Origin of the sequence: Bacteroides sp. CAG:189, from assembly GCF_000432295.1 — a bacterium.
GTDB lineage: Bacteria > Bacteroidota > Bacteroidia > Bacteroidales > Bacteroidaceae > Bacteroides > Bacteroides salyersiae.
On record NZ_HF991113.1, the window covers coordinates 1 to 49,252 of the forward strand.

The window sequence follows — 49,252 nt, forward strand, 5'->3', positions numbered from 1 at the left end:
ATGGAGGCCGGATACAGGAGGGGATAAAAGGAAGGAATGGGAAAAGAAAGGGAAGGCGTGCTTTTACCGGGAAAATACCATAAAGGAGAAGAAGAGCGGGAGTTTAAGTTGACGAATGAACAAATACGGGCAAAAAGGCTCCGGAAACAGGAAAGGCCGAATGATTCCGAAAAGAAACAAGGGACAAAAGACAAAAGGGCATATATCAATCATATAAGGGAGAATTTCAGCAAGAAAAGGGATACGGATAACCAAGGACAAGGAATGGATTTTAAGGCCATGTTAAAATCAATTCTCTACGCGCAAGAATACGTATTCCTGCAATCAGGAAATTAATTACTTAGAAGAGAGCAAAGAATATCAGGAAAAAGAAATTAACTATGTTAAAAAAAGAAAAGAATAGAAGAGGAAGTAAAAGATATGTTGAATGCATTGGAAACAGGTAAGAGAAATTTAATCTGTTCAAACAAACAAATTATCATCCAACCAACCACAGCCATTCTTCGACCATTTACTTTTGTTAAATCAGATTTATCCCGAAACAAAAGATTTTCGGCATTGTTGAATAACCAACTTAATATTTATAACCTAAACTTTAAAATTATGGCTAAAGAAAGTGTGAAAATCCTGCAAGGTAAGCTCGATGTAAAAAGTTTAATTGAACAGCTTAATGCTGCATTGTCTGAAGAATGGTTGGCATACTATCAATATTGGGTAGGCGCATTAGTCGTTGAAGGTGCTATGCGTACCGGCGTACAAGGTGAATTCGAAGAACATGCCGAAGAAGAACGCCAACACGCACAGTTAATCGCTGATCGTATTATAGAATTGGAAGGAACTCCGGTTCTCGACCCAAAACAATGGTTCGAATTGGCCAGATGCAAATATGACACCCCAACTCAATTTGATACGGTAAGTTTACTCAATCAGAATGTAGCATCCGAACGTTGTGCAATACTTCGTTACCAAGAAATAGCAAAATTCACAGAAGGAAAAGACTATACCACATGTGATATTGCCAAACATATCCTGGCCGAAGAAGAAGACCACGAACAAGATTTGCAGGATTACTTGAATGACATTGCCAAAATGAAAGAATCTTTTCTTAAGAAATAAGTAGTAGTTTCTTAAAGAGTGGGAAAGGGGGAGCAATCTGCGATAAGACGATTCCCTCTTTTTTTGCTCTATAATTCCTTAAGTTATCACATTTTTCACTCACCTCACTGTGACAAAACAAAAAACTATGCGACTTATGGGATAAATATCAACTCAATTATTTATCTTTGTTAGCTTTAATACGAGCTGGCATAAAAAAACTATAAGTACAATGAAAGATTTCTTTAAATTTACGCTTGCCACAGTTACAGGTATCATACTGTCAAGCATCGTTCTGTTCTTCATCGGCATCATAGTGATTTTCGGAATCGTTTCATCATCCGATACGGAAACAGTCGTCAAGAAAAACTCAGTGATGATGCTCGATCTTAACGGTACACTGGTAGAACGTACTCAAGAGAGCTTAGAGGGAATATTCTCGGCATTGACAGGAGATGACTCCAATGTTTACGGACTCGATGACATTCTATCTTCCATCAAAAAAGCCAAAGAAAACGAAAACATCAAAGGCATTTATATACAGGCTTCCAGTCTGAGTTCCTCTTATGCGTCCCTGCAAGCTATTCGTAATGCCTTGAATGATTTTAAAGAAAGTGGCAAATTCATTGTCGCATATAGTGACGGATATACACAAGGTCTTTATTATCTCTCAAGTGTAGCAGACAAAGTGCTGCTCAATCCGAAAGGAATGATTGAGTGGCGAGGCATCGCATCTGCACCGATTTTTTACAAAGATTTACTTCAGAAAGTCGGCATTGAAATGCAAATATTCAAAGTAGGTACCTACAAATCGGCAGTCGAACCTTTCATCGCTACGGAAATGAGCCCCGCTAACCGCGAACAAGTTACCGAATTCATCGGTTCTATTTGGGGACAAGTAGTGGACGGGGTTTCAGCTTCACGCCACATTTCACCGGATTCACTGAATGCTTATGCTGACCGGATGCTCATGTTCTATCCTGCGGAAGAGAGCGTAAGTTGCAGACTGGCAGACACCTTGATCTACAAAAACAATGTACGTGACTATCTAAAACAACTGGTTGACATCGATAAAGACGACCGTCTGCCTATTCTCGGTCTAAGCGATATGATCAATGTGAAAAAGAATGTGCCGAAAGACAAAAGCGGCAATATCGTAGCCATCTATTACGCATCAGGTGAAATAACAGATCAGGGAGGTTCGGCCACTTCTGAAGATGGAATTGTCGGTAATAAAGTTATCCGCGATTTACGTAAGTTGAAAGAAGATAAAGATGTCAAAGCAGTTGTATTGCGTGTAAATTCTCCGGGTGGAAGTGCTTTTGCTTCCGAACAGATCTGGCATGCCGTAAAAGAACTGAAAGCAGAAAAACCGGTTATCGTTTCAATGGGTGACTACGCAGCATCGGGCGGTTATTACATCTCATGCATAGCCGATACAATCGTAGCAGAACCGACTACTCTTACCGGTTCCATCGGCATTTTCGGCATGGTCCCCAATGTAAAAGAACTTACTGATAAAGTAGGATTGACTTATGATGTGGTAAAAACAAATAAATTTGCAGATTTCGGCAACATCATGCGCCCATTCAACAATGATGAAAAAGCATTAATGCAGATGATGATTACGCAAGGATACGATACATTTGTCACCCGTTGTGCCGAAGGGCGTCACATGACTAAAGAAGCAATCGAAAAAATAGCCGAAGGCCGTGTATGGACCGGTGAAACAGCCAAAGAATTAGGATTGGTAGATGAACTGGGCGGTATTGACAAAGCACTCGACATTGCAGTCAAGAAAGCTGATCTGGAAGGATATACAGTTGTGGCTTATCCAGCCAAAAAAGATCTTTTCTCTTCTTTGTTAGACACCCAACCAACAAGCTATGTAGAATCTCAACTCCTGAAAAGCAAATTAGGAGATTATTATAAAGACTTCAGTTTATTGAAGAATTTAAGCGAACGCTCCATGATACAGGCACGCGTTCCATTCGAACTGAATATTAAGTAAACTTTTCTGCATGGAAGAAAATTTTATCAAGATACATAAATGGCTATACCCTATTTCATTCCTTTATGGAATAGGGGTTACCCTAAGAAACAAACTCTTTGACTGGGGATATCTCCGGTCAAAGAGTTTTAACGTTCCTGTCATCTGTATCGGCAACATTGCCGTAGGAGGAACCGGTAAAACGCCACACACCGAGTATCTGATAAAATTACTTCGTCATAAATTTCAGGTTGCCGTATTGAGCCGGGGATACAAACGCCATACAAAAGGCTACATATTATCTACCGGCGAAAGTGATGCACGCAATATAGGCGATGAACCTTACCAAATAAAATCAAAATTCTCCGATATCCGGGTGGCCGTGGACGAAAATCGCTGTCATGGCATCGAACAACTTTGCAAATTGAATAATCCTCCGGTAGAAGTTGTTCTGCTTGATGACGCATTTCAACACCGCTATGTTAAAGCCGGTCTCAACATCCTCCTGACAGATTATCACCGTCTGTTCTGTGATGATGCATTATTGCCAGCAGGGTTGCTTCGTGAATCCGTACATGGGAAAAATCGTGCACAAATTGTCATTGTCACCAAATGCCCTCCGGACATAAAACCGATAGATTTCAATATTATTACAAAAAGGCTGAACCTATTTCCTTATCAGATGTTATTTTTTTCTGCTTTCCGCTATGGAAACCTACAGCCGGCATTTCCGGAAATAGCAGGAAAAACAGAAAGAAAACTATCCACTTTGCAAGCAGACGAACAGGTGCTACTGCTCACAGGAATTGCTTCTCCTGCCCCTATTATGCAAGAGTTGGAGAAATATACATCGCATATAGACTTGTTGGCATTCGACGATCATCATAATTTCAGTCAACGCGATATACAGTCCATCAGAGAGCGGTTCAAAAAACTAAAGGGAGAACAACGCTTGATCATCACCACCGAAAAGGATGCCACCCGTCTGGTACATCATCCGGTGATGGATAGAGAACTAAAAAAATATATTTACATTCTTCCCATTGAAGTAGAAATATTACAGAATCAACAAGATATTTTTAACCAACACATTATTGGCTATGTTAGAGAAAATACAAGAGACGGCAGCTTTTCTGAAAGGAAAGATGCACACAAGTCCTGAAACGGCGATCATTCTGGGTACCGGACTTGGCAGCCTGGCAAATGAAATTACCGAGAAGTATGAAATAAAGTACGAAGACATCCCCAACTTCCCTGTATCAACCGTTGAAGGACATAGCGGGAAGCTTATTTTCGGTAAATTGGGTAATAAAGACATTATGGCAATGCAGGGACGTTTTCACTATTACGAAGGTTATTCCATGCAAGAAGTAACCTTCCCGGTGCGCGTCATGCGCGAATTGGGCATTAAAACATTATTCGTATCCAATGCCAGTGGTGGCACCAATCCCGATTTCGAAATAGGCGACCTGATGATTATTACCGACCATATCAACTATTTCCCCGAACATCCGCTTCGTGGAAAGAACATCCCATACGGTCCACGTTTTCCGGACATGAGCGAGGCATACAACAAGGAGCTGATTCGTAAAGCGAAAGAGATAGCCAAAGAGAAAGGAATAAAAGTACAGCAAGGAGTTTATATAGGCACACAAGGACCAACATTCGAAACCCCTTCCGAATATAAGCTGTTCCACATTCTTGGGGCGGATGCCGTAGGCATGTCTACAGTACCCGAAGTAATTGTAGCCAATCATTGTGGAATTAAGGTATTCGGAATCTCGGTTGTAACCGATTTGGGAGTAGAAGGGAAAATTGTAGAAGTATCACATGAGGAAGTCCAAAAAGCGGCCGACGCTGCTCAACCCAAAATGACTACCATCATGCGTGAACTTATCAATCGTGCCTAATCCGTTCAAATCGGAAGGATCTTATCATTAATTAGATTTTATGAGAACAGAAATAGCAACCCTTGGCGAGTTCGGCCTCATCAAGCATCTCACTGAGGGAATCAAATTAGAAAATGAATCAAGCAAATATGGAATAGGCGACGATGCTGCCGTCCTCTCCTACCCTTCAGAAAAGCAAGTACTGGTGACAACCGACTTGCTTATGGAAGGTGTACACTTTGACTTGACTTACATGCCCTTAAAGCATTTGGGATATAAATCCGCCATTGTCAACTTCTCCGATATCTACGCGATGAACGGAACACCAAAGCAGATTACCGTCTCACTTGCCCTATCCAAACGCTTCAGCGTGGAAGACATGGATGAGTTTTATGCCGGGCTCCGCCTGGCATGCCAGCAATATCACGTTGACATTGTAGGTGGAGATACCACTTCTTCTCTAACGGGCTTTGCCATCAGCATCACCTGTATCGGAGAAGCGGATAAAGATAAAGTCGTCTACCGCAACGGTGCAAAGGAAACAGATCTAATCTGCGTCAGTGGTGATTTAGGTGCCGCCTACATGGGTCTGCAATTATTGGAACGCGAAAAAGCAGTATTCAAAGGCGAACAAGATGCGCAACCGGATTTCTCCGGCAAAGAATACCTGTTGGAGCGACAACTCAAACCCGAAGCTCGTAAAGACATTATTGAAAAGTTAGCTGCCGCCAATATTACCCCCACCTCCATGATGGACATCTCCGATGGATTATCTTCCGAGTTGTTACACATCTGTTCTCAAAGCAATGCCGGTTGTCGTGTTTACGAAGAACATATACCTATAGATTATCAGACAGCTGTTATGGCAGAGGAATTCAATATGAACCTCACAACCTGTGCAATGAACGGTGGTGAGGATTATGAGTTACTCTTTACCGTTCCTATTGCCGATCACGAAAAAATATCCGAAATGGAAGGAGTACGCCTAATTGGACATATCACCAAACCCGAATTAGGTTGTGCTCTAATAACACGAGACGGACAAGAATTCGAATTGAAAGCACAAGGTTGGAATCCTTTATTACAGAAATAGTATTTATTATTTCACCGATTCCAGAAATACGTATTTTAAATATTTTAAGATACGTATTTCTTATATACAAAAGGCTGTATTTAACATTCCACCAAAGACAACTAATAAATCCTCTCCTCCTTTCTATTTAATTAAAATAAAAATATTTTTCATCTTGTATATTGCTGATAATAAACCAGGTAATTAGATATCAATGATTTTTATTTCACTACTTCTTGCAGAATAAAAAAACTTTCACTACCTTTGCATTCGCAAAATAAAAGAAAGGTGCCATAGCTCAGTTGGTAGAGCAAAGGACTGAAAATCCTTGTGTCCCCGGTTCGATTCCTGGTGGCACCACTTTTAAAAGACTTCAAATTTGGTAAATCCTTGAAAATTAAACATTTCAGGGATTTTCTTTTTCCCCTAATCCGCATATTTTGAGCAGAATTACGCACTTCCGTAGTGCTAAATCGTGGACAATTTTAGTCTCGAAAAAAGTGTCCACGAATTGTACCGTAAGTCGTTGATTGTCTTATCGTTTAATTCTTGCTATTCTGCACGATTCAGTAACTTTAAACATTAATTTTTAGAGTATGAAACGACAGACTTTCAACGTGCTGTTCTTCATCCGCAAAACAAGAACAGTAAAATCAGGTGAAACACCTATCATGTTGCGGATAACAATTCAAGGTCAATTAGCTGAATTACAGCTAAAACGAACCATTAAGCCCGAACTTTGGTCGCAAGCCAAAGAACGATGTACAGGTAAAGATGCCAAATCTGTAGAAGTAAACCGCTATATTGAATCGGTAAGACTACGTTTGTATGATATTCATCGAATTTTAGAAGATGATAATAAGCTTATCAATCCGATGGAGATTAAAAGACGTTTCCTCGGACTGGATGAAAAGCACCTGATGTTCTTTGAAGTTTTTCAGGAACATAACGACAAATGCCGTGAACTGATTGGCAAGGATTATGCCAAAGTAACTATCTCCCGGTTTGATACTTGTTTACGGTATTTCAAAGAGATGGCTTTGAAAAAGTACCATCTAAAGGATATACCCATGAAAGAAATAAGCCATGCTATCATTCAGGATTATATTCACTTCTTGAAAGCTCAAAAAGACTTGCAAGAAAATACGGTAATCCGTTATATGAAGGTAGTGAAGAAAATCACCAACATGGCATTAGCGAATGATTGGATGGAAAAAGACCCGTTTATCAACATCCGTTTCCATGAGCAGGAAGTACACAAAGAATTTCTAACCAAAGAAGAATTAGAAACTATGAAAAACAAAGTTTTTGATGTTCCTCGTTTAGATTTAGTACGTGATATTTTTCTATTCCAATGCTTCACGGGTTTAGCTTTCATAGATGTATCTGAATTAAAAGCAGAACATCTTGTATCTGATAATCAGGGGAATTTATGGATTAGGAAAGCAAGACAGAAAACTAAAGTCATGTGTAACATTCCTCTTTTGGATATACCTTTAGCCATATTGGAAAAATACGAAGGGCATCCACTGGCGAAAAAGAAAGGAACATTGTTACCCGTTCCATGCAACCAAAAGCTAAACAGTTACTTGAAAGAAATTGCTGATTTATGCGGTATTAAAAAGAATCTAACCACACATACCGGACGACATACATTTTCGACCGTTGTCGCTTTAGCTAATAATGTATCATTGGAAAATGTAGCCAAAATGCTCGGTCATACCAATACAAAAATGACGCAGCGATACGCAAAAGTATTAGATCAAAGTATTCTCCGAGATATGCAGAATGTGCGGGAGAGCTTCTCTACTAAAAACACCTAAAGATAAAAAACGGCTACTCAATCCATTAGGACGGTAGCCGTTTCTCTAACTTCATCATTAAAAACTAAAGAGGATAATCTTCTATATTATAGGCAGAACGAAACCTATCTTCCAACACCTTTCTAATATCCGATTCACGGAACAGCACTTTGCCCGGAAGTTGAATAAAAGGGAAAATGCCATCATCCCGATAATACTGTAAAGTTCTACGGCTAATTTTGAGAATAGAACAAAGTTCTTCACTTGTCAGATACCGTTCACCATCAAACATGGGCTTATTATTCTTCAATGCATATTCTATATAAGGTAAAACCCTATCTAACGATTGCAATAATTCTTGGCTATCCTCATTCGTGTATAAATCCATAAGTAATTATTCTTTAGTGGTTACTTTTATTCTCCCTGAATCCAATAGTTTTTGTACTTCGGCAACCATATAATATACCTTCTTGCCAACAGTCGAAAAAGAAAGTTTGCCACTCTCACGTAAAGACTGTAATGTTCGTAAAGGAATATTTAAGGAAGCTGCTAATGTCCTACCCTCTATCCATTCTTTCTCAATACACATATCAAAGGAATGCAAAGAAGTATTATCTACCAATGATATAATCTGTTCCAACTTCTTTCTAAAAGAATCGAAGGAAACTCTTTCTATTGCTACTATATCCATATATAAATTACTTTTCAAAATTCATTTTCTCAATCCTTTTCTTTTAAAGTAAGTTTTCCAGAACTCAATATGAAGCATTGACAAAGGTAAGTTCCGTATTTAGCCTGTTCAAGTCCGAGCCCTACGGGTTTTTCTAAAAATCTTCCTCTCCATTACATTCCGAGCGTATTTTTAGGAAAAGACTTGCACAGACTAAATACTTCACTGGAAAAGTCAATGATTCAAATTAAATTCCGAAAAACAATGTTTTCGAGGCTGGCAGACTATTCTTTCCAGCTTTCAAAGTAGTGCTTTTGAAGTAGCTTATCAATATCGCTCTGGCGATAGATGATTTTACCTTTTATCTGGATAAAGGGGATTAGCCCTGTATCTCGCCACTCTTGCAGGGTTCGCAAACTGACATTCAGTTTCTTGGAAACCTCATTATTAGAAAGAAAGCGTTCCCCATTCAGGTGGGGCTTGTAATGCTTGACAATAGATTCAATACCGTTCAGCATCGAATCGAGCGAAGAAATAAATTCTTTGACTTGTGGGGTATCTTTATTTTGAGGGTGGCAGATTATTCTTTCCAGCTTTCGAAGTAATGCTTTTGCAGGAGTTTATCAATATCACTTTGACGATATATGATTTTCCCTTTTATCTGGATGAAGGGGATTAATCCAGTATCTCTCCACTCTTGCAGGGTTCGCAAACTGACATTCAGTTTCTTAGAAACTTCATGGTTGGAAAGAAAGCGTTCCCCGTTCAGGTGGGGTTTGTAGTGCTTGACAATAGCTTCAATGCCATTCAGCATCGAATCAAGCGAAGAAATAAATTCTTTGACTTGCGGGGTATCTTTATTTATTAGTTCCATGATTGAAAGATTGTTTTATTGAAATATTGATTTCAAGATTGCTAAATGGCTAATCAGTAAAATGACTAGCTGGTTGATTGATTAGTTACGCAGATAATCGCCTAACGATGAAAGGTTAAGCACATCTTTCACCGGATCATAATCTATGTAAATCCGTTTAGGAGCAGGAGCGATAAAATACAGGCTACCTTCTTTATGTATTTCATATGTGGCGGGTGAAGCCTGTTTGGTGGCTTCCGATACATATATAATAGAGAGAAGATAATCTTTGTCGTTCCGGTAGATGATAACCGTAGGATTCAGATTAATGCTTTCCCATGTGCCAACAATGGAGAACAGGTTGAAGGACGGATAATCTTCTTTAGTTCTTTTCATAAGGCATGATTTGTTTGGGTGATTGATTCTTTATTTCACAGTTTGAAATAATCTTTTCAATATCAGCAGATTTATAATAAATCTTGCTACCGATTTGAGAATAAGCCAATCTTCCGCTACTCCTATAATACTGCAAAGTTCGCTTACTAAAGCCTAACAACAGGCATACTTCCTGACTATCCAGCCAGTTTTCGACTTTCTGCGTATGAGTGCTGTACAAACTCTCTATCCGTTTAGCAAACTCCGTAAACCTCTCGCAGATATACAAGAATGTTCTTTTTTCAATGGTTACTACCTCCATACTTTTACTTTTAATGGTTCATAAAACATGTTGATTCTATTTTCACCAGCAAATGAAAGAAGAATCAAGAGACGTTTTCTAAACTGTCTAAGGATGGCATAGTAAGTTCAGCATTGGCTTGATAGCAAAAAACTTTCTACCACTGCAAATTTACCAAGCAGATTATTTGCATGTTTCCGACAAGTAACATATATTTGTTCCCAAATAGTAACAATGCGTAAAATGAAAGGAAAAAGCATAACAGGAGAAAGAGATCGGGAAGCTACCGAAAAGCGGTTGCTAGATACTATCGGTAAAATGATTGCCGAAGATGGCTTCGAGAAAATCGGCATTAACGCTATAGCTACCCAATCAGGTGTTTCAAAGATATTGATATACCGTTATTTTGGTTCGGTAGAGGGACTTATGGCTGCTTACATACGGCAACATGATTTTTGGATCAATTTCCCTCTTGAATATCCCAGCCGTGAAAAACTACCTGCATTCGTGAAAAGTATGTTTCAAGGACAGATTGAGCAATTAAGGAATAATCCTACTTTGAAAAGGCTTTATCGCTGGGAATTATCTTGTAATAATGATATGATTGTAAAGCTAAGAGAGCAACGGGAAAAAGTAGGAATAGACCTTGTAAAGAAAGTAAGCGAACTAACAGGACATCCCCAAAAGGAAATTGCAGCAATAGCCTCTATGCTGACAGCATCGATTACTTATCTGGTAATGCTGGAAGATTTTTGTCCGGTTTACAATGGCATTCCTCTGAATGAGAATTCAGGATGGGAACAGATAAACGAAGGAATTGAAGTATTAATAAATAAGGTATTTCAAGATGAAAACTGATTTCATACAAATAGCCAGTTATGCTTCCAAAGCTCCTTCGGGACATAACACACAGCCTTGGAAGTTTCATATTACGGACAGTACTATTACGGTTCTCCCCAACTTAGATGTAGCGTTACCTGTCGTTGATAGAAACAATCGTGAGTTATTTATTAGCTTAGGCTGTGCTGTTGAAAACTTATGCATCGCTGCCAGCTATTTTGGTTACACTACCCATATAATAGAACGCAGTATAGAAGCGATTATTCTTGAATTAACGAAAAATGATCTCACAATTGAAGATTCCCTATTCCATCAAATTGAGAAACGACAGACAAACCGCAATATCTATAATGGCAATAAAATATCAGATGGAATTCTGCAACAACTTCAATCCATTCCAAAAGAAAATGGTATTCAATTCTACTTTACTGAAATAAATACGCCATTTGCAAATACAATAACCCAATACATAATGAAAGGGAATGAAATTCAAATGGCTGATATTGCTTTCAAGAATGAATTACTTTCGTGGATGAGGTTTAATAAAAAACAAGTTGAGGCTACACATAACGGGCTAAGTTATTTGGTTTTCGGAAATCCACCACTTCCTAGAATATTAGCACGTCCCATAGTTAGCTTATTCTTAAAACCTAATGCACAAAACAAATCGGATAGAAAGAAAATAGATTCTTCCTCGCATTTTGTTGTATGCACTACACAACGAGATACAATCGAAGAATGGATTAACTTGGGGCGAACACTCCAACGCTTTCTGTTAAAAGTAACTGAGATCGGGATTTCTTATGCTTTTTTGAATCAGCCGTGCGAAGTTGCGGCATTAGCTTTTGACTTACGAGAGAAATTACCTGTCAATAAGGAACACCCAACATTAATAATGAGAATTGGTTATGCAAAGCAAATCCCTTATTCTCCCCGTAAAAAGATTGAAACATTACTAGTCTAATATTTTTTGCTTATTATGTTCCCGATTAGTAACAATAGTAAAATAACAATTTAATAAAACTAACATGAAGAAAATGGGATTGACATTAATTTATTTATGGCTTGTCAGCCTTTGTTCCTGCCAACAGGAATTGATTGAGTATGAGAAAGGAGATGTAAAAGTCCACATCGAACAGGGTGAACAATGGTTGCATGATTTTCCTTTGTTCTTAGGTATTAACAAGAAGAACCCACCTCAAATTGCTATCTGGCTGGAAGATACACAAGGGAATTATCTTTCAACAGTTTATGTAACTCATAAGATTGCGACCCAATCATGGCAAGCATCGGGAGGAAACCGACGGAAAGAAGCTCTGCCTCATTGGTGTTATTCACGTGGGATAAAATACGATGATGGACTTTATTTGCCCACAAAGAAAGAACCATTAACAGATGGCATATCAGGGGCAACCCCACATGGAAGTTTTGATATCAAATTAAGTCCGACAACAGCACTAAAGAAATTTGTGGTAAAAATAGAAATCAATCACTCTACCGATTTCAATGAAGCCTTTCCCAAATTAGCCAAAGAAGGAGAAACCAACTATTCTGGTGGTAAAGAAGGAAGTGGACAACCAGCGATTGTATATACTGCCAATGTCGATTTATTATCAGGAGAAAAATCATTTGAAGCAAATTTGATCGGGCATAGTAGTCCAGATGGAAGTTCGGGAGAGATTAATGAAGATACATCCGGGCTTACAACAGCTTTACACATTGTAAAACGCATAACTGTAACGATCCAATGAAAAAGATTATTCTACTAATTATAGCAAGCTGTACTGTTGCGATAGCGACAGCCCAAAAGAAAGAACACTTCACTTTTGCAACAAGTGTAGGAACAGGTATTGACATGAGCGAGCCAGCAGCTACTCCTTTTTCATTACAGGTTCTGGGTTATTATGCCATCAACAAACGGTTCTCTGTCGGTGTCGGGACAGGATTATCTATTTATGAGAAAGTCCTGATCCCGTTATTTGCCGATGCAAAATTTTTAATCATAAAACCTAGAAAGTTCACTCCTTATATAGAATGTGGCGTTGGATATAGTTTTGCACCGAATAAAAATGCTAATGGAGGTTTTTATCTGAATCCGTCTGCTGGGGTAGAATATTCTATTTGTAAAAGTAAGAAGTTATTCTTGGCTTTAGGATATGAATCCCAGAAACTTGAACGACTGAAAACGCAAAAGCAATCATTGTTTACAGCCGAGTTTGCAGAGAAGCTAAGCCATAATGCTATTTCAATAAAGATTGGATTCATGTTTTAAAGATATACAGAAATCATTCAGCAACATGTAACAGACTTTAGTCTGATTATTAATACTCATTAATTATTAAACACTTCATGCTTATGAATGATTTATCAAAAACGAGGATTATCATCTTATTGACTGATTCCTCACAAAAAGTAACTGACACAGAAATGCAAGACGCTTATGACGAATTTATCAGGTGCATAGCAACAATTGGCAATTCAAAAGATAACTCCAACATCTTTCGGATGCTGAATCTCACTCGTATTGAGATAGCACCCTTAAAAGAGCTATATCAGTGCGAGCAGGGGGAAAAATGCGCTTAAAAATTCTTATCTGCATAAAGTGCTAGCTATTATCAATGTAGAATTGGAACTATTAAGTCTAAAAATTAAGCATCCTGAATCATTTGTTTCACCTATCTCACCAACATCCGAATCTGATCTATACGTAATCCCTAAGTCAAAGGACTTGGGGATTATTGGTATTGCTGAAATAGTAATAGGGTTATCTTTTTTAGGCGAAGTAGTCGGAAAAGACGGAAAGCCCGTCCCATTAGTTCGTTTAGCTCACGGTTTTGAAGTCCTTTTCAATTTAAGATTTGGAAGTATATACGATAAACTGGATGCTATTTTTATGCGTAAACCATTCAATCTGACCAAAACATTAGATGCTTTAAAGAATGCAATTAACAAAGAAGCCCGTAAACGATCTAATAAACATTAAGCAAAATGGTTTTATAATTCTCTCATTTACAACTATTTGAATTTTATTTTCAGGGGAGTAGGTAACTACTCCTCTTTTTCTGATTCTCCATTCTGCCGATTTTTGCATCATCAATCGATTGACATTCATAACGTATCACCAAAAAATGAAGCAAAATGTATATAGACAACGAAAACTTTGAGAAATGGATGGAGAAGCTATCCAAGAAACTCACTGAAATAGGGAAAGACTTAAAATCCCTAATCAATACCGATAAAGTATTAGATGATAATGAAAAGATACTCGATAATCAGGATTTAGCCTTTCTCCTGAAAGTATCTTTCCGAACTCTTCAACGCTATAGGGTAAGCGGGCTACTACCTTTCTTTACCATTGGAAAGAAAACTTATTATCGTGCTAGTGATATCCGGTCTTTCGTTCGTGAACGTGCCGATTCCCAAACCTACAAACAGTTTGAAAAAGCTAATCAATTAGAAAATCAGCCGTGAAAGCAAAAGGTAGCAAATTTAGGAATGAAGCATTACTGCTCCTTCCTTGTACTATCACCCCAATTTAGCAGAAACAGCTACGCCTTTCGGCTTTGCTCGTTTCGCAAAATTGAGCAAGAGGGAACTGGACTTTGTCCTGTTCTCCCTCTTGCCCTGCGGTGCAAAGCCTTATGCTTTAGCGTGTTACAAGAACACGCTGTAATGACACCTGTAATAAGCATTTTCTTTTAAATGCTTATTATCAGAAATTTACCTATTCACATTTCTATAAAAAAGTAATTACTATGGCAAACAGCAATCGGAAAACGATATTCACCACCATTTCCATAGACAAGGAAACGGCAGCTTTGGTAGAGAAAATGCTATCCAAGAAACTCACCGAAATCGGGCAAGACTTGAAATCTCTTATCAATACCGATACTGTATTCGATGAAAACGAAAGGCTGTTGGATAATCAAGACTTAGCCTTTCTGTTGAAAGCATCTTTCAGAACCCTACAACGCTATCGGGCAAAAGGTGTACTTCCTTACTTTACCATTGGACGGAAAACATATTATAGAGCTAGCGATATTCGGGCTTTTGTCCGTGAATATGCCGATTCTCAAACCTACAAACAGTTTGAAAAAGCCAATCAGTTAGCAAACCAGCCCTGATAGCAATAAGTAGCAGAGGAAAGAAGCCTATGTTCAGGCTATTCCTCTGTGCCACCACCCCGATTTAGCACAAACTGCCTCACCTATCGGTTCAGCCCGTTTCGCTAAATCGAGCAAGAGGGAACTGGACTTTGTCCTGTTCTCCCTCTTGCCCTGCGGTGCAAAGCCTTATGCTTTAGCGTGTTACAAGAACACGCTGTAATGACACCTGTAATAAGCATTTTCTTTGAAATGCTTATTGTCAGGTATTTATCTATTCATATTTCTATAAAAAAGTAATTACCATGCCCAATAACAGTCGAAAAACGATATTCACTACCATTTCCATAGACAAGGAAACGGCAGCTTTGGTAGAAAAGATATGCAAACGCTATTCACTGAAAAAGAGCGAAGTTGTGAAACTGGTTTTTGGTTATATTGACAAAGCCCATATTAACCCATCGGAAGCACCGGAATCCGTAAAATCAGAACTGGCGAAAATAAATAAGAGACAGGATGATATTATACGGTTCATCCGTCACTATGAAGAAGAACAACTGAATCCCATGATACGGACTACAAATTCTATCGCTTTACGTTTTGATGCTATCGGAAAAACTTTAGAGACTCTTATTCTCTCTCAACTGGAAGCCAGTCAGGAGAAACACACAGCAGTACTCAAAAAGTTAAGTGAACAGTTCTGTAATCATGCCGACGTGATAAACAACCAATCCAAACAGATTAATGCACTCTACCAGATACACCAACGAGATTATAAGAAGCTACTTCAACTAATACAACTCTATTCGGAACTGTCCGCTTGTGGTGTGATGGATAGCAGAAGAAAAGATAACCTGAAAGCTGAAATCAACAATCTGACAAACACGTAAGATTATGCACATAAATTTTACTCCACCATCAAACGGAACATATAATAATACTGGCAGTAGCCGTCAGCTAGCCAATTATTTGGAACATGAAGATTTAGAGCGAATAGAAAAAGGTATTTATACCGAAGTTTTTTTCAATCTGACGAATGATAACATCTATAAATCGAAGGTCATAAAAGATATAGATACCAATATCGGGCAACTCCTAAAAACAGATGCTAAGTTCTACGCTATCCATGTCAGCCCATCGGAAAAGGAACTTAGAGCAATGGGTAATACAGAACAGGAGCAAGCCGAAGCTATGAAACGGTATATTCGGGAAGTATTTATCCCTGAATATGCCAAAAACTTCAATAAAGAACTATTCGCTTCGGATATAAAGTTCTATGGTAAGATTCATTTTGACCGTAATCGTTCGGACAATGAACTGAATATGCACTGTCATTTGATTGTGAGCCGGAAAGACCAATCAAACAAAGTCAAGATAAGCCCACTCACAAATCATCGAAACACCAAAAAAGGCGTAATCAAAGGCGGGTTTGATCGAACTACTCTATTTGAGAATATGGAGAAAGAATTCGATAAACTATTCGGCTACAATCGGCAATTATACGAAACATTCGAGTACTGCAACACCATCAAAAATGGTAGCATGACAGACAAAATATGGATACATGAACAGGAGTTGAAAGCTCCTATAACTATTGCTGGTGAAAAGAAAAAAGAGACGGAAAATGTACAAGTAGGCAAACATGCAAATATGATTGAAAACAAGTTTGCAAATAAACAAGATTTCAATTCGGCTGATTTAGGGTTGTCCTCTGTTTTTAGCTTACTTACACCTGACACGAATAGCAAAGAAGAAGAACAAATTCCTATGAAAAAGAAAAAGAAGAAGCCAACATGGAGGTTAAGATAATAAATTTAAAATTCAACTATTATGACAGAACCAACTTACATCAAACTTTAAATATTCCCTGATCATGGCTTCCCAGACCTTTAGAGAGAGCGACTCCACACGGAAATAGCCGATTACTTCCGACGGTTAAACGACAAGTAGAAAGCCTCTTATTTAATTCCTCGACCGTTTAACCATGTAGAGCTATAAATGAACTAAAGATTAGGCATTTCCATTGGCAAATTTGCTGCTAACAGCAAATTATTTAGTATTTTTGCAAAAATATACTTTTGTAAAGCATGGAGATAAATTTTTTCCCTATTAATATTGATTTTGAAGAGTTTCAAATATCAAGAACAAAATACTCTGATGTAACGCTTAAAGAGTTAAGAAACAAATATAATAAATCACATTCTTTTTTTAGGGATGGTGATTATATATACATATCAAATAATTCTAATGACAATATAGAACTTGGCGAAACTGTTACATTGAAAATTAATTCTTCGGAAAAAGTAACAAGTAGCCTTATTAAACATATATTTTTCAGAGGATTTAAAGATAGATTTCCTGATATAAAACCAACAAGTTTTTATCCATTCAATTTTTTTTCACGGGTCAGTACTGATGATTTAGTATTTCCGTATTTGCCCGCTACAATGAAGAGTGTTTTATCATATAGAAAACAGATAGATATCCAACTACGGGTGTTTCACATAAATCAACGGCATCAATATGGTTTCATCATAAATACTTCTTATCATTGGGGATTATCAAAAAAATGTAATGATTTACATAAGGAAAAATTTGATTTGCTTGGGCTTGAAGTATTGAAAATAGAGGAAATGCCTGAATCAAAAGATGTTTTAGCTGCAAACGAAGAATTTATAGGTGAAATAAAAGAATTGCAAAATGATAATGCCATTGTTTCAACCAATGAGGGAGATATTTTAGTTCCTTTAAATGAATTGACTTTAAGAAAAACAACCTATAATATCAAAAGTTATCTTACGCATTTATTAGGAGAATCTCAAAGTGAAGCCATAATTAGCAAAGTAAAATTTGATGAACAAAATAGACTTAATAATAAGAATGAAAGAACAGAAATCAATAGAATAGCGCAATTGATTTCTTTGTATCAGGATAAAACCACAGTAACTTATAAAAATTCAGACGGATTTTATTACACTGTCGATTCAGTTCCGTTCAATTCAGAAAGTAGCTTTACATTAAAGAATCCACCTTTCATTTTCGACCATGCAGCCACAAAAGTGGAGAATAGAAATGCAGATGCAGGATTAAATAATTTTGGACCTTGGGATGCAATCACATTTGACTGTAAAAGCCCTCACATTGTTGGTATATGTGCAAAAAGGAACAGAGGAGGATTTACCGAATTCCTAGCAAAACTAATAAATGGAGACCCCAGTTCTCAATGGTTTAAAAAGGGGATACAGAAAAAATATGATTTGAATAATGTAACTTATGAAGTGTTTGATATTCCAAATTGCGATTTTGCAGGCTATGATAAAGTTATTTCTCAATTAAATACAAAGCCTGATTTGATAATTATGGAAATTCCCGAATCATTCAAAAGAATGAAAATTGAGGAAAATCCATATTACAGGCTTAAAGCAAAATTGCTCACACTGGAAATACCATTTCAATTTATTGTGGAAAGCAAGGTGCGTCATTCTAATGATGCTCTACTAAACACAATAGGATTACAAATATATGCTAAACTTGGCGGTACGCCTTGGGTTTTACCTTCTACCCGCTCTATTGATAGAGAATTAATCATCGGAGTAGGAAATAGTATTATTCGTAATAACAGTTTTAAAGGGTCTGAAAAAAACAGAGTTGTAGGGATAACAACATTCTTTTCAAGTGACGGGCAATATTTGTTATCAAATAAAGCTAAAGATGTTCCATATTCTGAATATTTCAATGAGTTATTGAGAACTCTAAAAGATGCATTTACGCATCTTAAAGAACTGCAAGGTTGGAAAGACAATGATACTATAAGACTGATATTTCATATTTTCAAACCAATAAAAAATATAGAATTTGAAGTGGTTTGTAAACTCATGGAATCTTTTCCAGAATTTAAAATCCAATTTGCTTTTGTTACTATAAGCAAGAAGCATCCATATAAATTGTATGAAGCCTCTCAACCCGGAGTTATAAAAGGAAATAAGAAAATAGGTGAATTCACGCCATTAAGAGGAGCAAATATTATTCTTGATTCAACCTCTTGTTTGGTACAAATGTTAGGTGCAAACGAAATAAAAACAGACCGACATGGAGCAAGCAGCCCTATATTAATCAAAATTAGAACACCGCAAGGTAATTTTGACAGTTCAACACTGAATGATATGCTTTTTACCGACATTCAGTATATATCTCAACAGATTTTCTCATTCACATATTTGTCATGGAGAAGTTTTCTTCCTAAAGAACTTCCTGCAACAATGTTATATTCTGATTTGATTGCTAATTTACTTGGACGGTTACGTAAAATAAACGGTTGGCAGCCTGATATTCTAAATTTCAAACTAAAGCAAAAGAAATGGTTTCTATAGAAGAAAGGATTTCATATCTAAACAAGATACAGCAAATCCCAAAAATAAAATTGTTTTCTGATTTGCTCAATGGCAAGCATTGCGTAATTAATATAGTAAACGTAGATGTTGCCTATGCTGGTTTTATAGATTCTATTTCAAACAATAATGAACAGAAATTCAAAGAATTTTATAATGACTTTTCGAGAAAAAAGCCATCGGTTGAAAGTTTATGGATAAACGATGATTTTTTGATATTCGTATTAATTCTAGGTATTATCCGTTACAAAATAGATAGGACTTGGATAAAAGAAGCAATAAGCGCAAGAACTACCAAAAAATCAGAACATCTAAGCATTAATAAAACGTTCTCTAATATCTTAGATAACAATTTCCAAAGTAATGACAATCTGTACGAAATTGTAATAGTACTTCAAGACTTTTTAAATCTCGCTATTTCTACAGAACACTTAGATAGTTTATATAATAGAATATCAAACAATATAGATTTATATTCCTCTCAAAATGATTTTTTGGTGTGTCTGTCAATGAAAGCAATGGATATTATTATCATATCTAAAGATCTTCCAGACAACAAAGAAATTGCCAATATGAGGGATTTTGTTGCATTGTTTCAAAATAGGGTAACAACAATAAGCAAGGTTATTTATATTCTAATTCTTTCTGGTATTATCATATTAATGTTTGTCTTTTGGGAAAAATATGCAGGTATTCTTAATGCTATGTCCTTAGTTTTGGGGCTATTGGGTGTAGGGCTTGTAACATTTATCAAATGGATTCAAGAGAAAATAAATGAACTCCTCTTATCCGCTTTTGGGTATTCTAAAATATTTAAAACAAAGAAAAAAAAGTAAAATAGTACATGTATGGATTTATACACTAAGAACGGGAGACCACTACAAGTATCAGGTAATATAGTTTATAGTAAATCTGGTAAAGTAGTAGGTCGCATTCAAGGAGAAAAAGTTTTTGGAACAAATGGAAGATATGTTGGGACAATCGTAAATGACCGCTTAGTTTACCGTTCAACCCAAAGTGCAACAATTAGTTCCTCATTTACTTCTGCAAATAGAGCAGGAACAGCAAGAGCAAACAGAGTCGGTACTGCTATTTGGGGAGAAGAGCCTGATATTCCAGATTAAATTTATTTCAACTCTTTGGCATAAAAAACAGTTATCCGATTTTTCTCAAGTTTTTCAAACAAGTAATTGAGGGTATCAATATTTTTTGCGGATTTGTAAAAGCAATCATGCTAAACGATGGCAAAACGATGAAAAATAATCGTGTGTTAAATAGTGAGGCTTATTCGGCTGCAAAAAGGATAAATAACTTATTGTAATAGATATATATAGAATTCTCTTTTGGGTAACAATCAAAGTGAAATTCTGAATTTTGTAAATCAGAAAAAAATCTTATCTTTGCCCCCAGTATTCTCCATGAGCAAACTACCGCAAAAGCACGTAGCAAATCAGTGGGATAATTCATGGGATATGCTTGAAGCCAAAAGTATAAAGTTTTAAATATCAACTCGGTAACTCTGCAAGGAGAATCCCAGGCGATATTGAAACAAAGAGATATTTGAAAATAGAATCGTTCTAATAGCAAGCAAAACGATAAAAAATAATCGTGTGCTAAATCATGTGGATTTCCAAATGAAAGAAACTATAAAACGGTGATAATCAATAGAGAGAAGATAATAGTTCTCTTGCTGGTGGCACCACCTTAGAAATCAGAGAGTTACCTACTAAAGTAACTCTCTTTTTTATTTGTAACAGGCTATGGTTTACATAGAGTTTACGCAGGTTGTGTAAACCAGGAAGTAAACCATGAATGTGACCGTAAACGTGATTTGTTACAAATCTAAAGTACTCAAGAACAGTGAATCACCACTAATGATTAGGGTGTGCAAAGACAGGAAACGTAAGTACATCAGCATTGGATTATCTATCAACCCCGCCCACTGGGATTTCGCCAAGAATGCTCCTAAACCTAAATGCCCTAACAGGGAAGCTCTGACTACTCTAATCGCCCAGAAACTACAAGCATACTCTGAACAGATTATGGAGTTTAAGGCAATGGACAGGGACTTTACAGCAACGAGCTTAGTCGAGAAAGTCTGTAAACCCAGTAACTTAAAGACTGTAGGAGACGTGTTTACAGAGCAGATGCAGGCTCTTAGGGACGCGCAACGGTTGAGCTATATGTTCTCCATCCGGCAAACTTATAACTCACTCTTGGAGTTTAACAGACATCTAAATCTCTACTTCGTGGATATAGACGTACCGTGGTTGAAGAAATATGAGACTTGGCTACGTAAGCATGGATTGTCTGCAAATACCATCAAGGGTAGGTTCGTAGATATTCGCACCATATAGATACAATCAACGAGTGGATAAGCTTGGAACGAGCTCTACAACGTTTTCTACTAAAAGCAACTGAGATTGGAGTTTCTTATGCTTTCTTGAATCAGCCGTGCGAAGTCTCATCATTAACTTCTGAAATTGACAGGAGTATGCTTTACGTGGCAGTAATCAGGGCGATGCACAAACTGTCACTAACTTATTGCGGCATACCAAGCCTATTCATTGAAGTATAAATGATATCTACCGAAACATCCACCCGTTATTTGCTTATCAAATTCTTGTATACCACCGTACTAAGCAATTCCTCCCGCCTTTGTTTGGAAACCGGCAATTCCTTTCCGTTAATAAACAAACGGCCACCCGAAATTGAATCTATATGAGACAGATTGATAAGAAAAGAACGATGTATTCTAAAAAAAGACTCTTTCGGCAACATTTCTTCCAAAGAAGTCATTGTCTGGTGGATTGTTAACACCTTATCTTTGAAATACAGTCTCACGTAGTTCTGCATTCCTTCGGCATAGAGAATATCCCTCCAGACAATCCGTTGGAAAGCATCTCCTTGCCGGACATACATACTGGATGCCGTCTCATCATGCTCACTCCGCAACACCAATTGCGAGAAAAACAGATCGCGTGCTTTCGAAACAGCCTGAAAGAAACGTTGAAAACCAATAGGTTTCATCAAATAATCGACCACATGCAAGCGGAAACCATCGAGTGCATACTCGGAATAAGCCGTAGTAATAATGGTTAATGGCGGTTTTTCCAAAGACTCCAACAATTCAAGCCCCGAAAGGTGCGGCATATTAATATCCAAAAACATGAGATCTATCTCCGTTGTCTTGAGAATATCAGCAGCTTCCAATGCGGAAGAACAGGAACCGGCAACTTCCAGAAAATCCAGTTTACTTATGTAGTTGACTATTCCCCTGATTGCAATCGATTCATCATCAACTACCAGACATTTCATTTTATAACTTCCCTTATGTTTTAGTACAATCTCTGTCATTAATTAAATATTGATTATAAGTTTAGTCCGATAAACGGCATCCGTTTCTTCTATTGTCAGATTATAACATCCAAAATATAATATTTCCAAACGTTCTTTTATATTTTTAAGCCCCAAGCCACCCGTATTAATCTTCTTCCCGGAGAATGTAGATTTCGAATTTTCAATCTTCAAGCAAAGCGTATCTCCCTCTTGCCTAAAATCAATATCGATATACCCTTTCTCAAAATCCGACTTTGATACATGTTTAAATGCATTCTCAATAAATGTGATGAAAAGCAATGCCGGTATCTCTTTCTGCGGTTGCTCTATTTTCCACGAAGAAGTCACCACCAACTTATCGCCCCAGCGAATCTCTTCCACAGCAATAAAGTCTTTCAAAAATTGTATATCCTGCTCCAATGTTACTTTCTGTTTATCGCCATTATATAGCTGATAGCGCAATATTTCCGAATATTTTATCAACAGATCGGATGCTAAATCCACATCTGTCTGCATCAGAATATGGATGTGATTCAATACATTGAACATAAAATGAGGAGTTACCTGATGCTGGAGCGTACGTAACTGATACTCCACAAGTATCTTTTGAGATTTAATATATTCCAGAAAAAAACGCAAACCGCAAATCGTAATATTTATAATAATTCCGGATGAAAGAGGAATAAAAAAGGCATAAGGTGCCAAATCTGTCACATCAAAATATTCAGAGCCGGAAGGAAACACCCCCGAGTTCTCTAACCAGAAAAATAAATTAATATATGCAAGAAAAGCAAATCCGATGAGCAAAGAGAAAAAGGAAAACTGGAACATAAACAATTTTACTCCTTTTTGTTTCATCGCCTTGAGCAGAAGCGAGCCACTCAAATAGTTTGCAATGGGACATATCGTGAGCACAAGAAGAACAGAAAACAGGATCGACTCCCATATCGACTTTACTTGCGGCAAAACCTGAAGCCAGAAAATAAAGAATATCAGTATCCAAAAAGGAATGATAACAAGCTTATCGTTTTTAATCAGATCTACTTTCATGGTTGCAAAGTTAGTATATTAATTAATAATTATATTCCCATTCGTCAAAGGCAAACCTGCCATTCGTCAAAAAGATTTCAGTGAAGAGATCGAAAAGAGGAATTTTGGCATCGAATTACCAACTACCCATTAAAATTTTACAATATGAAGAAAGTCTTGTTTTTGCTACTTACATTCCTCGTTTATTCAAGCATAAATGCTCAGATTATGTTCAAAACCGAATATTTCGGTACATCCGGTTATCGAATGACAGAAGGAGATACGGATCAAAAAGTAGGCGACAGTAAAGGATCGGCAGTCGTTTATCAAGGTGGCATCAACATCCCCTTGTCTATGAAATCGGATGATAACGACCGCCCCATCATCTGGGCAGTCAGCTTAGGCGGGGCATATGCCAAGCTTGATAACAGAAACTTTACGGAGCCATTCGTTATTGACGAGATCATGAACATCGGATTCAGTATCAGCCATTTAAGATCTTTAAACGGAAAATGGTCCATATTGATTGCTGCCGGTGCGGGGATTTATATGCCCAATACCCGTTTTTCCCAAATCAATTATAAAAACATCTTGGGGAATATGGGAGTTATTTTTATCCATCATTTCAAATCGAATCTCGAGTTGGGAGGCGGCCTTGCCATGAATAATTCTTTTGGGTATCCGATGTTGTTTCCCGCTATCTATTTCAATTGGAAAACCGAAGGCCGTTACACCGTGAAGATAGCTATGCTCAAAGGTATCGAGATATCAGCAGGGTGCAACATCCACAAAAAACTAAGCCTAAACTTTATCATAGAAATGAATGGGCAAATGGCCTTGTTGGAACAGGAGGGGAAAAATAAAATATTCACTCACCAATATATCGTGACCGGTATCCGTCCCGAAATAAAAATAGGAAAACGTCTATCGATGCCCATTACAGCAGGCATTCATGCCATGCGCCCGGCAGAGATGGTGGATAGAAAACTGAAAAGTATGTTCCAAGACAAAGGGTATTATTTCCAGATAGCCCCTTACGTTTCAACCGGATTGCAAATCGGATTTTAAAGTTGAAGAAATACAACCGAGTCGGAGGTAAATGCCAATTATCGGTGTTTATCTCCTACCCGATTGTCATTAACCGATTCTATTTAAAAACAGTAGATTCAGCCTTAGTCTGATTCATATCAAAATTGAAAGTTATCGGAGCGAATTCCGGCAACTTACTTTGCTCCTCTCCTTCACCCAATAATACTTCTGTCGCTGCAAAATTAAACTTCATGTTCGCATTTTCCACAGCATATCCAGCAATTTTTCCCGGTTCAACCTTCACCTCAACAACCAATGTCTCCGGTTCTCCATCTTCCGTAGCTGATGGCATGGTAATCGATAAGCTCAGAGGTTTTGGATCCAGAATGAAATTAATGCTGTCTTTGGCAGTTGTGAGTGTCGGCTCATATCCCACTTTGTAGCTCACATCTCCTATGGCTTCCATTATTTGATCTGTCAATCCTTCATCCTTGACGATGGACAGAATAATATCCCTGACAGGAAAACTTTCAAAATGAATAGTATCATTGTCGACTTTGGCAGCAACATCCGTTCCAGAGGAGGCCAGCGGAGATACGATAGTGGTAAACATTTTACCGTCATAGTTTCCGAACATTGTTTCCGTTGTGACTTCATCCGGAAGCTGCGGAACATTTTCATCATCGTTACAAGCAACAAAAGAGAAAGAACATCCGAGTAACAATACTAAAACAAACAATTTCATCAGCTTAAAAACTTTTTTCATTTTCTTTTAATTTTTAATTAATACTAAACTTATCAAGTTGTCATCCTATGACCACTTTTGCATGCTAAATGATATACCCTCTCAAATGCTGCATAAAGGAGTTGTTAATATTTGTTTCATCACTGATTACCAGATTCATGAACACAGTAATTAAATAAAGAAACCCAATTTCTAATTCAGGTTTCCTTTTTAAAACAGTAGCAAGTCATACTGGCCTAAATGAATATATATCACCGGATATTGTTTTAAATTCATTTGTTACATGCAGTATTTTCATCAAAGTGTTATTTTTCTTATATCCAGGTACGGCAATCCTGCTACTTTCCTTATAATTAAAACAAGTAAAGAGTAACTGTAATGTTCGGGATTGCTTGATTAAAATAAAACAATGTTTAACTAAACAACCAAGCCCAATAGGCAAAACCTTATGAATGAGTATACAGAGAAAAGGATAGTGGCATTCACTTCACAATCCTTGAGACAATATGGAATACGTGCAGTTCGTATGAACGATATAGCCAAGAATATGAACATTTCGAAACGAACCATATATCAGGTATATAATACGAAAAATAATTTGATCAATACCTGTTTGGATGCCTATTTAAGCAGAATAGAGAATCTTTTTTATATCATCAGGTATAGTTCTTCGGATGTACTCTCATGTCTTTGGGAAATCTCCTTGGCTTATATGGATAATTTATACAAGGGTGAATGTGCTTTTTGGCTTGATATAAACCGGTATCTTGAGTATAAATACATATATACCGCACACAACCGTATGTGGCGGGACGGATTGGGAAAAGTTATTTCAGCCTGTCAACAGGAAGATTACGTTGTTCCGGATTTAGATATACAAATGTTTCTTGAATCATTTACGACACTGCTATATAACGCCAGAATTGCCGAATGTCCCCCTATCGTATTACACAAATCAGCTTACTTTATGCTTAGAGGAATCATGACGAGTCAAGGCGCTGAACGCTTAGAAAAAATCGAGAATCTGTTTGCAGAGAGTATGAAAAAGTAGTAAATGAGACTAAAAAAAACGATCCTCAATTACCTATTCCCTGATGGTTTGTGCTAAATTACACTAAAAAGGGCGGCTTCCCTTTTGGAAAACCGCCCTTCACTAAACAATATTTTTCTCAAAACTAAATAACAATTAAAGAAATCGATTAGAGAGCACCTACTTCTTTAAGAGCAGCATTTGTTTTACGAACAGCAGCAGCACTTGCTTTGAATTTAGCCATTTCTTCTTCATTCAATGGAAGTTCAACAACTTTTTCAATACCATTCTTACCCAAGATTACAGGTACACCACAGCAGATGTCTTCTTCTCCGTATTCTCCTTCAAGAGCTACTGAGCAAGGAACCATCTTCTTCTGGTCGTGGATAATAGATTCCACAACGAAAGCTCCTGCTGCACCCGGTGCATACCATGCAGAAGTACCCAACAGTTTGGTCAGTGTAGCACCTCCTACCATTGTATCGGCAGCCACTTTCTCCAACTGTTCTGCTGACAGGAAGTTAGAAACCGGCATACCTTTGTAAGTGGCGAAACGAGTCAAAGGAATCATAGTAGTGTCACCGTGACCACCGATAACCATACCTTCTACTTCATTAGCATTGCAACCTAAAGCCTGTGACAAGAAATATTTGAAACGTGAACTATCCAAAGCGCCACCCATACCGATAATACGGTTTTTAGGCACACCCAAAGCCTTCAATGACAAATAAGTCATTGTATCCATCGGATTAGAGATTACTACAATAATTGCATTTGGAGAATATTTCAGGATGTTTTCAGCTACCGATTTCACGATACCGGCATTTACACCGATCAACTCTTCACGAGTCATGCCCGGTTTACGAGGAATACCGGAAGTTATAACAACAACGTCAGAGTTTGCAGTTTTAGCATAATCATTGGTGCAGCCTACGACAGTAGTGTCGAATCCCAACAACTGAGCTGTCTGCATCATATCCATTGCCTTACCTTCTGAAACGCCTTCTTTTACATCCAGCATTACTACTTCGTCTGCTACTTCATTGAAAGCAAGTACATTTGCACATGTAGCACCTACGTTACCTGCGCCTACTACGGTTACTTTTGACATAATACTTATATTTTAAAAAGTTGATAATTAGTTCTATACTTTTTGCGCCACAAAAGTACAACGATAATCGTAATTAAAGAAATATTTCCGTAATAAATTTAGTTAAACCGACAACACTTAATGGTATAAGATTTCATAAACCGGTCATTGACCTGCTATGACATTTGTGTATGGAAATAAAAAACTAAGTGAAACTCTGCGCTACTCTGTCACTAAATGATTAAATTTGCGGCGAATTATCATCTAACTAAAGAGACATGAATAAGAAATCCCTTCTCATTATCGCCGTATCGGTGCTGGTGATAGCCCTCATCGGTATCACTTATTTACTATTTACCGAAAAGCAGAGTAATCGTGAACTAATCGAAGAGTTTGCCCTTGAGAAAGAAGATCTGGAGAATGAATATACACGTTTTGCACAGCAATATGACGAGTTAAAACTGACCGTATCCAACGACTCCTTATCGATCCTGTTGGAACAAGAGCAAATCAAGACCCAACGGCTGCTCGAAGAATTGCGTACCGTTAAAATCAGCAACGCCACTGAAATACGCCGCTTAAAAAAAGAACTGGCTTCACTCCGCAAAATCATGATCGGCTATATCAACCAAATAGACTCCCTCAACAAGCTTACCAACCAGCAAAAGCAGGTAATTGCGGAAGTAACACAGAAATACAATGCTGCTTCACGCCAAATCAGCAACCTGTCAGAAGAGAAAAAGAATCTGAATAAAAAAGTAACTTTAGCAGCCCAATTGGATGCTACCAATATTTGGATCGAGCCCAAAAACAAACGTGATAAAAAAGTAAAGAAAGTAAAAGACATCGTCAAGTTTGCCATCGGCTTTACAATTGTCAAAAACATCACGGCAGAAACCGGTGAACGTACCCTGTACGTCAACATCTATAAACCCAATAACGAAGTACTGACCAAGAACGCCGCCAATACTTTCGAATATGAGAACCGTTCACTTCCCTACTCTATCAAGAAATACATCGAATACAACGGAGAAGAACAGTCTATCACCGTGTTCTGGAATGTGGAAGAATACCTTTCCGCCGGTACCTACCGCGTAGACATCTTCGCCGACGGAACAATGATCGGTTCACAACGGTTCGAATTGGAATAACCAGTTCTCTGTACAGAAAAAATATGCCGGGCCAGTAGTCCCCTTCCCACTCATCCTTACATAAAGAAAATAGTAATATACATCCCCCCCTTATATTATATGTTACCCCAAATAACAATATATGTAAGGGGGCATTTCATATCCCCTAAGCACCCTTCTCACCACCCCTAAGCATCCTTCCCACCGACCATAAGCACCCTTCCCCCCCCCTCGGCCTTATTTTTTCTCCGCCAAGCGATCGCCCGTAGTGTAGCGTCCAAAGGGGCAATTGTCTGAGCGCAGCGAGTTCGAGCCCCTTTAGCGAAACGCAGGAAGAGAGTAGGAGAAAAAATACAGCCTTGATCCTTTCTTTTGGTATCTTTTCTTTCGTATCAAGACGAAAGAAAAGTACATCCCCCATCATTATACTCAAAAAACCTTAAATCATTTTGCCAATTCACCGAAACCCCATACTTTTGTTTCGTTGTTTATGCAATCATTATTCTGCAAATCAAAAGTAAGAAACAGAAAATATCCATAAACAAAAATCTCTATATTTGTGTTGTAAAAAAAGAAGTATCACCTTTATAATACGCGAGATGCAATGAAAAAATTATTCATTCTGACAATTCTGCTAATCAATCTCTTTTCAACAAAAGCACAAAACATACTCAACTTAGATAGTTGCCGTGCATTGGCTTTGGCCAACAATAAAGAGTTGCTCATCAGTAATGAGAAAATAAATGCAGCACATTACCAGCGAAAAGCTGCTTTCACCAATTACCTGCCCAATATTTCGGCCACAGGAGCTTACATGCGAAACCAAAAGGAATTCTCATTGTTGAACGATGCCCAGAAAGGTGCTTTATCCGGTTTAGGAACCAGCATAGGTGGTCCGTTGCAACAAGCGGGGCAGGCCGTATTGGGCCAGCTTCCTCCCGAACTGGCACAAAAATTAGCTCCGGTTCTCACGCAAGTGGGCAACGAGCTTGTACCCGCCCTTAACGGAGCAGGAGAATCATTAATCGACGCTTTCCGTACCGATACCCGAAACGTATATGCCGGTGCCATCACGTTGACACAACCTCTTTATATGGGAGGTAAAATCCGCGCTTACAATAAAATCACCAAATATGCCGAAGAACTGGCACGCCAGCAGCATCATTCCGGCCTACAGGAAGTGATCTTAAGTACCGACCAAGCCTACTGGCAAGTCGTTTCGCTGGTAAATAAGAAAAAACTGGCAGAAGGTTATTTGAAACTTCTTCAAAAATTAGACAGCGATGTAGAAAAAATGATTGCTGAAGGAGTGGCAACCAAAGCGGACGGACTATCCGTGCGCGTAAAGGTAAACGAAGCCGAGATGACACTCACTAAAGTAGAAGACGGACTCAGTCTTTCCAGAATGTTGCTTTGTCAACTATGCGGTCTCGATTTGACCACCCCGATCGTATTAGCAGACGAGAATATAGAAAACCTGCCCTTATTAAAAACGGAAACACAATTTGACATGGCCACCGCTTATGCCAATCGTCCGGAGATACGTAGTTTGGAACTTGCCAGTCAGATATACAATCAGAAAATAAACGTAACCCGTGCCGAGCATCTCCCCTCCGTAGCTTTCATGGGAAATTACATGGTTACCAACCCCTCCGTATTTAACGGATTTGAGAATAAGTTCAAAGGCATGTGGAACGTAGGTGTCATGGTACAACTCCCTATCTGGCATTGGGGCGAAGGCATATATAAGGTAAAAGCTGCAAAAGCAGAATCTCGTATAGCCCAGTATCAGTTACAAGATGCAAAAGAGAAAATAGAATTACAGGTAAACCAAGCCGCTTTCAAGGTGAACGAAGCTGCCAAAAAACTCGTCATGGCTGAGAAAAACCAGGAAAAAGCAGACGAGAACCTTCGATATGCCCGGTTGGGCTTTGAAGAAGGAGTGATAGCCACCAGCAATGTCCTTGAAGCGCAAACAGCTTGGCTGTCTGCCCAATCCGAAAAGATAGACGCCCAGATTGATGTCAAATTGACGGAAATCTATCTGCAAAAGTCATTGGGTACACTTAAATAAAGGAAGAGGTAAAAAGGGAGAAAGGAGAGGGAAGAAGAAAAATTCGTAATTGAATACCGGCCTAAAAGTACTGAATAAGAAACTGATAGAACAAAAACTTGATAGAACAGGAAGTTCATAAATAATAAAAACATAAGAAAGAGTTATTTCAATCGTAAATCGTAAATCGTAAATTGTAAATTGTAAATTGTAAATAAAAATGGCATCACAAAAATCACAGAACAGCAATATGCTGCTTGCATTCCTTACTCTTTTGGGAGTTATCGCTCTGGTTGCAGTCGTTGGTTTCTTTATGCTTCGCAAGGGACCGGAGATTATCCAGGGACAGGCTGAAGTGGATGAATACCGGGTATCAAGCAAAGTACCGGGACGTATACTTGAATTCCGTGTCAAAGAAGGGCAAACCGTACAAGCGGGAGATACCCTTGCCATCCTTGAAGCACCGGATATCGCTGCAAAAATGGAACAGGCACGTGCTGCAGAAGCTGCCGCACAGGCACAAAACGAAAAAGCCATTAAAGGCGCCCGTCAGGAACAAATACAAGCTGCCTATGAAATGTGGCAAAAAGCCCGAGCCGGGGTAGTAATTGCCGAAAAATCGTACAAACGCGTTAAAAACTTGTTCGAGCAAGGAGTAATGCCTGCACAAAAACTGGATGAAGTAACCGCACAACTCAATGCATCCATTGCCACCGAAAAAGCCGCTAAAGCCCAATACACAATGGCAAAGAATGGGGCAGAACGGGAAGACAAGATGGCAGCAGCCGCTCTTGTGGAACGTGCAAAAGGTGCTGTTGCCGAAGTGGAATCTTATATAAAAGAAACTTTCCTCATCGCACAATCAGCAGGCGAAGTTTCCGAAATATTTCCCAAGGTAGGTGAACTGGTAGGAACCGGAGCACCTATTATGAACATTGCCATACTCAAAGACATGTGGGTCACTTTCAATGTACGTGAAGACCTGCTGAAAAACCTTACAATGGGAGCTGAATTCGAAGCCTTCGTCCCGGCACTGGACAATAAGACGATCAAACTGAAAGTGGATTATATGAAAGACTTAGGTACTTATGCCGCTTGGAAAGCTACGAAAACAACCGGGCAGTTTGACTTGAAAACATTTGAAGTCCGCGCACGCCCACTGGATAAGGTAGAAGGACTGCGCCCGGGAATGTCGGTGATTATCAAGAAATAATTAAATAATGTGTCAATGTGCTAATATGCCAATGTGCCAATTACCATGCGGCATGTTGGCATAGCGCAGCCAATTGGCATATTGGCACATTGACACATTATTCATTTTCATTACTAAATTATGAAAGAAAGAGAAAAGAAATACATAGCCTTGTGGCTCGTCATGAAGCGCGAATGCCGCCGTCTCGTGTCGCGTCCGCTTTATCTCTTTTGCATGGTGATTGCACCGTTATTCTGCTATATCTTCTTCACCACGCTGATGGATTCCGGTCTGCCGACCAATCTGCCTGTCGGTGCAGTGGATATGGATCAGTCTGCCACCTCGCGAAACCTGATCCGCAATCTGGATGCCTTCGGACAGACGGGTGTAGTGGCACATTACGGTAGTATAGCCGATGCCCGCATTGCCGTGCAAGAAGGAAAGATTTACGGTTTCTTTTATATCCCCAAGGGGTTATCGGCAGATGCCCAAAGCCAACGCCAACCCAAGATTTCATTTTACACCAACAACTCTTATCTCATAGCGGGTTCTTTGTTATTCAAAGACATGAAGATGATGAGTGAACTGGCAGCAGGAGCAGCCGGACGTTCAGTTCTATACGCCAAAGGGGCTACCGAAGACCAGGCAATGGGGTTTCTGCAACCGATTGTAATCGATACGCACCCGTTGAACAATCCCTGGTTAAACTACTCCGTATACCTGTGCAACACATTAGTGCCGGGCGTACTCATGCTGATGATATTCATGATAACCGTATACTCCATCGGCACGGAGATCAAAGACCGCACAGCCCGCGAATGGTTACGCATGAGCAATAACTCCATATACATAGCCTTGGCAGGCAAACTGTTGCCCCACACGGTGATATTCTTCATTATGGGTATCTTCTATAATATATATCTGTATGGATTCCTGCACTTCCCGTGCAATAGCGGCATCCTGCCGATGATATTGGCTACCCTTTGTCTGGTGCTCGCCTCCCAATGCTGCGGCATCGTGATGATAGGTACTCTGCCCACCCTGCGTCTCGGATTAAGTTTCGCTTCATTGTGGGGTGTCATCTCCTTCTCCATCTCCGGCTTCTCGTTTCCGGTAATGGCGATGCATCCTGTCTTGCAGGCATTGAGCAACCTCTTCCCGTTGCGTCACTATTTTCTTATTTACGTAGACCAGGCACTCAATGGTTATAGCATGATCTATTCCTGGCCCAACTATATGGCATTACTGATATTTATGATGCTTCCTTTTCTTGTGGTTCACCGCTTGAAAGAAGCATTGATATACTATAAATACGTACCCTGATGAAAGAGATTACATTCAAAGAAAGAGTAAAGCAAGGCATCAATGACCTGTTTTACATCTGGTTGCGAGAGTTCCGTACCACTTTCCGCGATCAGGGGGTACTCATATTCTTTATACTCGTGCCACTGGTATATCCGCTTATCTACGGATTTATCTATACAAATGAGGTGGTACGTGAAGTTCCCGCCGTTGTAGTGGATGCTTCACGCAGTTCCTTGAGCCGCGAATATCTTAGAAAAGTAGATGCAACCCCCGATATCAACATCGTAGCCTATTGTGCCGACATGGAAGAAGCCAAACTGATGTTGAAAGACCGCCTGGCTTATGGTATTATCTATATCCCTTCGGAATTCAGTCAAGACATCGCACAAGGCAAACAGACCCAAGTAAGCATCTATTGTGATATGAGCGGGCTGCTTTATTACAAAAGCATGTTGCTTGCCAATACTGCGGTATCACTGGATATGAACCGGGATATCAAGATAGAGCGTGCCGGAAACACAACCGCCCGACAGGATGAAATCACCGGTTATCCGATAGAATATGAAGATGTTGCCATGTTCAACCCGACCAACGGCTTTGCCGCTTTTCTCATCCCGGCTGTATTAATTTTGCTGATTCAGCAGACCTTATTGCTCGGCATCGGCCTTTCGGCAGGAACAGCGCGCGAACAGAATCGTTTCAAAGACCTTGTACCTATCAACCGGCATTACAACGGTACGTTGCGTATTGTCATGGGAAAGGGTTTGAGTTATTACATGGTCTATTCGCTGGTATCGGTATATGTACTATGTGTCGTCCCTCGGATTTTCAGTCTGAACCAAATAGGACAGCCGGGCACGCTCGCCCTGTTCATGCTACCCTATCTGGCAGCCTGCATCTTTTTTGCCATGACCGCTTCCATTGCTATCCGCAACCGGGAAACGTGTATGCTGCTATTCGTGTTTACCTCCGTCCCTCTGCTGTTCATCTCGGGAATATCCTGGCCGGGTGCTGCTATCCCTCCGTTCTGGAAATACTTTTCCTACGTCTTCCCATCGACTTTCGGCATCAATGGTTTTGTACGCATCAATAACATGGGAGGTACCTTGAGCGAAGTTGCATTCGAATACAAAGCCTTGTGGCTACAAGCCGGATTTTATTTCCTTACCACCTGTCTCGTATACCGTTGGCAAATCATAATGAGCCGCAAACATATCATCGAGAGATATAAAGAACTGAAAGAAAGGGAAAGAATGATACAAGGAGAATAAATATAGATCAAAACAAATATAAACCGTCAGGACATATTATTTTCCGTACAAGATAAACGATCCCCCCAAAAAAGTAACAAGAAGACAACAGACAGAAAACCATCCTCTTACCCAGAATCATAAAAGGTCCGAAAGACATCACTTTCGGGCCTTTTTCATATATCCTCTCCCCTATTTGCATTATTTAACCCATTGACTATTGTTTAATTACGAAACTTTCGTAGATTTGCATCATAATCGTAATTAAACAAACTCCATGGAAAAGCTAACTATACAAGAAGAAGAAGTGATGATTTACATCTGGGAACTGGAAAACTGTTTTGTAAAAGAGATAGTGGCCAAATTCGAACCACCTGCTCCTCCTTATACTACCATTGCATCGATAGTAAAAAACCTTGAGCGAAAAGGGTATGTAACGGCCCGGCGCGTAGGCAATACCTATCAATACACTCCCGCTATACGGGAAAGCGAATACAAACGAAGTTTTATGAGCGGAGTAGTACGGAATTACTTTGAGAATTCCTATAAAGAGATGGTTTCCTTTTTTGCCAAAGACCAGAAAATCTCGACCAGCGACTTGAAAGAGATCATCGACATGATTGAAAAAGGTAAAGAAGAATAACGAATAAACAGTAAAATCATGACTCCGGAACTTGCATATTTTCTGAAAATCAACGTAGGCATTGCACTATTCTACGCCTTTTACCGGTTGTTCTTGTACAAGGATACCTTTTTTCATTGGCGGCGGACGGCACTACTCTGCTTTTTCGGGGTTTCACTCCTCTACCCGATGCTCAATCTGCAAGAATGGGTGAAAGCACACGAGCCTATGGTAGCAATGGCCGACCTTTATGCCACGACACTGCTTCCGGAAATTGTATTTGATGAAGTGACGATAACCGCCGGTATCAATTGGCAAGACATAACGCTCACGTCGCTAAAGGTGATTTATCTGTGTGGAGTAATCCTCTTCTCCATTCGTTTCATAGTACAGCTAATCAGCATCATCCGTTTAAGGATACGATGTAAAGCAATGCAAATACAAGGTGTACGTATATATGCCCTGAATAAAGCAAGCGGTCCATTCTCCTTTTTCCATTGGATCTTCATTCATCCGGAATCACATACGGAAGAAGAATTGGCCGAAGTACTGGTACACGAACTTACCCATGCCCGGCAAATACACTCGGCGGACGTAGTATTCGGAGAATGGATGTGCATCGCTTGTTGGTTCAATCCTTTTGCCTGGCTCATGAAACGCGAAATACGAAACAATCTGGAATACATGGCCGACCAGCATGTATTACAAACAGGATATGATCATAAAACATACCAGTATCACTTGTTGGGACTGGCTCATCATAAGGCTGCAGCAACTCTTTATAATAGTTTCAATGTTTTACCACTCAAAAACCGAATTACAATGATGAATAAAAAAAGAACGAAAGAGATAGGAAGAACCAAATATCTGATGTTTCTTCCACTGGCTGCCCTGCTGATGATAATCAGTAACATCGAGGCAGTGGCCCGGACAACAAAGGATTTTGCCAAAGATGTGATACAGGCTGTTGAAGAGAAAACAGGGCAAACAGGCGAAACGCTACAACCTGTTGCCGCAGAAACCTCCGAACCGACAACTCCGACAACAACTCCCCTCCAGGAAAAGAAAGTGGAATACAAAGGAGTAGTAGTTGACGACACTGGAAAAGGACTGGCTAACGCCACATTAGGAGCAGAAATTCTGAATGACGGGACTTTTCAGAAAATAAATATTCCGAATACAAAAACAGACGCCAATGGTAATTTTTCTTTCACTGCAATAGAGGGCATCACCACGATTACCATTGACAATAAAGACATTTCTGCTTCTATGAATATCAAAAACCAAGACCGTCTCAATCTGAAGATAGTGCTTCTAAGTGCAGCTGCCAGAAAGAAAATGGAGGAAAATTTGGAGGTATTCGACATTGTTGAAAAAATGCCTGTTTTTCCCGGAGGGCAAACGGCTCTGATGGAATATATAAGCCAAAACCTGCGTTATCCTGCAAAAGCACATCAGGAAAGAATCCAAGGACGGGTTATCGCCGGTTTTGTTGTAGAAAAAGACGGATCGATCAGTACGCCGACAATTGTACGATCTGTCAGTCCGGAAGTGGATGCAGAGGCCATACGGGTATTATCGACCATGCCTAAATGGACTCCCGGCACTCAAAGAGGAAAAGAAGTACGTGTCCGTTATACCGTTCCCATCCTCTTCAAACTGAGCGAACCGGAAGCGGAAGAAATAAAAAACAGCAAACTGGACGAAGTTGTCGTAGTAGCGTATGCCGCTGACGAAAACACAGCTACAGATGCATCGGATACTATTCTCGAGAATGCAGAAGAAATGCCTAAATACCCCGGTGGAACCGAAGGTCTGATGCGCTATCTGGCCAAAAACATCAAATACCCGGTCGATGCCCAGAAAAGTAAAACGCAAGGACGCGTGGTCGTACAGATCATAGTCGATAAGGAGGGCCGTGTTACCAGTCCGAGGATCGCGCAAAGCGTGTCACCCTCGTTGGACGCAGAAGCAATACGCGTAGTAACAGGCATGCCACGTTGGGAACCCGGGAAAAATAAAGGAGAAGCGGTAGCCGTGCAATACACGCTCCCTATCAACTTCAAACTCCAGTAAAAAACTCTCTCTTACACTACATTAATTGAAAAAGGAAGAAGGGCCCATTACTTTATGGCGCACTTCTTCTTTTTTTATACACAAAACACAGATTCTAACTATATAATTCTTATTTTTGTATATAACTCTATAAATGAATATACCATGAAACAATTAGCGCTCATTGCCTGCTTTCTACTAAATGTGGCATATACGCAAGCCCAAGAAAAAATGATTGAACAGCCTCCCTTTTCCGATTGGAGCTCTACAAGTATCGAAGTAGACAAAGTGGCACTGAGCGACACAGCCACCGTATTGCACATCAAAGCGTTCTACCGCCCCAAAAACTGGATAAGAATAGCATCCGGTAGTTTTCTGAAAGGAGATGACGGAGAATTATACCCTCTTCGCTACGGCATAGGCATTGCTCCCGACCAGGAATTCTGGATGCCGGAATCCGGACAGGCAGAATTTAAACTCGTCTTCCCACCCTTGCCCGAAACGGTCACCTCCATTGATTTCTCGGAAGGCGATACAGAAGGTGCTTTCAAAATCTGGGGTATCCGACTGGACGGTGAACTTCCCAAACTAAAGTTGCCGGCAGAAGCAACAGTACGCGTCAAGAAGTTATCGTCCCTCCCCATCCCTGCCATCCAAAAAGGAAAAGCCCTGTTAGAAGGTTGCTTCCTCAATTATCACCCAGGAGCATCCTCTGACTTTACCATTTACCTCTCCGGGGCCCTGAACCTGAATCAGAAAGTAAAGATAAAAATAAAAGATGACGGCAGTTTTTCTGAAGAGATACCGGTATTGACCACTACTCCTGCCATCATGTACACCGGATCCGGTGCCATCAGCCTCTTATTAGCTCCCGGAGAAAAAACAAATATCTTTATCAACCAACGTGAAATCTGTCGCCGCCAATCCAAGTTGCACAGAGAAAAGAAATCCGATGAAGCAAACGTTTACTACGGAGGATACTTAGCCGGATTATCGGCCGAAATCAATAAACTGAACTTCCAAACTGAAATAGATTCTGATTACCCGCTATTCATTCAAGAACTAAAAGATAAGAATGCAGAAGAAGTAAAGGCCTATATTCTGGAAAAACAGCAAAGCAAACTCCGGGAGATAGAAAATTTGAAAGCCACAAAAGCCTGCAAGGCAGTGCTTCACAATGCAGTGAATGCATCGGCAGCATCCCTCCTTATGTTCGTTCCTCAAATTGTACAACGTGTACATATCGTTAATTATAAGCTGGAAGGTGAAGCAAGTAAGGAGTATGTAAAGAACAATCCGGTGCAACTCCCGGATAATTTCTACGATCTATTAAAGGATTTCTCCAACCTCAACACTCCGGAAGCTCTCTATACCCCCCAATATGCACGCCTTACCGCAAGCCAGACATTCAGAAAAGCATTCGGCAAAGCACTCGGAACGGACAAAGGTATTTATTTCGACTTATCTATAGTAGCAAACGTACTCAACGGGATCAGTGAATTTACTCCCGCATCCGAGGAACAACTGGCACAGATTGCAGGTTTGGACAATCCGGCCTATCTGGAAACCGTGAAAGAGAAGAATACCGCACTTTTAGCTAAAATAGAACAGAATAAAAAGAAGACCGGATTCACCATCAATGAGGCGGGAGAAGTCAGTAATGAGGATTTGTTCGCTTCCATCATTTCCAAATATCGCGGACATACATTACTGGTGGATTTTTGGGCAACCTGGTGTGGTCCGTGCCGCACGGCAAATAAGGCAATGATCCCCATGAAAGAAGAGCTGAAAGACAAAGACATCGTTTATGTGTATCTCACGGGAGAGACCTCGCCAAAAGGGACATGGGAAAATATGATACCGGATATACACGGTGAGCACTTTCGGGTAACAGACGAACAGTGGAGTTATCTGATGGATTCATTCAGCATCAGAGGAGTGCCTACCTATCTTCTCGTCGACCGCGAAGGAAACATTACCTACAAAACAACCGGATTTCCCGGGACAGACAAGATGAAAGAAGAATTACTGAAAACACTTGATAAATAATAACGAAATTCCGCCTCTACAGGATGTATACTAATACAAACAGTAGAGGCGGAATTGTAAGTCTTCCATTAACGGACCACCGTCATAATGCCCGTGTCGGTTTGAATAACGCCCGCATTAGTTTCAATACGTTGAAACTAATTGTTCCATACAGATGAAACGGTTCGTTCCATGCTATAGAAACCATCCGTTTCATACTGATGGAACCGAACGTTTCAATAAATTGAAACCATGCATTGCCTTACTCGCAAAAGTAACGGGAAAGCATCTCATTCCCTTTTCGGGATTACTTGTGCATTTCTACAATCTGAGTAGGAGCTTTCTCTACATTCCTGCGATCTACCTGCCGGACTACAGCAGCCGCCAATGATAGGAAAGCGCGACCGGTCATCGTATTTTCATCCAATGCAACAGGAGTACCCTTATCACCGTTTTCACAGATACTCTGTACGATAGGTATCTGCCCTAACAAAGGTACATTCATCTCTTCTGCCAATTTCTTGGCTCCCTCACGGCCGAAAATATAATATTTATTATCCGGCAGTTCGGCAGGAGTAAACCAAGCCATGTTCTCCACCAAACCCAAAATCGGTACATTTACCTTGTCATTGGTAAACATATTGATACCTTTGCGGGCATCTGCCAAAGCAACCGCCTGCGGAGTACTAACCACTACAGCACCGGTCATGGCCAATGTCTGTACCACAGTCAGATGGATATCACTCGTACCCGGCGGCAAATCGATAAGGAAATAATCCAGTTCTCCCCAGGCAGCATCGCCAATAAGCTGTTTCAATGCATTACTGGCCATCCCCCCACGCCACAAAGTAGCCTGATCCGGGTCAACAAAAAAGCCTATGGAAAGAAGTTTCACCCCATACTTTTCTACAGGAATGATCATATCACGCCCGTCTATCTTCTCGGCATACGGACGGGCGTCTTCCACCTGAAACATTTTCGGCATAGAAGGACCGAAAATATCGGCATCCAGCAATCCCACTTTATAGCCTAACTTGGCAAGAGCCACAGCCAGATTGGCCGCTACGGTAGATTTCCCCACCCCTCCTTTTCCGGAAGAAATACCAATAATATTTTTTACCTGCGGCAATAACTTCCCGACTTCCGGACGCGCCGCCTGAACTGTTTTCACACTGATATTACCTACGATTTCCACTTCTTTGCCTACATGAGTAAGGATAGCCGTTTCGGCAGCCTTAACCACCGACTTCATAAACGGATCGGTAGGTTTCTCAAAAATAAGGGAAAAAGAAACTTTCATTCCCTCGATACGGATGTCATCCTCCACCATACCGGCTTCAACAAGATTCTTTCCGGTACCGGGATAACGCACTGTTGCCAATGCATCTAATATTAACTTTGGATAAAGTGCCATAATTATTTACGATTTGACGATTTACAATTTGACGATTGATAAATGATGACCGATGATTTATGATTTGGCGATTGATGATTTGACGATTGATAACTTAGAGATCATCATTTATCAATCGCAAAACCGTAAATCGTCAAATCGTAAATCCCTTTACTTGCTGGTTTGCAATCCGCTCCGCTTGCTACGGTTATAGCTACGATACGAATCAAGCTCTATTTCAATGTCCGGCTCATGCAATTCTCCTGCTTGGGGAAGCCGGAACTTGATATACTTTATACTTAAACCACGATCGAGCCACTGTTGTTCATAATAAGTTTTAATGCCCAAGATATCATCTACAAGATCGGAATGATAAAGATCCTCCGTAATAAATTCTACCGGGAAACGGTTTTCCTCAATCATGTAGCGGGTATAAGTAAACATAAAGTTGCTGTCTGTTTTCAGATGAATAATGCCGTCCGGCTTAAGGAAGCGGCGATAGCGTTCCATGAAGTATGTGGAGGTCAATCGCTTGGTCGCTTTCTTCATCTGCGGATCAGAAAAAGTCAACCAAATTTCACTCACCTCTTCCGGAGCAAAGAAGCGGTCTATAATCTCGATATTTGTACGCAAAAAGGCTACATTCTTCATTCCCGATCGCAAGGCATCGGTGGCTCCGGTCCACATACGCGCCCCTTTAATATCGACACCGATGAAATTTTTATCGGGAAACATCTGTGCCAGTCCTACGGTATACTCTCCCCGACCACAGCCCAATTCAAGCACAATCGGACGGTCATTGCCGAAAAACTTTTCATGCCACTTGCCTTTCATGTCAAAAGCCACATTGTCCGCCACCGAGTAAGGATACTCAAACACATGCGGATAACTTGCCATATCGGCAAATTTCTCTAATTTCCCTTTTCCCATATAATAATTGCAATTAGATTGCAAAGTTACTTACTTTCGGCGGAAACGGCAAAAATAAATGGAGTACAGATTTCTCCATACTCCATTATTAAGGATATAAGAACCTGCTTTAGTTTCTCTCAGAACACAAAAACAGGTCGAAAAGTATTATCTTAGATTTCCACCGTACCCTCTACAATGACTTCTTCTACTGCCTGTGCTTTCAAATCTTCATAGAAAGCAGCATGAGCTGCCTGCATGTAAGGCTGCAAAAAGAAGTATCCGATACCCAATGTGAAAAGACACAGGATGGCCCAGCCGATAAAGCTAAGATCGAGCAAGAACAGCTTCATCTTGTTGCCTTCCATCATGGCCATACTTTTCTCAATAGCGCCATTATTAGCCAATTCGGGTTGATCTTTCAAGATAAAATCGGTCATTGCATACGAATAATACTTGATAATACCCGGAATAACCAGCAACAAGGTCCACAACACTGTATAAATGGCTTGAAGCAATTTTGTGCCGATGATACGTCCATAGTCGCTGAATCCATCAAACAGTCCTCCGATATTCACATCACTGCCTCTGAATACATCCAATATCACAATGGCATAACCATAAGCTATCGGCAACGTTAACAGAAGAATCAATATTCCGACTACCGGAATGGCAGACAATCCACCAACCACTGCACTGTAAATTAAGGTAGCAATCGCCGCCATCACCCATTTATCAGTAAGAGCAGCACGCGCTTCTGCACGTAATTCTGAATTTTGTTTCAACATAAGATATAAGATTAATATATGATTAATAAAAGTTATTCCACTACAGTTACCCAATTGTGTGTATCCGGCTCATCACCATACTGGATAGCACGCAGCTTATTATACAACTTCGTACAAACCGGGCCCGGCTTGCCATCTTTCGAGATGACATAAGAATGATCATTTTCCGGATCATCGATACGTTGTATCGGACTGATTACGGCAGCCGTACCGCAAGCACCCGCTTCTTCGAATGTCGCCAGCTCCTCTTCGGGCACCGGGCGGCGTTCCACTTTCAGCCCCATATCTTCCGCCAACTGCATCAAGCTCTTATTGGTAATGGAAGGCAGAATGGATGTAGACAACGGAGTGATATAGGTATTGTTCTTTATACCGAAGAAATTGGCCGCACCACACTCGTCCATATACTTCTTTTCTTTTGCATCCAAATAGAACTCAGCAGAATAACCGGCTTTGTGAGCCTCCTGGCTGGCACGCAGACTGGCAGCATAATTACCCCCCACCTTAAAAGTTCCTGTTCCCAACGGAGCAGCCCGGTCATATTTTCGGGTAATGACATACGGAGTAGTGGCAAATCCTCCTTTGAAATAAGGACCTACCGGAGTGACGAAAATAACAAAAAGATATTCATCGGCAGGACGTACACCGACTTGCGCTCCGGTACCGATCAGTAACGGACGGATATAAAGAGAGGCCCCCGTCTCATAAGGCGGAATAAAACGCTCGTTCAGTTTTACCGCTTTCAGAACTGCCTCTTTGAAACGTTCGGTAGGAAGTTCCGGCATTAGAATTCCCCGGCAGGTAGATTGCAAACGCGCGGCGTTTTCTTCAAGACGGAAAATACGGACTTTACCATCTTTGCCACGAAAGGCTTTCAGCCCTTCAAAAGCTTCCTGACCATAGTGCAGACAGGTAGCTGCCATATGCAGATTAAGAATTTCGCTGCTGCTTATTTCCAGTTCGCCCCATGCGCCATCGCGGAAATTAATTCTCACGTTGTAATCTGTCTTCATATATCCGAATGACAAATTAGACCAATCTATTTCTTTCATATTATTAAGTAATTAGTTAAATTCTCCTATCAGACAACAAAAATAACTTTTATTCTTTAGATTGTTGCCTTTCCTGCAACAATTTTTCGACTTCATGATCAGCTTTCGTCAGTTTCTCTGTACAAAAGGCTATAATTTCATTGGCTTCCTTTATCTTTTCTGCCAACACATCTATTTCCAGTTCATTATTGTCAATCTGACGGACAATCTTTTCCAAGCGTTCCATTGCTTGAGAGTAGGTTTCTTTTTTTGCAGACATCTTTTTGTTATTTACGATTGGACGATTTACGATTTACGATTGAAGTCAGTTCTCCTTTGTGCAGACGGGTAACGATTTCATCCCCCGGAACAATCCCGGACAGGTCGGTTACGGGAACTCCGTTTTTCAAAGTGATGCTGTAACCGCGAGCCAGAAGCTTATCGGGTGATGCATCGGCAATACGTTGCTGCAACAATTCTAACTTATGCCGGTGGCGAGAAAGCATTGTCACCGAGCTTTGCATCAAATCTTTGTGTACAGTTAGTAAACGCAGGCGGGCATCCGACAATCTCCTGACAACAAGAGACGGAATGCGTGCCTGACAAGAAGAGATCCTCCGATACTCCCTTTCAAGAAAAGAAGAAACACCTTCTTGAATACGAGCGGACAAATATTCCAACCGGCCGGCAGCCTCCTCCATACAATTTATTAATAATTCGGCAGCAGCTGTCGGGGTTTTCACCCGGGTATGCGCCACAGAATCGAGCACAGTATCATCACGCTCGTGACCGATACCGGTAATGATAGGCAATGGAAATTGCGCACAGGCTGCAGCCAAAAGATAGGTATCGAAACCGGATAAATCGGACGTGGCCCCCCCTCCCCGGATGATAACAACCACATCGAAATCATTCAACCGCCTGTTGACACGATCGAGCGCATCCAAAACAGAGCTTTCTATCTGGGCGCCTTGCATCAAGGCCGGAAATAACTCCGTATAAAAAAAGAATCCCCGGGAATTGTGTTGCAACTGATGGCAAAAGTCTCCATAGCCGGCAGCAGTAGCCGAAGATATGACGGCTATACGCTGTGGCAATACAGGCATCTCGAGTTCTTTGTTCAGTGTCAGTACCCCTTCCGCTTCCAATTGTTGTAAAATCTCCCGCCGGCGCAGAGCCATATCTCCCAATGTATATGTGGGGTCAATATCCTGTACAGTCAGGCTATATCCATACAATTCATGAAATTGCACGGTCACTTTCACCAACACCTTTATACCGGAAGTAAACAGTTGCCCGGTAGCCTCTTCAAAATAAGGTTTCAACAGGCGGTATACATTATTCCAGATAGTTCCCCGGGCTTTAGCTATCAGATTATTGCTGCGCGGATCTTTCTGCACGAATTCCAGATAACAATGTCCGGTAGCATTAGATCGTACATCACTCAACTCCGCCTGTATCCAATATTCATCGGGCAAGCATTGTTCCAGACTCCGCCGTACCAATGCATTGAGATCCAAAAGGGTCAGTGCTTCCTGTTTCATTTTGCCGATTGATAAGCCTTCCACATATCAGGAATCCCATATCCGTAAATATTATCGGGAGAATCGGCCCGATCACCCGAACGCCGTACCAGTTCTATCAGTTCTTTCGCCGTCAGATCAGGCAACGCTTGCCACAAGCAAGCCACCATGCCACACATGATCGGTGAAGAAAATGACGTACCGTTGGCCCCTCTCACTATTCCATCCGTCCCCATTACGTCCGAACCCAATCCGACTGCCATCACATCCGGTTTCACACGACCGTCCGCCGTATTTCCAATAGATGAAAAAGGAGCCAACACGCCTTGCTTGTTAATAGCACCTACGGTCAGCACATTTTCCGCATCACCCGGAGGAGTAGTCTTTTTCCAAGAACCGGAACCGGCATTCCCTGCACTGCATACTATAACCATGCCTTTATCCGCCGCTTTCGCAGCCTGACGGGACATCAAGGCAAATTTTCCATCCAAATCACAATAACGGTAATCTTTCGATGGATCATCAAAAGCATAATATCCTAATGAAGTATTCACTACATCCACTCCCACACTATCTGCAAACTCAAGTGCGGCCGCCCAATAATCCTGTTCTACCAAATGCTCCGAATACTCATCTTCACTGCGCAGCAGCCAGAATGAAGCTTCAGGTGCCGTACCGACCATCACATGAGGCTGATTCATACCGATGCACGAAAGCACACTCATACCATGACTGCTTTCGGCATAAATGTCGGCATCAGGGTTCACAAAATCTTTCACTCCTAACACACGGATATTTCTCATTGCAGCTATGCTGTCCGCATTATGAAAACCGGCATCGATGACGGCAATCGTCATGCCTTGCCCCTTAAATCCGGCATCATGTAACTTGTTTCCGTTACTAATCTCTATCTGACGCCGTGCGGGGCCATACACTTCTTCCATCCATAAAGGCGTATTGATCAATGAATCCCGTTTGGTAGCCATCGCCGGCTGCTCCGGATCAGGAGCAGTCCAGACCTTCTCCGTAGTACGGACAAAAGGCAGTTGGGCTATTTTATCTATCAATGTCGTATCATTGCACGACACAGTAACGAAATTGTCCCACTTGCCCGTGGTCACAATCTTCACTCCTTTTTTACGAATAGCGTCCACATATTTCCGACACACCGGTAAGTCTGTAGAGTCTATTGCCAGCCCTTGCTTCTGGCGACGCTCAATTGCTTTTTTCGAAAGAAACTCTTCAGGACGATCCAAAGCATAATCTGTAACAGCCTTGTCTGTCAGGTTAATACGATATTTCAACGTGTCCTGTTGCGCCGATACCCCGATAGCAGAAAGCAGTAAAGCGGCAAATATTAATTTCTTCATATTGTTATATATCAGCTTTTTATTAAAAATCCTTATTCTCTTCCATAACCAGTCCGATTCCCCGTTGTGAAGCGATAAACGCTCCGCCAATCACCCGGCGATCGTCATAAAACACAGCCGACTGTCCCGGAGTAATGGCCGAAGCCTCTGTCCGGAACTTCACAAAAAGCCGTCCGTCCGTCAATCTTCTCACCCGGCAAGGAATAGGACGGCTGCGATAACGGATACGTACCGCCAAGTTTTCACAGGCCAAAACCTCCTGTTCATCAATCAAATGATCCTGCTCGACAATCATATATTCCGTGCGCAGTTGTTCTACATCCCCTAACATTACTGTATTTTTTTGCGGATTTATCTTCAGCACATACGCCGGTTTACCCAAAGCAATCTCAAGTCCCTTACGTTGCCCGATAGTATAATACGGGAAACCTTTGTGTTGCCCCAATTTCACCCCTTCGGCATTCACAAACCACCCCGGGCCGATTTCCGTATCCAATTCCGGACATTGTTCACGCAGGAAGTCCCGATAATCTCCTTTGATAAAACAGACTTCCATACTTTCTCCCTCTTTCGCCTTTGCTTCGTATCCCTTATCATGGAGGTAATCACGCACTTTCAGCTTTGTATAATTTCCCAATGGGAAAATGCAGCGCCTCAACACCTCTTGTCCCAATCTCCAAAGAAAATAAGACTGATCTTTCTTTTCATCATCCCCTGCCACAATGTATACATTCCCATTCCGTTCTTCCAAACGGGAATAATGCCCGGTAGCAATCCAACCGCAATTCAGCCGGTCTGCCCACTCCGTCAACACACGGAATTTGAACAACGGATTACACATGACACATGGATTGGGAGTCCGTCCCTGGCGATATTCATCAATGAAGTTTCTTACGATTGTATCTTTGAAAGGTATACGTTCATCAGCTACATAGTGTTCGATTCCCATCCGGGCCGCCAACTCTCTGGCATCCTGCGGTTCATCTCCCCAAACCCGCATGGTTACTCCCACTATCTCGTATCCCTGCTCTTGCAACATCAAGCAGGTGGCAGTGCTGTCTATGCCGCCACTCATGCCCACTAATACCCGCTTATTCGATTCTTTCATTCCACATCTGATTATTGCATTCGTGCAAATGTACAATATTCCCATCAGATAGCCATACGGAGTAGAAAAAAGAGTAAAAATGGCATTCACATATACTCTTATTAATCACTTAAACACTTCATATAGTATTCAACAACACCTGGATTTCTCTCTGCAAAACGAACAATGTCATATTTACACATGTATCTAATATCTTCATCCGTAAAAACAATCTCTTCTTCAAGTTCTGATCTATTAAGCAAATTTAGAAAACGGATATGGTTCTGATCTACTTTCCTGCACCAAGTGATACAATTTAACCCACCTCCATCAGCTACAAGAGCTTCTATATCCACCTGCTCTATATAACAATCGGGATAAAGCTGTTTTATCTGTGATAATGCCTGTTCATCTTCTTTTATATTCAATTTAGGAAGGATCATAAGTTTACCTACTGTGAGGAAGTTTATATATGCCCAGTTACGAGAATCTCCATCTTTTACTTCATAATGCAAAGACTCAACCTTAAACACCTTTGAAAGCCTTCTACTACATTCTTCATAATATTCAGTATCGTAGTCATCGTAATTAGTAATAAGCACAGAGTCACCGGATATTGGTTTTACTATTCCATCGGAATGCCCATATATTTCCGACCGGTCCCATGGAAGAAAAACAACCTCGCATTCAAATAATTTTTCAATTTTACTCCCAAGAGAAGATGGTGACATATCTGGATTTTCTTGAAAAACCTTTTCCGTCATGATTACTTTATCACCTACCTTTACAATATTTCCTCCATCCATGATTATATTCGTATTTGTAGTTTTCAAGCCCAAACGCATACAAACTTCCTGAGAATCTGTTATGAACCTCTTGTCTGATTTCCTTTTAAGAAGATAATCCGGATAGTAGCGATAACAAAGAAAACGATCCTCGTCTATCTGAACAGGCATATAATCTCTACACCATATATCATTAGTACATGGTATTATATCGTATGCTACATTATTTTTCTTAAGAACAGTAATCAAATCAATATATATTTTCGGATATTCTTTTTCCAGCCATGAAGAAAAATATACTACATTAGTTTCATAATCCGCTATCATCTTCTACTTTGTCTTAATTCGTTTTGATTTTAAATAACCATTTTCTTGTATCTTGATAATGACCAGACGGTGTTTTATCTTCAGCATTCTTATCATCACACACGTCCTTTATATACTTGCCATTCACTTCTATAAATCGTGCCACGTTTTTCCGGACATTTATTTCTATCTTCTCTAATTCTATCTCATCGCCGTCTTCCCATGATACATTAAATCCTCCGTCAAATATTGAAAACTGCGAATATATCGCTTCATAAAGATGTGTAGGATAAGTTATTATTTTATTTTTATCCATCCATTCTTTATTTTTATATCTCTCCTTTTTTTTACCACTATCATCCACTCTGAATTCTCTTACAAGAGCCGACAGTCTTACAGCATTCTTTTCATTTTCGCCTTTCTCAAAAGTGATATCTATGCCTGAAACATGATTGTGTAATACACCTAATGGAAAAATAGGCTTATCCTCCTTAAGACTGTTACGATGATAAACTATATAATCTTTTACCCCATTTTCTCGTTCCTCGTGACAGTAAATCTCCACACAAGTCGGATGTATCTTTACCATATCTTCCCCTTTCATTACCAAAAAGTAACCACTAAGTATGGCCTGAGCTATTTTCCAGAATTCTTTTGGAGCTAAATTCCCTGCGATATTTTCATTCTCAATTACCTCCTGTCTAAAAACATCGTCAATGCTAAAATTTATAAGTTTTTCTTTTAATTCCATATTATAATCATATTATTTAATATATTAATTAATA

At 40.1% G+C, this 49,252-nt stretch carries 51 protein-coding genes and 1 tRNA gene; 32 read left to right on the forward strand and 20 right to left on the reverse strand.

From position 1 onward, the window contains the following. Window positions 1-36: 36 nt before the first annotated feature. The 8 genes from QVP90_RS15700 to QVP90_RS15735 all read left to right on the forward strand — a co-directional run bounded on the left by QVP90_RS15700 (window position 37) and on the right by QVP90_RS15735 (window position 7,869). The gene (locus QVP90_RS15700; protein WP_021936957.1) at window positions 37-336 is read left to right on the forward strand and encodes a hypothetical protein; all 300 of its coding nucleotides are present in this window, start codon (window positions 37-39) and stop codon (window positions 334-336) included. 267 nt (window positions 337-603) lie between these two features. Continuing rightward, window positions 604-1,116, forward strand: a complete 513-nt coding sequence (locus QVP90_RS15705; protein ID WP_044094167.1) for a ferritin-like domain-containing protein — start codon at window positions 604-606, stop codon at window positions 1,114-1,116. 211 nt (window positions 1,117-1,327) lie between these two features. Beyond that, on the forward strand, window positions 1,328-3,106 hold the full coding sequence (sppA, locus tag QVP90_RS15710; protein ID WP_021936958.1) for a signal peptide peptidase SppA: 1,779 nt from the start codon (window positions 1,328-1,330) through the stop codon (window positions 3,104-3,106). 10 nt (window positions 3,107-3,116) lie between these two features. Next, window positions 3,117-4,247, forward strand: coding sequence for a tetraacyldisaccharide 4'-kinase (gene lpxK, locus QVP90_RS15715; RefSeq protein ID WP_021936959.1), 1,131 nt, complete (start codon window positions 3,117-3,119; stop codon window positions 4,245-4,247). After that, complete coding sequence (locus QVP90_RS15720; RefSeq protein WP_005933910.1) at window positions 4,186-4,995, forward strand: purine-nucleoside phosphorylase; 810 nt, start codon at window positions 4,186-4,188, stop codon at window positions 4,993-4,995. The genes lpxK and QVP90_RS15720 overlap by 62 nt, the downstream gene beginning before the upstream one ends. Window positions 4,996-5,035: 40 nt before the next feature. After that, the gene (thiL, locus tag QVP90_RS15725) at window positions 5,036-6,067 is read left to right on the forward strand and encodes a thiamine-phosphate kinase (protein ID WP_005933911.1); all 1,032 of its coding nucleotides are present in this window, start codon (window positions 5,036-5,038) and stop codon (window positions 6,065-6,067) included. 266 nt (window positions 6,068-6,333) lie between these two features. Beyond that, window positions 6,334-6,406 (forward strand) — tRNA-Phe (locus QVP90_RS15730). Window positions 6,407-6,642: 236 nt separating this feature from the next. Next, window positions 6,643-7,869 carry a site-specific integrase gene (locus tag QVP90_RS15735; protein ID WP_021936960.1) on the forward strand — a complete coding sequence of 409 codons (1,227 nt, stop codon included), beginning with the start codon at window positions 6,643-6,645 and terminating at the stop codon, window positions 7,867-7,869. A gap of 64 nt (window positions 7,870-7,933) precedes the next feature. Here the strand turns inward: QVP90_RS15735 and QVP90_RS15740 are convergent, their stop codons facing one another. From QVP90_RS15740 to QVP90_RS15765, 6 genes are all read right to left on the reverse strand, one after another. Next, complete coding sequence (locus QVP90_RS15740) at window positions 7,934-8,236, reverse strand: helix-turn-helix domain-containing protein (RefSeq protein WP_021936961.1); 303 nt, start codon at window positions 8,234-8,236, stop codon at window positions 7,934-7,936. A 6-nt stretch (window positions 8,237-8,242) separates the two neighbouring features. Further along, complete coding sequence (locus tag QVP90_RS15745) at window positions 8,243-8,539, reverse strand: DNA-binding protein (RefSeq protein WP_021936962.1); 297 nt, start codon at window positions 8,537-8,539, stop codon at window positions 8,243-8,245. Between the two features lie 263 nt (window positions 8,540-8,802). After that, window positions 8,803-9,036, reverse strand: a complete 234-nt coding sequence (locus tag QVP90_RS15750) for a helix-turn-helix domain-containing protein (RefSeq protein ID WP_021936963.1) — start codon at window positions 9,034-9,036, stop codon at window positions 8,803-8,805. A 62-nt stretch (window positions 9,037-9,098) separates the two neighbouring features. Further along, window positions 9,099-9,392, reverse strand: coding sequence for a helix-turn-helix domain-containing protein (locus QVP90_RS15755; RefSeq protein WP_014298750.1), 294 nt, complete (start codon window positions 9,390-9,392; stop codon window positions 9,099-9,101). Window positions 9,393-9,473: 81 nt separating this feature from the next. Then, window positions 9,474-9,767 (reverse strand): DUF3876 domain-containing protein, encoded by a 294-nt coding sequence (locus tag QVP90_RS15760; RefSeq protein WP_008149765.1) that lies wholly within the window; start codon window positions 9,765-9,767, stop codon window positions 9,474-9,476. Then, a complete protein-coding gene (locus tag QVP90_RS15765) occupies window positions 9,754-10,068 on the reverse strand; it encodes a helix-turn-helix domain-containing protein (protein WP_021936964.1) in 315 nt (104 codons plus the stop codon). The genes QVP90_RS15760 and QVP90_RS15765 overlap by 14 nt, the downstream gene beginning before the upstream one ends. 222 nt (window positions 10,069-10,290) lie before the next feature. Here QVP90_RS15765 and QVP90_RS15770 point away from each other — a divergent pair, with 222 nt between their 5' ends. The 14 genes from QVP90_RS15770 (at window position 10,291) to QVP90_RS15835 (ending at window position 21,735) form a co-directional block, all read left to right on the forward strand. Continuing rightward, window positions 10,291-10,905 carry a TetR/AcrR family transcriptional regulator gene (locus tag QVP90_RS15770; RefSeq protein ID WP_008657154.1) on the forward strand — a complete coding sequence of 205 codons (615 nt, stop codon included), beginning with the start codon at window positions 10,291-10,293 and terminating at the stop codon, window positions 10,903-10,905. Beyond that, the gene (locus QVP90_RS15775) at window positions 10,895-11,851 is read left to right on the forward strand and encodes an Acg family FMN-binding oxidoreductase (RefSeq protein WP_021936965.1); all 957 of its coding nucleotides are present in this window, start codon (window positions 10,895-10,897) and stop codon (window positions 11,849-11,851) included. The genes QVP90_RS15770 and QVP90_RS15775 overlap by 11 nt, the downstream gene beginning before the upstream one ends. A 64-nt stretch (window positions 11,852-11,915) precedes the next feature. Next, window positions 11,916-12,638 carry a hypothetical protein gene (locus tag QVP90_RS15780; protein WP_129732287.1) on the forward strand — a complete coding sequence of 241 codons (723 nt, stop codon included), beginning with the start codon at window positions 11,916-11,918 and terminating at the stop codon, window positions 12,636-12,638. Further along, the gene (locus tag QVP90_RS15785) at window positions 12,635-13,159 is read left to right on the forward strand and encodes a hypothetical protein (RefSeq protein ID WP_021936967.1); all 525 of its coding nucleotides are present in this window, start codon (window positions 12,635-12,637) and stop codon (window positions 13,157-13,159) included. The genes QVP90_RS15780 and QVP90_RS15785 overlap by 4 nt, the downstream gene beginning before the upstream one ends. Before the next feature lie 83 nt (window positions 13,160-13,242). Continuing rightward, window positions 13,243-13,470: a hypothetical protein gene (locus QVP90_RS15790; protein ID WP_005814760.1), complete on the forward strand. Its 228-nt coding sequence runs from the start codon at window positions 13,243-13,245 to the stop codon at window positions 13,468-13,470. 19 nt (window positions 13,471-13,489) lie between these two features. Next, window positions 13,490-13,870: a hypothetical protein gene (locus QVP90_RS15795; RefSeq protein ID WP_021936968.1), complete on the forward strand. Its 381-nt coding sequence runs from the start codon at window positions 13,490-13,492 to the stop codon at window positions 13,868-13,870. 155 nt (window positions 13,871-14,025) lie between these two features. Continuing rightward, a complete protein-coding gene (locus QVP90_RS15800) occupies window positions 14,026-14,358 on the forward strand; it encodes a helix-turn-helix domain-containing protein (RefSeq protein WP_008149749.1) in 333 nt (110 codons plus the stop codon). A 359-nt stretch (window positions 14,359-14,717) separates the two neighbouring features. After that, on the forward strand, window positions 14,718-15,011 hold the full coding sequence (locus QVP90_RS15805; RefSeq protein WP_288204830.1) for a helix-turn-helix domain-containing protein: 294 nt from the start codon (window positions 14,718-14,720) through the stop codon (window positions 15,009-15,011). Window positions 15,012-15,295: 284 nt separating this feature from the next. After that, a complete protein-coding gene (locus QVP90_RS15810; RefSeq protein ID WP_021936970.1) occupies window positions 15,296-15,880 on the forward strand; it encodes a BfmA/BtgA family mobilization protein in 585 nt (194 codons plus the stop codon). Window positions 15,881-15,884: 4 nt separating this feature from the next. Next, a complete protein-coding gene (locus QVP90_RS15815) occupies window positions 15,885-16,799 on the forward strand; it encodes a DUF5712 family protein (protein ID WP_021936971.1) in 915 nt (304 codons plus the stop codon). A 278-nt stretch (window positions 16,800-17,077) separates the two neighbouring features. Next, window positions 17,078-19,360 (forward strand): Piwi domain-containing protein, encoded by a 2,283-nt coding sequence (locus QVP90_RS15820; protein ID WP_021936972.1) that lies wholly within the window; start codon window positions 17,078-17,080, stop codon window positions 19,358-19,360. Then, window positions 19,348-20,214, forward strand: a complete 867-nt coding sequence (locus QVP90_RS15825) for a hypothetical protein (protein WP_021936973.1) — start codon at window positions 19,348-19,350, stop codon at window positions 20,212-20,214. The genes QVP90_RS15820 and QVP90_RS15825 overlap by 13 nt, the downstream gene beginning before the upstream one ends. Before the next feature lie 12 nt (window positions 20,215-20,226). Further along, window positions 20,227-20,502, forward strand: coding sequence for a 4-fold beta flower protein (locus QVP90_RS15830; RefSeq protein ID WP_021936974.1), 276 nt, complete (start codon window positions 20,227-20,229; stop codon window positions 20,500-20,502). A 684-nt stretch (window positions 20,503-21,186) separates the two neighbouring features. Continuing rightward, complete coding sequence (locus QVP90_RS15835) at window positions 21,187-21,735, forward strand: phage integrase SAM-like domain and Arm DNA-binding domain-containing protein (protein ID WP_021936975.1); 549 nt, start codon at window positions 21,187-21,189, stop codon at window positions 21,733-21,735. Between the two features lie 247 nt (window positions 21,736-21,982). On the opposite strand, the gene QVP90_RS15840 is transcribed toward QVP90_RS15835, so the two are convergent. Together QVP90_RS15840 and QVP90_RS15845 are read right to left on the reverse strand one after the other, a co-directional pair. Further along, entirely contained in the window at window positions 21,983-22,735 is a 753-nt protein-coding gene (locus QVP90_RS15840; protein ID WP_021936976.1) for a LytR/AlgR family response regulator transcription factor, read from the reverse strand. A gap of 3 nt (window positions 22,736-22,738) precedes the next feature. Beyond that, window positions 22,739-23,767 carry a sensor histidine kinase gene (locus tag QVP90_RS15845; RefSeq protein ID WP_021936977.1) on the reverse strand — a complete coding sequence of 343 codons (1,029 nt, stop codon included), beginning with the start codon at window positions 23,765-23,767 and terminating at the stop codon, window positions 22,739-22,741. Between the two features lie 144 nt (window positions 23,768-23,911). On the opposite strand from QVP90_RS15845, the gene QVP90_RS15850 reads away from it, so the two are divergent. After that, a complete protein-coding gene (locus QVP90_RS15850; RefSeq protein WP_021936978.1) occupies window positions 23,912-24,814 on the forward strand; it encodes a DUF6268 family outer membrane beta-barrel protein in 903 nt (300 codons plus the stop codon). 79 nt (window positions 24,815-24,893) lie between these two features. On the opposite strand, the gene QVP90_RS15855 is transcribed toward QVP90_RS15850, so the two are convergent. After that, window positions 24,894-25,541, reverse strand: a complete 648-nt coding sequence (locus tag QVP90_RS15855) for a DUF4840 domain-containing protein (protein WP_007482473.1) — start codon at window positions 25,539-25,541, stop codon at window positions 24,894-24,896. 427 nt (window positions 25,542-25,968) lie between these two features. On the opposite strand from QVP90_RS15855, the gene QVP90_RS15860 reads away from it, so the two are divergent. Then, window positions 25,969-26,571 carry a TetR/AcrR family transcriptional regulator gene (locus QVP90_RS15860; RefSeq protein WP_021936979.1) on the forward strand — a complete coding sequence of 201 codons (603 nt, stop codon included), beginning with the start codon at window positions 25,969-25,971 and terminating at the stop codon, window positions 26,569-26,571. A 148-nt stretch (window positions 26,572-26,719) separates the two neighbouring features. Here QVP90_RS15860 and mdh read toward each other — a convergent pair whose 3' ends face one another. Next, complete coding sequence (gene mdh, locus QVP90_RS15865) at window positions 26,720-27,661, reverse strand: malate dehydrogenase (RefSeq protein WP_005933970.1); 942 nt, start codon at window positions 27,659-27,661, stop codon at window positions 26,720-26,722. Window positions 27,662-27,918: 257 nt separating this feature from the next. Between mdh and QVP90_RS15870 the strand changes: the two genes are divergently transcribed. The 8 genes from QVP90_RS15870 to QVP90_RS15905 all read left to right on the forward strand — a co-directional run bounded on the left by QVP90_RS15870 (window position 27,919) and on the right by QVP90_RS15905 (window position 39,296). Further along, window positions 27,919-28,791, forward strand: coding sequence for a hypothetical protein (locus QVP90_RS15870; protein WP_021936980.1), 873 nt, complete (start codon window positions 27,919-27,921; stop codon window positions 28,789-28,791). 583 nt (window positions 28,792-29,374) lie between these two features. Continuing rightward, entirely contained in the window at window positions 29,375-30,844 is a 1,470-nt protein-coding gene (locus tag QVP90_RS15875) for a TolC family protein (RefSeq protein ID WP_021936981.1), read from the forward strand. A gap of 199 nt (window positions 30,845-31,043) precedes the next feature. Beyond that, entirely contained in the window at window positions 31,044-32,036 is a 993-nt protein-coding gene (locus QVP90_RS15880) for an HlyD family secretion protein (RefSeq protein ID WP_021936982.1), read from the forward strand. 120 nt (window positions 32,037-32,156) lie between these two features. Next, window positions 32,157-33,338 (forward strand): ABC transporter permease, encoded by a 1,182-nt coding sequence (locus QVP90_RS15885; RefSeq protein WP_021936983.1) that lies wholly within the window; start codon window positions 32,157-32,159, stop codon window positions 33,336-33,338. Next, the gene (locus tag QVP90_RS15890; protein WP_007482479.1) at window positions 33,338-34,591 is read left to right on the forward strand and encodes an ABC transporter permease; all 1,254 of its coding nucleotides are present in this window, start codon (window positions 33,338-33,340) and stop codon (window positions 34,589-34,591) included. The genes QVP90_RS15885 and QVP90_RS15890 overlap by 1 nt, the downstream gene beginning before the upstream one ends. A gap of 256 nt (window positions 34,592-34,847) precedes the next feature. Then, the gene (locus QVP90_RS15895; protein ID WP_005934028.1) at window positions 34,848-35,213 is read left to right on the forward strand and encodes a BlaI/MecI/CopY family transcriptional regulator; all 366 of its coding nucleotides are present in this window, start codon (window positions 34,848-34,850) and stop codon (window positions 35,211-35,213) included. 18 nt (window positions 35,214-35,231) lie between these two features. Next, window positions 35,232-37,268 carry a M56 family metallopeptidase gene (locus QVP90_RS15900; RefSeq protein WP_005934032.1) on the forward strand — a complete coding sequence of 679 codons (2,037 nt, stop codon included), beginning with the start codon at window positions 35,232-35,234 and terminating at the stop codon, window positions 37,266-37,268. A 144-nt stretch (window positions 37,269-37,412) separates the two neighbouring features. Then, complete coding sequence (locus tag QVP90_RS15905; protein ID WP_264381068.1) at window positions 37,413-39,296, forward strand: TlpA family protein disulfide reductase; 1,884 nt, start codon at window positions 37,413-37,415, stop codon at window positions 39,294-39,296. Between the two features lie 286 nt (window positions 39,297-39,582). Here QVP90_RS15905 and QVP90_RS15910 read toward each other — a convergent pair whose 3' ends face one another. The 10 genes from QVP90_RS15910 to QVP90_RS15955 form a co-directional block, all read right to left on the reverse strand. Next, window positions 39,583-40,689 (reverse strand): Mrp/NBP35 family ATP-binding protein, encoded by a 1,107-nt coding sequence (locus tag QVP90_RS15910; RefSeq protein WP_005934037.1) that lies wholly within the window; start codon window positions 40,687-40,689, stop codon window positions 39,583-39,585. A gap of 150 nt (window positions 40,690-40,839) precedes the next feature. Then, a complete protein-coding gene (gene trmB / locus QVP90_RS15915) occupies window positions 40,840-41,598 on the reverse strand; it encodes a tRNA (guanosine(46)-N7)-methyltransferase TrmB (protein WP_005934039.1) in 759 nt (252 codons plus the stop codon). Between the two features lie 152 nt (window positions 41,599-41,750). Next, window positions 41,751-42,365, reverse strand: coding sequence for a DUF975 family protein (locus QVP90_RS15920; RefSeq protein ID WP_005934041.1), 615 nt, complete (start codon window positions 42,363-42,365; stop codon window positions 41,751-41,753). Between the two features lie 32 nt (window positions 42,366-42,397). Beyond that, window positions 42,398-43,417, reverse strand: a complete 1,020-nt coding sequence (locus tag QVP90_RS15925; RefSeq protein WP_005934043.1) for a branched-chain amino acid aminotransferase — start codon at window positions 43,415-43,417, stop codon at window positions 42,398-42,400. Between the two features lie 49 nt (window positions 43,418-43,466). Next, window positions 43,467-43,676 (reverse strand): exodeoxyribonuclease VII small subunit, encoded by a 210-nt coding sequence (xseB, locus tag QVP90_RS15930; RefSeq protein WP_005934046.1) that lies wholly within the window; start codon window positions 43,674-43,676, stop codon window positions 43,467-43,469. 7 nt (window positions 43,677-43,683) lie between these two features. After that, window positions 43,684-44,940 carry an exodeoxyribonuclease VII large subunit gene (gene xseA, locus QVP90_RS15935; protein ID WP_005934050.1) on the reverse strand — a complete coding sequence of 419 codons (1,257 nt, stop codon included), beginning with the start codon at window positions 44,938-44,940 and terminating at the stop codon, window positions 43,684-43,686. Further along, window positions 44,937-46,289 (reverse strand): S8 family peptidase, encoded by a 1,353-nt coding sequence (locus QVP90_RS15940; RefSeq protein WP_021936985.1) that lies wholly within the window; start codon window positions 46,287-46,289, stop codon window positions 44,937-44,939. Before QVP90_RS15940 ends, xseA begins: the two co-directional genes overlap by 4 nt. Window positions 46,290-46,311: 22 nt before the next feature. Beyond that, window positions 46,312-47,397, reverse strand: coding sequence for a tRNA 2-thiouridine(34) synthase MnmA (gene mnmA, locus QVP90_RS15945; RefSeq protein ID WP_005934054.1), 1,086 nt, complete (start codon window positions 47,395-47,397; stop codon window positions 46,312-46,314). A gap of 101 nt (window positions 47,398-47,498) precedes the next feature. Next, window positions 47,499-48,488: an agmatine deiminase family protein gene (locus QVP90_RS15950; protein ID WP_021936986.1), complete on the reverse strand. Its 990-nt coding sequence runs from the start codon at window positions 48,486-48,488 to the stop codon at window positions 47,499-47,501. Between the two features lie 13 nt (window positions 48,489-48,501). Further along, a complete protein-coding gene (locus QVP90_RS15955) occupies window positions 48,502-49,218 on the reverse strand; it encodes a hypothetical protein (protein ID WP_005934060.1) in 717 nt (238 codons plus the stop codon). Between the last annotated feature and the right edge of the window lie 34 nt (window positions 49,219-49,252).

What these genes read in the sequence shown, in the direction of transcription:
- QVP90_RS15805 (WP_288204830.1), top strand. Translation starts at nt 14,718, where the DNA reads ATGCTATCCAAGAAACTCACCGAAATCGGGCAAGACTTGAAATCTCTT.
- QVP90_RS15850 (WP_021936978.1), top strand. Translation starts at nt 23,912, where the DNA reads ATGAAGAAAGTCTTGTTTTTGCTACTTACATTCCTCGTTTATTCAAGC.
- QVP90_RS15800 (WP_008149749.1), top strand. Translation starts at nt 14,026, where the DNA reads ATGTATATAGACAACGAAAACTTTGAGAAATGGATGGAGAAGCTATCC.
- QVP90_RS15760 (WP_008149765.1), bottom strand. Translation starts at nt 9,767, where the DNA reads ATGAAAAGAACTAAAGAAGATTATCCGTCCTTCAACCTGTTCTCCATT.
- QVP90_RS15830 (WP_021936974.1), top strand. Translation starts at nt 20,227, where the DNA reads ATGGATTTATACACTAAGAACGGGAGACCACTACAAGTATCAGGTAAT.
- QVP90_RS15810 (WP_021936970.1), top strand. Translation starts at nt 15,296, where the DNA reads ATGCCCAATAACAGTCGAAAAACGATATTCACTACCATTTCCATAGAC.
- QVP90_RS15875 (WP_021936981.1), top strand. Translation starts at nt 29,375, where the DNA reads ATGAAAAAATTATTCATTCTGACAATTCTGCTAATCAATCTCTTTTCA.
- QVP90_RS15700 (WP_021936957.1), top strand. Translation starts at nt 37, where the DNA reads ATGGGAAAAGAAAGGGAAGGCGTGCTTTTACCGGGAAAATACCATAAA.
- QVP90_RS15720 (WP_005933910.1), top strand. Translation starts at nt 4,186, where the DNA reads ATGTTAGAGAAAATACAAGAGACGGCAGCTTTTCTGAAAGGAAAGATG.
- QVP90_RS15950 (WP_021936986.1), bottom strand. Translation starts at nt 48,488, where the DNA reads ATGATAGCGGATTATGAAACTAATGTAGTATATTTTTCTTCATGGCTG.
- QVP90_RS15765 (WP_021936964.1), bottom strand. Translation starts at nt 10,068, where the DNA reads ATGGAGGTAGTAACCATTGAAAAAAGAACATTCTTGTATATCTGCGAG.
- QVP90_RS15790 (WP_005814760.1), top strand. Translation starts at nt 13,243, where the DNA reads ATGAATGATTTATCAAAAACGAGGATTATCATCTTATTGACTGATTCC.
- xseB (WP_005934046.1), bottom strand. Translation starts at nt 43,676, where the DNA reads ATGTCTGCAAAAAAAGAAACCTACTCTCAAGCAATGGAACGCTTGGAA.
- QVP90_RS15845 (WP_021936977.1), bottom strand. Translation starts at nt 23,767, where the DNA reads ATGAAAGTAGATCTGATTAAAAACGATAAGCTTGTTATCATTCCTTTT.
- QVP90_RS15815 (WP_021936971.1), top strand. Translation starts at nt 15,885, where the DNA reads ATGCACATAAATTTTACTCCACCATCAAACGGAACATATAATAATACT.
- QVP90_RS15905 (WP_264381068.1), top strand. Translation starts at nt 37,413, where the DNA reads ATGAAACAATTAGCGCTCATTGCCTGCTTTCTACTAAATGTGGCATAT.
- QVP90_RS15840 (WP_021936976.1), bottom strand. Translation starts at nt 22,735, where the DNA reads ATGACAGAGATTGTACTAAAACATAAGGGAAGTTATAAAATGAAATGT.
- QVP90_RS15895 (WP_005934028.1), top strand. Translation starts at nt 34,848, where the DNA reads ATGGAAAAGCTAACTATACAAGAAGAAGAAGTGATGATTTACATCTGG.
- QVP90_RS15735 (WP_021936960.1), top strand. Translation starts at nt 6,643, where the DNA reads ATGAAACGACAGACTTTCAACGTGCTGTTCTTCATCCGCAAAACAAGA.
- QVP90_RS15780 (WP_129732287.1), top strand. Translation starts at nt 11,916, where the DNA reads ATGAAGAAAATGGGATTGACATTAATTTATTTATGGCTTGTCAGCCTT.
- QVP90_RS15740 (WP_021936961.1), bottom strand. Translation starts at nt 8,236, where the DNA reads ATGGATTTATACACGAATGAGGATAGCCAAGAATTATTGCAATCGTTA.
- QVP90_RS15745 (WP_021936962.1), bottom strand. Translation starts at nt 8,539, where the DNA reads ATGGATATAGTAGCAATAGAAAGAGTTTCCTTCGATTCTTTTAGAAAG.
- sppA (WP_021936958.1), top strand. Translation starts at nt 1,328, where the DNA reads ATGAAAGATTTCTTTAAATTTACGCTTGCCACAGTTACAGGTATCATA.
- mdh (WP_005933970.1), bottom strand. Translation starts at nt 27,661, where the DNA reads ATGTCAAAAGTAACCGTAGTAGGCGCAGGTAACGTAGGTGCTACATGT.
- QVP90_RS15910 (WP_005934037.1), bottom strand. Translation starts at nt 40,689, where the DNA reads ATGGCACTTTATCCAAAGTTAATATTAGATGCATTGGCAACAGTGCGT.
- QVP90_RS15880 (WP_021936982.1), top strand. Translation starts at nt 31,044, where the DNA reads ATGGCATCACAAAAATCACAGAACAGCAATATGCTGCTTGCATTCCTT.
- QVP90_RS15770 (WP_008657154.1), top strand. Translation starts at nt 10,291, where the DNA reads ATGAAAGGAAAAAGCATAACAGGAGAAAGAGATCGGGAAGCTACCGAA.
- xseA (WP_005934050.1), bottom strand. Translation starts at nt 44,940, where the DNA reads ATGAAACAGGAAGCACTGACCCTTTTGGATCTCAATGCATTGGTACGG.
- thiL (WP_005933911.1), top strand. Translation starts at nt 5,036, where the DNA reads ATGAGAACAGAAATAGCAACCCTTGGCGAGTTCGGCCTCATCAAGCAT.
- QVP90_RS15750 (WP_021936963.1), bottom strand. Translation starts at nt 9,036, where the DNA reads ATGCTGAACGGTATTGAATCTATTGTCAAGCATTACAAGCCCCACCTG.
- lpxK (WP_021936959.1), top strand. Translation starts at nt 3,117, where the DNA reads ATGGAAGAAAATTTTATCAAGATACATAAATGGCTATACCCTATTTCA.
- QVP90_RS15900 (WP_005934032.1), top strand. Translation starts at nt 35,232, where the DNA reads ATGACTCCGGAACTTGCATATTTTCTGAAAATCAACGTAGGCATTGCA.
- QVP90_RS15955 (WP_005934060.1), bottom strand. Translation starts at nt 49,218, where the DNA reads ATGGAATTAAAAGAAAAACTTATAAATTTTAGCATTGACGATGTTTTT.
- QVP90_RS15705 (WP_044094167.1), top strand. Translation starts at nt 604, where the DNA reads ATGGCTAAAGAAAGTGTGAAAATCCTGCAAGGTAAGCTCGATGTAAAA.
- QVP90_RS15925 (WP_005934043.1), bottom strand. Translation starts at nt 43,417, where the DNA reads ATGAAAGAAATAGATTGGTCTAATTTGTCATTCGGATATATGAAGACA.
- QVP90_RS15855 (WP_007482473.1), bottom strand. Translation starts at nt 25,541, where the DNA reads ATGAAAAAAGTTTTTAAGCTGATGAAATTGTTTGTTTTAGTATTGTTA.
- QVP90_RS15825 (WP_021936973.1), top strand. Translation starts at nt 19,348, where the DNA reads ATGGTTTCTATAGAAGAAAGGATTTCATATCTAAACAAGATACAGCAA.
- mnmA (WP_005934054.1), bottom strand. Translation starts at nt 47,397, where the DNA reads ATGAAAGAATCGAATAAGCGGGTATTAGTGGGCATGAGTGGCGGCATA.
- QVP90_RS15940 (WP_021936985.1), bottom strand. Translation starts at nt 46,289, where the DNA reads ATGAAGAAATTAATATTTGCCGCTTTACTGCTTTCTGCTATCGGGGTA.
- QVP90_RS15890 (WP_007482479.1), top strand. Translation starts at nt 33,338, where the DNA reads ATGAAAGAGATTACATTCAAAGAAAGAGTAAAGCAAGGCATCAATGAC.
- QVP90_RS15820 (WP_021936972.1), top strand. Translation starts at nt 17,078, where the DNA reads ATGGAGATAAATTTTTTCCCTATTAATATTGATTTTGAAGAGTTTCAA.
- QVP90_RS15835 (WP_021936975.1), top strand. Translation starts at nt 21,187, where the DNA reads ATGAATGTGACCGTAAACGTGATTTGTTACAAATCTAAAGTACTCAAG.
- QVP90_RS15885 (WP_021936983.1), top strand. Translation starts at nt 32,157, where the DNA reads ATGAAAGAAAGAGAAAAGAAATACATAGCCTTGTGGCTCGTCATGAAG.
- QVP90_RS15755 (WP_014298750.1), bottom strand. Translation starts at nt 9,392, where the DNA reads ATGGAACTAATAAATAAAGATACCCCGCAAGTCAAAGAATTTATTTCT.
- QVP90_RS15860 (WP_021936979.1), top strand. Translation starts at nt 25,969, where the DNA reads ATGAATGAGTATACAGAGAAAAGGATAGTGGCATTCACTTCACAATCC.
- QVP90_RS15775 (WP_021936965.1), top strand. Translation starts at nt 10,895, where the DNA reads ATGAAAACTGATTTCATACAAATAGCCAGTTATGCTTCCAAAGCTCCT.
- QVP90_RS15870 (WP_021936980.1), top strand. Translation starts at nt 27,919, where the DNA reads ATGAATAAGAAATCCCTTCTCATTATCGCCGTATCGGTGCTGGTGATA.
- QVP90_RS15920 (WP_005934041.1), bottom strand. Translation starts at nt 42,365, where the DNA reads ATGTTGAAACAAAATTCAGAATTACGTGCAGAAGCGCGTGCTGCTCTT.
- trmB (WP_005934039.1), bottom strand. Translation starts at nt 41,598, where the DNA reads ATGGGAAAAGGGAAATTAGAGAAATTTGCCGATATGGCAAGTTATCCG.
- QVP90_RS15785 (WP_021936967.1), top strand. Translation starts at nt 12,635, where the DNA reads ATGAAAAAGATTATTCTACTAATTATAGCAAGCTGTACTGTTGCGATA.